Consider the following 55,591-nt stretch of genomic DNA (forward strand, 5'->3'; position numbering starts at 1 on the left):
GACTTTCTCGACAGCCTGAGGGGCGAATCTATCGCCCCTTTTTATCTTTCCTATTCGATTCTCAGTGCTGCCGGATCGATTCTCGGTACAAGTCCTTCGTCGGCAGCTCGTCCCAGCAAAGCCGTGATCGCCGCAAAGCCGTCTTCGCCCAGATCGCGGGTGAATTTGTTGACATACAGATCAATATGCGCTTTTGCCACTTCCGGAGACAGCTCCTGCGCGTGGCTCATCACATAGTCGGTAGAAGCGTCAGGATGAGCCCAGGCATACTCCACGGAAGCGCGTGTCCATCGGGTCAGCGCCTCGAGATCCATATGCCTGCGGGCGATGATGGCTCCGAGCGGGATCGGCAGGTTCGTATCGCTCTCCCACCAGCTTCCCAAGTCCTGCATCAGCGACAATCCATAGTTTTGATACGTGAATCTCGCTTCGTGGATGACCAGTCCTGCGTCGATCCGTCCGTCTCGCACGGCAGGCATGATCTCGTGGAACGGCATGACGACGATCTCTCCAAAGCCGCCTGGCACATGCCGCGCCGCCCACAGACGGAACAAGAGATAAGCCGTGGAGCGTTCACTTGGCACCGCCACCCGCTTGCCTGCCAATGCAGACGGGTCCTGACCGCCGCCGAGTGTCAGCACCAGCGGCCCGCAGCCTCTCCCCAACGCTCCTCCGCACGGAATCAGCGCGTAATCCTTCAAGACATAGGGCAGTGCCGCGTAGGAAATTTTCATCACTTCCGGTCCCTCGACGCGAGCTGCCAGTGTATTGGTGATGTCAATATCCGCATACATAATGTCCAGCTCCGGCGCTCCCGGGATCAACCCGTGCGCCCAGGCGTGGAAGACAAATGTGTCATTGGGACATGGTGAAAAAGCAATTTTCATGATAGTACCTCCCGTAATCCGGAGCTTGCGCGCTCCAATGCTTCCAGTGCTTCCTTGATTCGCCAAGCCGACTTGTCACGCGGTCCGATGGCGTTGGAGACAGCCCGCAATTCCATGACGGGCAAGCCGAAGTCTACGGCTGCCGTAGCGACCCCGAAGCCCTCCATCGCTTCTGCAGCCGCCTCCGGCACGCGTGCAATCAGCATCTCGGCCGTTTGCGCAGTACCTGTCACCGTCGACAGTGTCAAAATGGGGGCACAGATCGCCGAAACCCCTCTGCGCTGCACCGCCTCCGTCAAGGCGATGGCCCATTCGGCGTTCACCTCGATGCGGGCTGTGCCAAACCCCAGCTTGTCCACGCTGGCGAATCCTTCCGCCGTCTCTGCTCCCAGATCCGCGCAAATGATTTCCTTGGCAACGACGATTGATCCGATCCCTGCCCGCTGGACAAAGCCGCCGCAGATCCCTGCGCATACGACCGCATCATACGGCTTTTCTGCCAATTTGCGCGCTGTCCGTGCCGCCGCTGACATCGGACCAACTCCGCCGATGATGACTTCAAAACGGCTGTCCTCCCCCAGTCCGCGCCACACGGCATCACGCTCTGCTTCGACAGATGTGACAACCAGCACACGCTTTTCTCCTCGTGCAGCATTCATTGTGCAAACTCCCCTTCTCCCGCAAACTCCACTTACCACGTTAACGCTACTTTCGCACTCTGTAAAGTGTTTGACAACCTTTGCAATCTCCCTGACTGTCGTGCATAAATCCACGAACAAACACCCATCCTGATAGTGGAAGAAATTACGTCTAGGAGGCAGCCATTTATGGGAAGCGATTTTCTGTCAGCCGTCAAAAACCGGCGCAGCTATTACGCCATCAGCAAGGAAAGCCCGATCTCCGACCAGCAAATCCAAGAAGTGATCAACCATGCCGTACAGCACACTCCCTCCGCGTTCAATTCGCAAAGCGCCCGAGTCGTTCTCTTGTTGGGACAACAGCATGACAAGCTGTGGGACATCACCAAGGAAACCTTGCGCAAGATTGTGGATGCTGATAAATTTGGCCCCACAGAGGAAAAAATGAACTCGTTTCGCAGCGGCTACGGGACCGTCCTGTTTTATGAAGACCAAAGCGTGATCGAAAATATGCAAAACCAATTCGCACTCTACAAGGAAAATTTCCCGATCTGGTCCCAGCAATCCTCAGGCATGCTGCAATTCGTCGTCTGGACCGCGCTGGAAGATGCCGGCTTAGGGGCTTCGCTGCAGCACTACAATCCGCTGATCGATGCAGAAGTGGCCCAGACCTGGAACGTCCCGTCGACATGGAAGCTGATTGCACAGATGCCTTTTGGCAAGCCGACTGCGCAGCCGGGTGAAAAATCCTTCCAGCCGCTGGATGAGCGCGTCAAGGTTTATTCCTGATCTCTTTCCCAGTCCGCCTTTATTCATGCTCCCTCTCCATTCGAATGGGTGCTGAAGGATGAGGACTGGGATTTCCATTTTCTCTAATTGCATTTGCTTTTTGCCTGTGATATGATGATCTCAACTAAAGAGTTTGCGAGCGTTCACATATTGGTAAGGGTTTACACGTATGTTCGAACCTTTACCAATGTGTGAATTTTTATTTTCAACAAATAAAAGTTGCATATTCATTTTATCTTTTTGGAGGTACACCCATGCAAACAGGTACAGTAAAATGGTTCAACGCTGAAAAAGGTTATGGCTTCATCGCAGTTGAAGGCGGAAACGATGTATTCGTTCACTTCAGCGCAATTCAAGGCGAAGGTTTCAAATCCCTGGAAGAAGGCCAACGCGTTGAATTCAACGTGGTAGAAGGCAACCGCGGCCCACAAGCTGAGAACGTAGTAAAACTGTAAATGACAGTAAACGCCCTGCTTCGGCAGGGCTTTTTCTATATTTGTCCCTCGTCTTGGTTGTAGGAAGATTCTGAAATATTCATTGACTTTAGGAAGTCCTCCCCATATAATCACTTTATAATAAATCTTAAGCAATGGCGCTTAAGGATCATTCCAGGTCTATCTTTCGACCGCCTGTCTGACACAAGTACATACAAGTAAGCAAAGGCGCTTAGGTATCTCTCGTTTGCGAGACTCCTAAGCGCTTTCCTTGTTTACCTGACCAAAAGGGGGACGACCGAACGCAAACCATGCCATTGCAAAATCACTTGTAGTCCAGGAGCTCGATACAGGGGAAAACTTGCACAAAGGTGGGATTGGAACGTGGAGTATATTGGAAGCGTTATCATTTACATTATCATGATCTGTGCCGTCATCGGCGCTGTCGCTGCCATCCGCAACAGTGATACAGGACTCGGCAAGGAATTTATGGAGGGCATTCATTCTACTGGATATATTTTTGTTCCTGCCGCAGGAATTATGGCATCTCTTCCCTATATCTCCTGGTTTGTCGAAAAAGCGGTCTCCCCTCTTTTTCATCAGATCGGGGCTGACCCCGCTATCGCCGCCACAGCCATCCTCGCTTCTGACATGGGCGGGTATCAACTGGCCGGCATTTTGAAAAGCACCATCGAAGGCTGGGTCATGGCCATGATTGTCGGATTCATGGCGGGTGCTACCATCGTCTTTTCGATACCGATGGGCTTGGCGATGCTGGACAAACGCGATCACAAGTACATGGCCTTGGGCATCATGTCGGGTATTTTGACTGTGCCGATTGGCGCGTTTATCACGAGCGCCATTCTCGTTGCGACCCAGATGAATGTACGCACCGAGATCACCGCGAACGGCGAGTCTACCTACGCCTTCGCCATCGGAATCGGGCAAGTTTTGCTGAACCTATCTCCCATCCTGGTGTTTGTCGTTGCCATTGCATTGGGCCTTCGCTTTCTGCCTGATATGATGATTCGCGGCTTCATGATTTTCGGCAGGACGATGGATGCTGGGATCAAGCTTGTCCTCGTCTTTTCGATCGTTGAATACTTTACCGGGATTTTCACCACCATGTTCGGCGCATGGGGTTTCGACCCGATCATCGCAGACCCGCAGGATCAGTACCGCGCGCTGGAGACGGCTGGCTACATCGGTATTATGCTCGCTGGGGCCTTCCCGATGGTCTATCTCTTGCGCAAGTACGCGTCCAAACCGCTCGAAGCCGTAGGCATGCGCTTGGGCTTGAGTCCCACGGGCAGCGCCGGGCTGCTGGCAACCATCGCCAATATTTTAGCCATGTTCCGTCTGGTGCGCTTCATGCCGCCAAAGGACAAGGTAATCAACATTTCGTTTGGCGTCTGTGCTGCGTTTTTGCTCGGCGATCACCTCTCCTTTTCCGCGAACTTCCAGCCCAATATTATTCTGCCCGTCATCGTCGGCAAATTTGGCGCTGGAGCGATTGCCATCGCGCTCGCCTACTGGCTTTCCGTCCCCAAAGCACTTGAGCTGGAGAAGCAGGACCGCGCTGCCGGAATCATCGGACCGGACGAATATTTGGATGAGAAGCAGGCTGCAGGCGATTCCGAGGTTGCCGCCACCAAAGAATAGACAACATAAAAAAAGAGCTGTCCTCACTTCAAAGGGACGGCTCTTCATTTTGTAATGGATGATGCTAAGGAGCGCAGCAAAGCTCTCCTTTTCCCGATTCCAGTTCCTTTTTCAGGCTAGAGAGTACCTGAGACCAGGCCATCTGATGCCATGCCTTCGCTTTTTCCCACTCTTCCGTCTCGCCCCATCCAAAATGCTCCACCAAGACATGGGTGCCTTCTCCTTTTACCGAGAGCGTGACAAGGACATAGGTGAGTTCTCCTTCATGATTCATTACAGATGCGAAATCATCTGGCCCCTTCCAGGTAAAGCCCAGACGCTCCTGCGGCTCCCAAAGTGTAATGATGCACCCCTTGGTCCCCATCTGATCATGATTGCCTGGCGTGAAAAACAATTCAAAAGCGCCGCCTAGCCGCGGTTCCAGATTCGCCTGCGGGGCAAACCATTTTGTGATGCGTTCGCTATGTGTCCAAGCCCACCACACCCACTCCCGAGGTGCCGTGATTTCGATCTCTGCCTGAAAAGAGCTCATCCTTTTCTTCCTCCTCTGACTATTCTGTCAGTACGAACATACCAATCCTGATATTCCCAGTCAATATGCTAGCCCGCACTTTCGGTTACGTTCCTGCACTAAATTTCCACCATGAAATGGTATAATGGGAAGTAGTTCAAATATTAAGGAGGTTACGAATGGACCAAGCAACATCCAAAACCAGTCATCAAAAGCTGCCTATTTCAAAACTATTGAGAAGAGCTCTTTTTATCCTGATCGGGGCTACACTGGTGTCGGTCGGGCTGGAAATTTTTTTGGTTCCAAATCAGATTATTGACGGTGGAATTGTGGGAATCTCGATTATCGCCTCGCATTTAACAGGAATCAAGCTGGGCGTATTTTTATTTGTACTGAATCTCCCCTTTTTGCTGATCGGCTATAAGCACATGGGCAAAACCTTTGCCATCTCCACACTTTTTGGCGTCACGGTCATGTCTATTGGAACCTCTCTGCTTCATCCCGTATCCAGCTTGACCGATGATCCACTCCTCGCTGCTGTATTTGGCGGAATCATCCTGGGTATCGGTGTCGGGCTCGTCCTGCGCTACGGAGGTTCACTTGACGGTACAGAGATCGTCGCTGTCCTGATGAACAAAAAGTCCCCCTTCTCCGTCGGGGAAATCGTGATGTTCATGAATCTGTTTATCCTGAGCAGCGCCGGCTTCGTCTTTGGCTGGAATCACGCGATGTACTCGCTGATCGCCTACTACATTGCGTTCAAGATGATCGACCTGACCATTGATGGCTTTCAGGAATCCAAATCCGTCTGGATCATCAGCGACAACTACAAAGAGATCGGCGATGCCATCTCTGCACGCTTGGGTCGCGGAATCACCTATCTGAAGGGCGAAGGCGGATACTCCGGCGATGACAAAAAAGTCGTGTTTTGCGTCATCACTCGTCTGGAGGAAGCAAAGCTGAAGCTGATTGTAGAAGAGCTGGACCCTTCTGCTTTCCTGGCTGTCGGCAATATTCACGATGTGCGCGGCGGACAGTTTAAAAAGAGCGCCATCCACTAAACGGATCGCGCGACAGGAAAGGCAATTGTATAGCCGAAGCGTTTATTCTTGCTGTATCGGGAAGCAATTGCGGATCGTTTTCCGATACAGTCAGAATAATGTCAAGCTAGACTCGCCTTCAAAGCGGCGGTCATTTCCGGGGGAAGTGGAATGGAGCTTCTAGTCTGTGCATCGATCATCACCATCGTGATATCGGCGTCTGATACCAGCTCTTCCTTTTGATTGTATAGTTCATGCCGGATGACGAAGCTTTTCGTTCCTTGCTTGAGAACGGTCGTACGCACCTGCACTTCTTCCAGCAGCCGCAGCTCTTTTCGATAATTGATGTTGATATTCACCACAACCGGCATGACCCCACGCCGCTTCATCTCATCGAAAGTAAAGCCCAGCTTCCAGATCCAGTCGAACCTCGCCCACTCCATGTACTCCAGGTATTTGGCATTATTGACATGCCCGATCACATCAATATCCGTGGAACGGACCGTCAAGTCGAATGTATGTACCATCTCCATCCCTCCTCGTCTTTCTCCCTAGTATACCGTGTAACCACGACTGAGTGAATGCTCATTCGCAATATTCGCACTTCTGAGACTGCCTATTTTGCCAATTTTCCGTATAATAGGAGATAGAACCGCATTTTGAATGGAAGAAAGCAGAAAGAAGGGATCATAATGTTCGAGCAAATGCTGCTGCCCGGTTTTCAGACAGCCCGTTCCCGCTATATGGACACGATGAGTGGCCTGGAGGAAAATCAGCTTTCCTGGAAATTGGCCCCTGGCTCCAACTCCATCGGTTTTCTTATCCGACACATGGCAGAGGTGGAGTACCGCTTCAGCCAGATGTTCTTCCAAACCTCTCTCCCTGATGACGTAACCCTTGCCACCATCGGTCCGGTCAAGGATGAGGGCATCTACACAGAGCTTGAAGCATTGCTCAGCTTTCGGGATCAAGCCTTCCAGCACCTGATGCATGCGCTCCAATCCCTTCCGGAAAAGGATTGGGACATTCCTTGTGAAGCGCCGATCGGCAAGCTGACCCCGCGTGAAGCGTTGGGACGCTTGACTTATCATATGGGATACCACACCGGACAGATCGGACTGATTCGCAAATACGCAGGGAGGTGAACACAATGTGCGCTCCACGCTTTGAATGTGATGTGCCCGCTCTCGCCTAGCCGGTGAGGGAGCGTTGGCATAACGATCCCCCCGGCTGTGAAATCGCCTGGTCAATCGATTTCCGGGAGGGGTCTTACCTATGAAGAATGTACATTGGAAAAAGCAGTTGTTTGGCGCAATCTGTCTCACTCTCGCAGCGGCGATCTGGGGCGGTGTCTACGTCGTAAGCAAAGTCGTCCTGGATGTCATCCCGCCTTTTACTCTGCTGATCATTCGCTTCGGCATTGCCTTGATCGTACTGGGCGCTTTTGTCGTCGCTCGCAGGGAATACATCGCCAAAAAGGATGCTCCGCTGCTGATGGCCATCGCGTTTGTCGGCGTGACAATCTCCATCGCCGCGCAGTTTCTAGGGACCAAGCTGTCATCGGCCCATATGGGGGCGTTGATTACCTCTGCTTCCCCTGCCTTCATCGCCCTTTTTGCCATCTGGATCCTGAAGGAGCGGATCAAATGGCAGCAGACGGCTGGCATCCTGCTGGCTACAGTCGGGGTGATGATCGTCATCGGCGTCCCGAGTGAAGCGGATACGCATACGTCCTGGATCGGCAATCTGATCCTGCTCGTCGCAGCGCTGAGCTGGGGTCTGTATACGGTGCTGAGCAAAAAGGCGACACAGAAATACTCTTCACTCACTGTCACGACCTATGCCGCCTTTTTTGGCCTGATTTTTTCCTGGCCGCTGTCTGTCTGGGAGCTGGCCGTCACTCCGGTATCCTGGGAGTGGAGCTGGCAAATCTGGATGGGAGTGCTGTATATCGGCATCATCTCGACTGCCGGAGCCTTTTATCTGTGGAACAAAGGGTTCGAATGGATGCGAGCGGGGAGCGGAGCCGGATTTTTCTTTGTCCAGCCCATCGTCGGAGCTTTTCTGGGGTGGCTGCTGCTAGGTGAACATCTCGGTGCGGGATTTTTCGCCGGAGCATGCTTCATTTTTCTTGGGGTCTTGCTGTCCAATCTGCGAACTTCGTAAGAAAAAAAAAGATGGGTTGCCCTACGCTTACAATAGGGCAACCCTTATCTATGTGAACCCGGGAGGGAAGTAGAGGAGTACAAACGTTCAACTCGACTACACCGTAATGGACGTATTACGGATTAGTTAGAAGCAGGTTGTTCAGCGGAATCTGCTGCAGGTGCATCGCTGGATGCTGGTGCATCAGCAGAGTCTGTAGCAGGTGCGTCAGCTGCAGGTGCATCAGCTGCAGGTGCTTCTGTAGGAGCATCTGCGGATGCAGGAGCATCAGTAGAAGCGTCTGTGGATGCAGGTGCTTCAGTAGAAGCTGGTGCATCAGAAGGAGTGGATTCGGTAGTACCTTGTTCTTGTTGAGTTGCTGGCTCTGGAGTTTCTCCGCTGGAGCAAGCTACCAAGCTACCGGACAACAACAGTGCAACCGCTGCGAGTGAAAACCATTTTTTATTCATCTTTATTTACCCCTTTCAATCTTTAGCATAGTGACCGTCTCACCGTCACAACTACAGAGTAAAGGGTAAAGGTAATCAATCTGTGTGCGAAATTGGAAAAAAACATGATCAAAATATGAAAAAATGATGACCTTCCCCAATGGGTCAGGTCATCGGCCGGTAAAACGCGACGGTCGGAAGCCATACGGTAAAGGTGCTTCCCTCGCCTGGAACGCTTTCTACACTGCATTTTCCGTCATGCAGCTCAACCAGTTCCTTGACGATTGCCAGTCCCAGCCCTGTACCCTTGTTCTTTTTGGAACGGCCGCGATCCACTTTGAAAAACCGCTCCCAGATCCGGTTCAGATCATCAGCTGATATTCCGACCCCGGTATCTGTCACACGAATCCGCACATACTGCTCCTCAGCGGTCGCCGACAGGCGGATCTCACCTTCCTCGGTGAACTTCAACGCGTTTTTGACCAGATTTTTGATAATCTGCGCCACCCGATCCCGATCCGCATAGATTTTCGGCAATTCATCCGGCACGTCGACCTCCAGACGTATTCCCTTCTCTTCCGCCTCTGGATGGAACGAAAACGCGATCTTGCCCAACAGCTCCTTGACATCCACAGGGAACTTGGCAAGCGTAACTTCATTGTTCTCCAGCTTCATCAAATCCATCAAATCATCGACCAGGCGATTGATCTGCATGGTCTCGGAATACATCACCGCATAATATTTCTGGCGTGCTTCCTCCTCTTCTACCAAACCGTCCTGCAAGGCTTCCAAAAAGCCCTGCACGGCAGTCAAAGGCGTACGCAGCTCATGCGATACATTGGCGAGAAAATCATTTCGCACCTGCTCCAGATGATGGCGCTCCTGCTCCACCTTCTCCAGCTTTTCAGCCATGGTATTGATCGTCTGCGCCAAATCATTGATCTCATCCGAGGTGTGGACTTGCACCCGCTCCGCATAGTTGCCCCGCCCGATCTCGGCAGCAGTCCTTTCAATCGTCCGCAGGGGCCGGGAAATCGACCAGGAGAGATAGGAGACCATCGCTGTCGACAGCAATACCCCGAATAGCGTCGCCCACAGAATCGTCTCGCGCATCTGGGCGAAGGTGCGCTCGATTCCTTCCAACGGGGCGTGCAAAATGATGCCGCCGTAGATCTTCTCCCCTTCTCCCCAAGGGACAGAGACCGAGAGCATCGGATCGTCCAATCCTTCGATCTGCAGCTCTGTTACGGCATTTTTCCCATGCAGCACATTATCTGCGATGGAGACCGCAACGGACTTGCCTGTGAACACTTCATCCTTCATCGACGTGGCGACAATCTTTCCTTCCTGGTTGAACAGCCAGATGCGCGTGTCGTAGGTCTTGTCCTTTTCCTCCAGAATATCCAACAGCTTTTTGTCCACACGGGGGCGCTCCAGAATTGCAGCATTTACATTTTTCGCCATACGCAGCAATTCTTCTTTTTTGGCGTCATAGAAGTATTCTCGCGCTGACATAGAGATCATGATTCCAGATACGCCCAATCCGAGCAGGACCGTGGCGAGAAAACTAAACAACAAACGGCGGAAAATACTTTTCGACATCCCCAGCATCAATCTTCCACCCCGAATTTATAGCCAATTCCCCAGACCGTGTGGATGCACTCATACGGGAGCTTCTCCAGACGCTGGCGTATTTTCTTAATATGCACGTCAATGGTGCGAACATCGCCAAAATAGTCAAAACCCCACACCTGTTCGAGCAATTGCTCTCGTGAAAGGACGCTTCCTGGCGATTTCGCAAGCTGGACGAGCAGATCAAATTCCTTGGGGCGGAAGTTGATCTTCTCCCCTGCCGCGATGACTTCGCGCTTGTCTATATCAATCGTCAATTGGTCAAACGACATCACTGTCGCAGCATCTTCCTCCACTTTTGCTTTTGGCTGCATGCGCCGCAATATGGCACGAATCCGGGCGACCAGCTCGCGCGGACTAAACGGCTTCGTCACATAGTCGTCCGCCCCCAGCTCCAGCCCCAGGACCCGGTCGAATTCTTCATCTTTTGCTGTCAGCATGATAATGGGAGTATCCCACTTTTTGCGAATCTCCCGACAGGTGTCAAAGCCGTCCATCTCCGGCATCATCACATCCAGTACAATCACGTCCGGATTTTCGACCTCCATCATCTCGATCCCCTGCTTGCCGTTGTGGGCAACGACAAGGTCAATCTGTTGCTTGGTGAAGTACAAGCGGATGATCTCACACACATTTGGATCGTCATCGATGACCAGTACCTTGGTTTGGCTCACTGTCCACAACCTCCTTTTCCAAAAAACCAGGCTCGCAGCCCAGTTCTTATGCAGTCTCTCGTGATAGCCATCGTTTTTTTAGCGACTTTGTCCAGAGGTTCTAACTTTTCTATGTTAACATAGATGGCCGTTCTTGTGGACGGGAAGAAGTCCTGAAGATTACGCTCTACGGAAAAAGAAAAACAAAGCAAAGGCTGAATAAACCAACCTTTGCTTTGTCGACATTTCCATCTATTTCACATGTGGAACCTCTCGGATGGCCCCCCAGATCCAACCAAGTACTGCACCTGCAACGGCAGGGACGATCCAGCCCACTCCCTGATCGAAAAGCGGCAAGTTCTTGTAGACCGAGGTAATGCCCTCTACCGGCAAGCCCAGCATCGACGCGCCCTCCACCAGACTGATCAGAGCTGTAAAGAAAATGGCGCCGATATAGACGGACCTGTAGCCGCGGAATGCCTTGTCCAAAAACGATACCAGCATCAGCACAATCGCGATCGGATAGATGGCCATCAAGACAGGTACGGAATAGGTAATCAATTGGGTCAAGCCTACGTTGGCTACGGCTGCACTGAACAGACTGAGGATCAGGATCATGGTGCGGTAGGAGATGCCTGGAATTTGGCTGGAGAAAAAACGTCCGCATGCCGTCACCAAGCCGACCGATGTCGTCAGGCAGGCCAGCATCACAGCCAAGCCGAGGACGACCGTTCCGCCGCCGCCGAACAAATGATGTACGACGCCAGTCAGGATTTGCCCGCCATTTTCAGATTGACCGAGCCCGATGCTCGTCGCACCCATATATCCCAGTGCCAGATAGACCAATCCCAAACCAATCGCCGCAATGATCGCAGCCTTGATCGTAGAAATCGTAATTTTTCGCGGATTTGTAACTCCGCTCTCCTGTACCGCCACCGTAACGACGATCCCGAAGACCATCGCTGCCAGAGCATCCAGCGTCAGATATCCTTCCAGAAATCCTTTCACAAACGGCGAGGATTCCAGATAGGCTCCGGTCGGTTGCCCGATCTCTCCCACGGGTTTAACCAGCGATCCGATAAACATGAACGCAATGATCACAAGCAGGGCTGGCGTAAGAATTTTTCCGATCCGATCAACCAGCTTGGACGGATTCAGGGAAAGCCAGAAGGTGATTGCAAAATAAATCACGGTTGTCAGCAGCAGGGGAACCCAGCTTGCTTTTGCGCTCTCGGACAAAAACGGCAGGACGCCCATCTCATAGGTTACCGTCGCCGTACGGGGGATAGCCAAAAACGGTCCAATCGCCAGGTAGACGATAAAGGTAAAAATGATGGCAAATACCGGATGCACTCTACCGGCCAGCGTCTGCAGATTCCCGCCGCCAAGACCGACTGCGATCACGCCCAGCAAAGGAAGCCCTACACCCGTAATAATAAAACCGATGATAGCAATCCAAAAGCTTGTACCGGAAGCCTGTCCCAACGCAGGCGGAAAAATCATATTGCCGGCTCCAAAAAATAGAGCGAATAACATCAAACCTACAGTAAGGGTTTCTCTCTTCGTCAGTTCTCTCATGATGTCTCCTTAATTTTTTAACAAATTAAATTTTTTATAGTATAACTAAATTTCAATACTACATTCAACCTTCGATTCTTGGAAAGGGATATTCCACCTGTATATTGTTAACACAAAAGACCCCCGGAAAACAATTCCGAGGGTGTAGATTTCTGTTTTTACTTTGTGAACATGCCTTTCAGCACGAATTTCACGTTGGCAGGACTTTCAGCCAAGCGGCGCATGAAATAGCCGTACCAGTCATTGCCGTAGGGCACATATACACGCATCTTGTAGCCCTCATTCGCCAGGTCAATCTGAGATTGCGTGCGGATTCCGTACAGCATCTGGAATTCAAATTGCGTCCGTGGAATGTCGTGCTCTACCGCCAGTTTTTTTACATAGTCGATAATCGCATCATCATGAGTGGCGACAGCCGCATACCCGCCACCCAGCAAATGCTGCTTGATGATTTTCTTGTAGTTTTCGTCTACATCCGGCTTGTTCGGATAGGCCACCTCGGGGGACTCTTTGTACGCCCCTTTTACCAGCCGGAAGTTGACCTTTTTCTCCTTCAATTTCTCGATGTCATCCGCTGCCTTGTACAAGTAAGCCTGAATGACGGTCCCCACGTTGTCATACTCAGCCAGCAGCTCCTCCAGAATCTCCATCGTGACCTGGTTGTGGGCGTAATCCTCCATGTCGATCCGCACGAAGATGTTGCCGAATTTTTTGGCAGCATCCAGGATTCGGCGCATATTGTTCATACACAGCTCACGGCTGATGTCCAAGCCCAGAGAAGTCATCTTCAGCGAGAGGTTGCAGTCGACCCCTGACTGATGGATCGCCTCCAGCGTCTTGATGCAGTAATCCGCTGATACATTCGCCTCTTCCACACTGAAGACAAATTCACCCAGATGATCCAGTGTGCAGACGAGACCCTTGGCGTTCAGCTGCCGGACCGCCTGAATCGCTTCGTTGATCGTCTCCCCCGACACAAAGCGGCTTGCGCCAAAACGCAGACCCCATTTTTTCGCTGCCGCATTCAAGGTTTTATTTTTGGATAAATACAGAAAAAAGTTCTTCATCGCTTGCTCCATTTCGGATGTCTCCCCTTCAACACGGTACTCTGTTTCTTAACACAAGCATGAATTATGCCAATTCTTCCGCGCTGTTGTTCCGCGCTGCCATCTGAATAAGCCAAGCGCCTTGTAGACACATATGTACATACCTTGTCTAATCCTGTACACTTATGATTAAACCCTATCTACTGTATATTCATGTTCACATAGGAAGTGATCATTTGAAACCTTTGTTCTCGTTAGATCTTGCTGTCAAATCGCTGGTCTCCCCCCTCGATCCTGCTGCCATCAGCTTACGTCCGGGACAAATGGAAGGTGTATGGCACAACGGACAGGAGCAGATCCCTGTCGCCCTCTTCAAGGAAACTGGCAAGCTGAAGGAGCTATTGCCGCAGTGGATCGGTTCGAAAAATGAGGGAAGCCTGCGCCCTATCGTCACCGTTGATGCAAACAACCAGCCCACAGGCATGATACAGCCGCGCCAGCTTCTCGCTGCCTTTTTGACGATCGCGCAAAATCAGTCCGCCTTGCTCGAAACCCTGCTGGACAGCATGAGCGAAGCCATTACTGTCGTAGATATTGAAAATATCGTGCGGTTTTGGAATCGCTCTGCCGAAACCATCTACGAAATCGATCATGAGCAGGTGGTTGGAACCTCCCTGGCCGACCATTTTTCCAGCGAGTCGATTCGTCTGCTGGACGCGCTGCATCACGGCACAACTGTCGAGCGGGTCTATCACATCCCGCGCCCTGACAGGCATGTATTGATCAACGCTGCTCCGATCCGGCAAAACGGCGCCATCATCGGGGCCATCTCCATCGAGCAGGATATTACCGAAATGGTCCGCTTGAACGAAGAATTGACGCACACGACTGAGCATCTGCACAGCTTGCAGCAGGAGATGAGCCGGGTACAGCGAGGGGATGATCCTTTCTTTTCCATTAAAGGGCATTCGGCTTCGATACAGGCCGCGATCCACTCCGCAAAAAAAGTCGCCCAGACAGACGCTACCGTCCTGATCTACGGAGAGAGCGGCGTCGGCAAAGAGCTGTTTGCCAAAGCGATCCACCAAGCCAGCCGGCGTCGGGAAAAGCCCTTTATCGCCATCAACTGCGGGGCGATACCAGCCGCTTTGTTTGAGAGCGAATTGTTCGGGTACCACAGCGGCGCATTTACCGGCGCAGAGAAAAAAGGCAAGCCGGGAAAGCTGGAACTGGCCCATGAGGGGACGCTGTTTCTCGATGAGATCGGGGAATTGCCGCTGGAATTGCAGGTGAAGCTGCTGCGCGCCCTGCAGGAAAAGCAATTTTATCGTGTCGGGGGAACAGAGCCGATCACAGTCAACACCCGCATTATCGCAGCGACCAATCGGAATTTGGAGAAAATGATGGCAGAGGGGCAATTTAGAGAGGATTTATTTTATCGATTGAATGTATTTTCTTTGGATATTCCGCCCCTGCGAGAACGTCGCGAGGATCTGCCCGAGCTGGTTCAGCTTTTCTTGCAGGAATACTCGATCGCACAGGAGCAGCCCGTGCCGCGCATCTCCTCAGAGGTGATGCAGGCCCTGATCGACTACCATTGGCCGGGCAATATCCGCCAGGTGCGCAATGTCATCGAACGCCTCTCCATCTTGCAGGAAAATGGGGTTATTCTTCCGGATCATCTGCCGTCGGCCATTCGGCTCGTGTCCCACTCTTCCGGTCCGACACAGGCGCAGCCGGACTTTTCTCTGCCCGCTCCTGCTGCATACCGTTTTACATCTGCCGATCACGAACGCGAGCGAATCCAGGCAGCGCTGGTGCGTACCTACGGCAATAAAAAAGCAGCGGCGGATCTGCTGGGGATCTCTCGCGGCACGTTGTACAACAAGCTTCGAAAATACAAGCTGGACGGGGAGAGCTGATCCATGGAGCACATCGAATGGCTCGAGGATACCTGTCAAGTGCGCTACGCCGGCCAGACGATTGCCTTATTGCCCAAAGAATATGCTCTTCTTCGGCATCTATACACCTGGAAAAACCGCACCTTTACCCGGGAGCAGCTGCTCGACAGCGTATGGGCAATGGAGACACCTACCGATCGGACTGTCGATGATCATATTTACCGCCTGCGCCGCAAGCTGGCCAAATGGTCGCATCTCTTCACCATCGAAACGGTTCGCGGTGTCGGCTATCGCTTGAACGGCAAGACGCTGTACGCTCCACACCCCCAGGCTTTGAACCAGAGCTTCGCGGATCATGTGCGGGGCATGCTGGAAACCTATCACGGGATGGGCATGGGAGCAGCCATGCATACTCTTGCCTCCCACCAGGACGTTCTGGGCATTCGACTCGATCCGTACTACGAGGTCTACCTGCCGTTCATACGCGGCGATTTTTTCTGGTTTCTGCACGATCAGGCTTTTCCCATGCCCGAGAAATGCTTCTATCTCATTCATATTTACTACATGATTGAGACAGACGTCGCATCGAGTGCAGCCTTGTTTGCAAGTATCCAGCCCTATATGAGCCAGATACGTGCCATCTACCGCGACGAGCTGCGAATCGCCGCCATCGGGATCTACACGCAGACCGGGGATTTCGAGCGTGCCAGGGCAGCACTCCAGGAAGCGCGCAAGATAGTGGAACCGCTGCAATCCACCGGCTTTACCCTGTACTTGCACGCCCAGGAAGCCTTGCTCGACCTGATGACAGATAGACTGGACGCGGCTGAAGCTATCACGGATCAGGCATTGGAAATCCTGAAGTCCATCCCGATGCAGCGCGAATTGGGCACCTTTACGCTTCTGCGCGGTTTTTGCCAGTATCGCCGTCAGCAAAAGGCAGCTGCACGGATCGCCGTCGATCAAGCCATCGAAGTGACGAGGTCGACCCAGTTCATCCCCCATCTGATTCATGCGGTGCGCAAACTGCTGTTTTTTTATCGTCACTTCGGCTGCGATCCCGAGTGGGAACGCAAATACGAAGGAGTTTGGAGGGAGCTCTCCGAGGAATATCACTTTGCTTCCCTGAGAAAAGAGATTCACGCACAACTGTCAAAACTGCGGTAAGCAATAGACTGTCGTTTGCCATCGCCAGAAGTGTATAAAAAGAAAAAACTCCCTGCTGCATCCTTGGGAAAGGGCAGTTTGGAGTAATGACTTCTCGCTTATTCGATGGGAATGCCGCGGCGCTCCTGCAATTGCCGGTGCAAAATGTATTTTCGCAGGTTGTGAAAATGACGGGCACTAATCCCTTTGATCGTGCAGCCATAATGATGATACGAGCCGACGAGACGGGTGTGAATGACTTGCAGCTCCACCTTGATTACCCCATCGGGGCGATTGCGGCCATACAATTCCGCCGAGAAAAAAAACGGTTGGTCGATCGGCAATTCCTTTCTAGTGCGAAATGCCAATCCACCCAAGCTCAGATTCTGCAGATCTACCATCTGATTGCTCAGCGACAACAAGGAGGAGGGCTCCTGTGTACGGTACTGGAGCCACCCTTTTATCTCCATGTCAAATCGCGGATAACGTCGGCGCTGTTCGCGAAACTCCGTAGCTGTCGGAGAATGGAACAAAAAGAGCTTGTTTTTCTCCCTGGCTACCACGACCGCTTCAAAGGTAGAAATCGTCTCATAATCAGGGGTGAGCAAACACCGGATCTGATCGCCTACCGTTACCTCGGTTTCGTCGGAAAAGAGGGCTTCGATCAAATCTCCCTCTTCATAGGTAACGATTCCTTCTACCATGCGACTTCCTCTTTTGATTTGAATCATACTTTCCATATGAAGGTCTCCACCAATTCACTCAATAATGTACCGGGTTTTCCGGAAACTTACTTGGACGTTTTTCTCGGAAATTAGGTATAATGATAGCATTGACAGATAGGAGGTTGCAGACCGATGAACCGATATCAATTGGTTACACTCGCCTTAGCCATTTGCGTAACCGCCTGTCTCATCGGAGTGGGCATTTCCATTGGAGAACAAAGCACCTTGGGCATCATCGGCTGCCTTGTTGCTGCCTTTGCGCTGATGGGATTCGGCTTTTCGTACAAACGCAAGCACTTGCGTTGATCCCTTTTTGCGTTAACGACGGACAAGAAGGCTGTTCACGTAAAAGAGGACGGCAGGCAGACCTTTTGCCTGTTTGAGCAGTTTTTTGGCGATCGAGTAACTGCGCGGCTGTGTTCGATTTACTTTGCGATCCGCGAGATAAAAGGCCACCAGCCCGTCCGCAATCATACGGTGAAACGCAGGATTTGGCAAGCGTCTGACGCTTGCCTTCGCTTGTTTTATGAAATATTGCAAGCGCTCCGTCGCCTCTTGCTCAGATTCGTAATAAGAGACAAAATTCAGATCTCCCCCGAGACGGTCCTCCTCCAGATCAATCAGGTAATCCAGCAGGATATGCAAGCCGCAAAGCCAGGGAAAATAAGCCCCGCACACTTCGTCGATCACATCCTGCTCCAGGTCCGCCTGCGTCGCGAGGCAGAACAAGGCGAATATGCCAATCGTCGAGCCTGTCACAGCAGCGAACTCCTGCCATTGCAAATGACTATGCTGCCATTTATGCTGATCCCACCAATCCAGGAGCTTTGCCTCCCGCAATGCTGGGTCGATATGCTTGTACACTTGCAGATCACTGTACAGCCGGGAAAACAGCAATACCTGAGGCTGGATCTTCTCATAGGCCGGCAATTGTGCGGCGTAATGCTGGCAGGTTTGCACCAGCCCCGCCAAAAAGCCGCCATCCTCTTGATCCTCGCGATACTGATAGTAGTTGCGCAATGGAGCACCAGGCGTCAAGGCGTCCTGCATCGACACGTGCAGCTGCCGAAAATCTTCAGGGTCCAGTGAGGTGCTGCGGTCGCACAGATTATCCAGGTAATCGCTGATGGTCTGATACGCGACGATCAGCGGGACGATGGTTTCGACCTGTTCGACCACCTGCGCGGCGTACACACATCCCCCTTGGCAATGGAATTTTTTGGAATCCATACTAGCCAAAGCTTGCTTTCTCAATTCCAAGTTGGGAATTGCCTCGGCCCTTTTGTACCAGGCAGCGAACTCCCGCTCCAAAACAGGCTGTACATATCGATAGACGCGGTATAGCAACTGCCACGGATTCCGCAGTTCACTCACGAAAGTTCCCCCCCAACACAACAATAGTGTTATCTTATCACATTTGTTGACTCGGACCAAAGGAACCCCGTTAGATCTCCGTACGCCTTTTCGCTTCGATGTAGAGCACGAAAATGAATTTTTTCGTGTTGATTTTCGCGTTTGACATCCCGTTGTCTTTCTTGCTCTCCAGCTCCATCATCCGCTTGCGAACCTCGACGAAATCAAAAAACGTGGCGGCGTAGCTTTCGAACTTCGGATTGCTGTAATCGGTAAGCCCCAGGGACGCCAAGTGTGTCAAAGCCTGGTAGATGGCCCTGCGCACGCGCTGTTCAGCTGCCTTCACCTCTTTGTTGATCGCAGCCGTATTCGTGGTGTTCAGCTTCTCGGTAGCGACACTCATGAATATCTCTTTTAATGAAGGAAAGCGACTGTGGCCCGAGTTGCTTTTTTCCCAATGATGCAAATAATCCATCATTGCCAACAGGTCTTTGCTTCCGTTTTCGCTGATCATCCCCAGTTCCGTAAGCAAAAACTTGGCAGAGGCAAAAAAGCTGGAATCTGATTCGGGCCCTTTTTTGACAGGCTGTGCATGCCCGGACAACACGCTTAAAGAACGCTGAATACCCTCGATCGACTGTTGCAAAAGCAAGCGTTCCTTTACTTTTTGCAGGACGCTGATGACCTCCAGCCGATTGATCGGCTTGGTCACATAATACTCGATCCCGTGGGAATACGCCTCGGCGATCATTTCCTTCGTCTCGATCTGCGAGAGCATCACGATTTTGCCTTGGTACCCTCTCAGATGGCGAACCGTCTCCAATCCGTCCCGATTCGGCATCAGCAGATCGATGAGGAGAATGTCGACCCGCTTCCATTCCAGAAAATCGAGATCGATGGTCGTGCCATCCTCCGCTTCGCCGCAGATCTCTCCCAGATCCGCGTCTTCAATGATTTGCGCAAGCATGGAACGGATTGCCGGATCGTCATCAACAATGAAAAAACGCATCTTCCATCACCCTTTTTGAACGAGACTGACGTGGGGCAGGCGGATCGTAAACACAGTGGCGAAATGTTCTGCCTGCTCAGAAATCTCGATTTGTCCATTCAGATTGTCTACGACTTCCTTTACATAGCAAAGGCCGATCCCTGTAGAAGGCTTCCCTGACACATCGTACTTCGTCGTATAACCCGGCATGAAAAGCAGCTCTTTCTCCTTGATCGAGATTCCCGGACCATCATCGCCGATGGAAAACTGGATCCATCCAAGCGTCTCGTCCAAGGTAGCCACGAGGGAGACCATGCCTTTGTTTTCTATCGCCTCCACCGCATTGGCGACGAGGTTGTTGACCAACGATAGAGTGGTATAGATGTGACAAGCCAGATAGGGAATGTCCACATTCACCTCAAAACGGATGTCTTTCCCCAGCATGCGCGCGTATTTTTCCTGTCCCCGCACGATGATCGAGATCAATTCGCCAAGCGGCATGTAATCCCGCTCATTTTCATCCGAAATCAGCTTGGACAGCCCGGCATAGATCCGCTGGTTATCCTTTTTCACCTCATGCACCTGGCCGGCAATCATCAGCATTTGACGGGCAAACCGATCTTTTTCGGACTCCCCTGAAAGCTCTTTCATATCCCGATACAGCTCATAGCAATCACGCGTGATGTCTTCCACCTGCTGCAGGGTCTTTTTTAAATGAATGGATTCTTCGTACAGATTGGAAATGAGCATGAGCATCCGTTCATTTCGATGCCGCTGCTCCTCCTTGGTCCAGATCGCCTGGCGCAGTTTAATCATGTTAAAAAAACTCAGAACAAAAAAGCATCGGATCAAGGCGATCACAGCAATCGGTCCGATGACAGATGGCTGGACCACAGACAACAGCGAAGGTGCCCGAAAAGAAAGCTCCACCAGATTGGCGAGAATTTCCGCCAACGTGCCAAGCAAGCCTACCAATAAGGGACGATGGTGCAGGTCATTGACACGGAAGAGAGAGAACAAGCCTGCAAACGCCGCATAGAAAAAGAAGGCAGGCATATGCTGGTGAAGGGATGCGCTCCACAAAAAATCTTCCTGATTGATCCCATCCAGGAAAACCCGAAACAGGACAACTACGGCTCCTGTCAAGCATCCAGCGAGCAAGGAAGGCCGCAGCCACAACATAAAGAAGAAAAAGGCCGTAGTGCCGAAGCTGACGCGAAAATCATCCTGAAACGGATGAAACTTCAGCTCTCCTGCGATTGGCACAGCAATCAGCATGATGAACAAAATGAAGAAGCTCTCTCTGTAGCGCATGGTTCATTTCATCCGTTCTTTCTATTAGGATCTTATCCATTTTACTATATTTTTTTATAGATTTTTGTAGTTTTTTATAGGCAGAAACATACAATAGTCGGTGAACGCATGTTCAATGAGCAATATAGATAGGGGGAATTCACTTGAAAAAACGCAGTTTGCTTCTCTCATTAACGTTACTCCTTACTGTTTCCTTGGTCACTGCCTGTGGCGGCGGCGGCAGCAATGCTGGCGGCAATGCGGGCGGAGATGCTGGCGGCAGCAGCGCTGGCGGCAGCAATGATCCTAGCCAACTGATCGTCGCAACGGGCGGTACAGGCGGAACTTACTACCCGCTGGGCGGCGGCATGGCTGACCACATTACCAAAAATGCAGGCGTAACCGCAACGGCACAATCGACCGGAGCTTCTGCCGAGAACGTTCGTCTTCTGCGCGACAAGCAAGCAGAAATCGCCTTTATTCAAAACGACATCGCAGAATATGCAGTAAACGGAACCGCAATGTTCGAACAAGACGGAAAAATCGATGCATTCCAAGCATTGGGCTCTCTCTATGACGAAACGATTCAGATCGTCGTGGCAGCAGACAGCAACATCAACAGTGTAGCGGATCTGAAAGGCAAACGCGTCTCCGTCGGTGCCCCAGGAAGCGGTACAGAAATGAACGCTCAGCAAATCCTGGAAGCGTACGGCCTGAAGTTTGAAGATACACAATTGCAACGTCTCTCTTTTGCTGACTCCGCAAAAGCGATTCAAGACGGTCAACTGGATGCTGCCTTCCAGACAGCAGGAACACCGACTGCTGCGATCACCGAGCTGGCTGCGACGACAGGCGTAAAAATCATTCCGATCGATGCCGATAAAATTGACGCGATCATCGCCAAATATCCTTTCTATGTAAAAACAGTAATCCCTGGCAACACCTACAGCACGGTACCAAATGAAATCGCTACCGTTTCTGTAAAATCCATGCTGGTCATCCGCGCTGACCTGAGCGAAGATCTGGTGTACAAAGTAACCAAAGCCATCTACGAAAATACAGACAAACTCGGTCACGCAAAAGCAAAAGAGATCAAGCTGGAAAATGCGCTCGCTGGTGTAAGCATTCCTGTACATCCTGGCGCGAAGAAATACTTTGATGAAAAAGGCGTGAAATAAAGACTTCATGATTGCCCAAAAGCGAGAAGGAAGTCGGAAAAGGCGGACACGGCTCCGCCTTTTCTCCTTAACACTGCTTCTGTCCTGCATCGTCCTGTTGAACCTTCCTATCTTCCCTTCTCTGGTCATACGTGAATCCGCTTCCAATCATCTGGTGTGGAGCAGCAGAATCACTTCGGAACAAACATTTGGTTTGCGTTGGACTCATTCCATCCATCGTTCAGCCATCGAAGAGCTTTACCGCATCGAAGACGAACAAATCATATTATCCGAGATGAGTTTTCATGACTATGGAATCGGCATGGAGAACGACCTGGCCCCAGGCGAAGAACTTGTCGTCCGGGACGGTCTCTTTCGCATCCTCCATATGAATCGCATCTTTCCCGCTCTCCATCTGTTTACCGGACAGGTACGAGCTAACCATACATTGCTTTTCGCAGGAACCGAAATTCCACTGAGTTCCCTCATCAAACCCGGGTCGGCGATCACGATTCAGGTAGAAAAGCGATCCATTTTCCGTGAGATAGGAGGACACTAAATGACAACTTCCAACAACATGAGCCAGCAAGAGATGGATGACCTCATTGCCAAATACGACAAAGAATCTGCCGTCCGCCAACACGTTGGCCCGATGAAATGGATTACGTTTTGCCTGCTGGTTCTCTTTTCGATCTACCAGCTATCCTATTCGCTCTTCCTCACCATCCCGCCGCAAATCCACCGGCCGCTTCACTTGGCTTTCGGATTGGGCCTCATATACTTGCTCTATGCAGGGAGAAGAAAAAACAACGCCCAGAAAAAGGTCGGGATCGTCAACATCATCCTTTCTCTCCTCAGTATCGGGGTCTCGTTGTATTGGGTGATTGATTACGACAATCTCGTCTTGCGTACCGGGAACTACACCACAATGGACATGATCGTAGGTGGTCTTGCGATTCTGTTGGTGCTGGAGGCTGCACGTCGTGTCGTCGGATTGCCGATTACGATCATTGCATCTGTATTCCTTCTGTACACCTACCTTGGCCCTTACATGCCTGGCTTCCTGGAGCATCGCGGCAGCGGTGTGCAACGGATTATCGGGCACAGTTACTTCACCCTGGAGGGGATCTTAGGTACACCCTTGGCCGTTTCCTCCACATTCATATTTCTGTTCGTCTTGTTTGGCGCCTTTTTGGAAAAAACAGGTGTCGGGGAATACTTTAATGATCTCTCCCTCGTGATAGCAGGTCGTCGAATCGGCGGTCCCGCAAAGGTAGCGGTTTTCTCCAGTGCCCTGCAAGGAACGATCAGCGGCAGCTCTGTCGCAAACGTCGTGACCTCCGGTGCCTTCACGATTCCCATGATGAAACGGCTTGGTTATCGTCCTGAATTTGCGGCTGCCGTAGAGGCATCTTCCTCCACAGGCGGACAAATCATGCCCCCGGTGATGGGCGCTGCGGCCTTTTTGATGGCCGAATTTATCGGTGTTCCTTACATGGAAATCGTAAAGGCTGCTGCATTGCCAGCGATCCTTTACTTCGTTGGCATCTGGATTATGACCCACTTTGAGGCAAAACGCCTGGGACTTCGCGGTTTGAGCAAAGAAGAATTGCCTGACAAAAAAGAAGTATTGAAAAAAGCATATCTGCTGTTGCCGATTGTCATCATCATTACAGCTCTTATGATGAATATTTCCGCAGAGCGTTCGGCGATCATCGGGATCGTCTCTTGTGTGGTCGTTGGTGCTTTCCGCAAAGAGACTCGCATGTCGATCACAGATATTTTGGAAGCATTCGCTTCGGGGGCTAAAGTCGCACTTGGCGTCGTTGCTGCCACCGCTTGTGCTGGTATCATCGTCGGTACAGTCACGTTGACTGGTATCGGACTCAAATTGGCTAACGGCCTGATCGATTTGGCTGGCGGAAACCTCTTCCTTACCCTGTTCTTCACCATGATCGCTTCCTTGATTCTGGGTATGGGAACACCGACAACAGCGAACTACATCATCACTTCGACAATCGCCGCACCTGCTCTGGTAAAACTGGGCATCCCAGAGGTTGCCGCTCACATGTTTACGTTCTACTTCGGAATCGTTGCTGACATCACACCTCCAGTGGCGCTGGCTGCCTTCGCGGCCTCCGGTATCGCCAAGTCAAAGCCGATGCGAACGGGCGTGGAGTCAACAAGGCTGGCCATCGCTGCCTTTATGGCTCCGTACATTTTCGTCGTATCGCCGGCGCTGCTGCTCATTGACACCACGTTCCTTGGATCGGTTTGGGTCATGATTACTTCTATCTTGGGAATGATTGGTGTAGGGGCCGGACTGATTGGCTTCTGGATGAGCAAAATGAATCCGCTGGAGCGTATCCTGGCTATAGCAGGCGGAGTCCTTGCTGTCATTCCAGGCATCGAAACAGATATCGCTGGTATTACGCTGATCGCCTTGTCTTTCGCATTTTCTTACTACAAATCGCGCAAACTCAAGCAAGCTGAGCAAGTTTCCCTGTAACGACACGAGAAAAACCCTCCCAAGTGCCGGGCCGTCGAAAAACGGCCTCCGCTGGGAGGGTTCTTTCTATTGCATGCTTTTTACTCACCATGTTCACTGTGAATCATGCGTGTCCAGCCATCCACCTGCTCGACTCGCCTTTCCTTCATCAGCTTGCCCAGAGCGCGCTTGAAGCTGGATTTGCTCATGTCGAATTTCTCGCGGACCACATCGGCTGGCGTATCGTCCGTATACGGCATCGCCCCGTCCCGATTGATCAGATAACGCAGCAGCTTTTCCGCGTCCTCCCCGTACTGGACCTCCTTGCGCTCCCTCATCGAACCGTTGAGCCTGCCGTCTTCCCGCACAAAGCTCACCCGGCAGCGAACCGATTGCCCGAGACGCAGCCTCTCTGTCATCTCATCCCGATGGATAAACAGGATGTGATCCTCATCCGTCAACAAAAAGGCTCCGGCTTGAATCACCTTGTAGACCGTTCCTTCTACCTGCTTGTTCTTCATCGTCTGATCGGCAGGCACTGCAATCTGTCCGACTTCGGCTTCCGTCACCGGCTTGGCCAACATCCTTCCCTTCGGATCCCGCTTGATCGCCACCAGCAAGCGGTCACCCGGACGCGGCCATTCATCCCGCAGCTTCGGGAGGTCGTCTATAAATACAAGCAAGTGCTTGTTGATCCCATTGTCCAAAAAGATCCCCATACGCGAGGAGAGATCCACCACTTCCAACCATCCGTATTCATCCAGGCCCACGTACGGCATGGCCATCGTTGCTGCCAATCGATCTTCGTGATCATGGTACAAAAAGACTTCGACTTCTTCCCCGCTTTCGAGCGGTCCATCTGCTTCGTTGCGGTGGAGAAAGACCTCCTCTCTGCCGTCGGTCAGAAAGTATCCGATCTCCTTCTTGCGGGCTACCCGCATTTTCAGGATCATGCCTGCCTGCAAATCTCGACTGGGAGCCTTGGTCCGTACTGGTCTTCTGCCTCTATCCATCGTTTCGTTTCCTCACTCTCATCTCTATTCCATTAAAATACCACAACTTTTTCCTGCGACCAAGGCGGCTGTCCCCTAAAATAGGCAAGTCTTGCACAATGGGACATACATATGACAATATCGGACCCTTTAAACGATAGGAGTGACGTCGCATTATGCTGCTTTTACTGGAATACATCTTCCTTGGCATCGTTCAGGGCTTAACCGAATTTTTGCCCATCTCCAGCACCGGCCATCTCGTTTTGTTTCGCAAGCTGTTCGGCCTCAGCGAGATCGGACTGCTGTTTGATACGATGCTTCACTTCGGGACATTGATCGCCGTCATCGTCGTATTCTGGCCAGAGGTCAGGCAGCTGATCGCCAATCCTACCAGCAAGCTGGCCCGCTTGCTTGTGGTAGGGACCATACCCACAGCGGTGATCGGACTCGCTTTCGAGGATTACTTCGAGGAAATCTCCCGTACCGGCGTCACGATCGGCTGGGAATTTCTTGCGACAGGAGTGATTCTTTGGACCGTCGAATCCATGCGCAAGGGACATCGCCGGTTTGAACAAATCAACTACACCGATGCCCTGATCATCGGCACCTTGCAAGGAGCGGCCATCCTTCCTGCTATCTCACGCTCGGGACTGACCATCGCGGGTTCCCTGTTGCGCGGAATCGACCGGGCGGATGCGGCGCGTTTTTCCTTTTTGCTCTCCCTGCCAGCCATCCTGGGCGCATGTACCCTGCAAACCGTCAAACTGACGCAAAATCCGCTCGACACTGCTACGCTGATTCCCATGATTGTCGGGACATTTTTCGCAGCAGTCGCGGGCTACTTCGCCATTCGCTGGATGCTGAGAATTATCAGCACCGGCTCGATGAAGGGATTTGCCGTCTACGTCTGGATTCTGGGCGGAATCATTCTTGGATTGCAATACCTGGGGTAATCTTGATCCAGCTGTAGTGGTGGGGAGGAAAAAGGAGAAAACGCTCCAGGCGGGTTGGGATCTTTGCTTACTGGTCATCCCTGGCCGGCTGCACTCCAAATCATATAAGAAAGCCGGCTTACGTACAGCCGACTTACTTGCTTTCTTCCTTGTCTGGGTATCTGCTGGCAATCAGTTTGCCGACCAGAAGGATAATGCCGTAAAAAGCGGTCGCCAACAAAGATGTCGCGAGCCAAGTGTCCGTGCCTAGTACCAAATAAAGCAAGGCATGAGCCACAAAGATCCCGAGCAGCCACCACCAGATGTTCATGCGGTTGAAAAAGGTCGCAAAACCACGCATTCGACTGCACCTCCAGCTATCTCTACTTCTTGTTATAGCCGAAGGGAGGTCATTTTATCCCCTGCTCGCATGTTCCATTCAAGGGTATTCGACTGCAAAGCCTGCCCGCTCCAAAATCTCAGCCAAAACATCCAATGGAGTCCGTGCCACCTCTCCGTACACCTTTTGAGTATGGAGATGCATCGCGTCGGGAAGATCTGCTGCCAGTTGCTTTCGCAATTTTATTCCGCTTTCATCTTCATCCGTAAACAGGTAGACCTCATCCGCCTCTTCCGTCAAAAGAGCAAGCTGCTCCGCCTTTTCCGTACTGTAAGTGCCGTAGGTGCAATAAATCGTGACGGGTTCTGCGAGAACCTTGAGCAATCGCTCCCGGTCCGTTTTTCCCTCCACGATCAAGATGCAGTCCGCTGCCATCTCTTTTTCCCCTTTTCGCCATAAACTCTCACCTTCAGTATACTTGTTGTCTCTTCCTCAAGCACGCGATTGCGGGAAACATGTGGATGTGTACGCAAGCTTCCAATTTGGCATGGTAATAAGGAAGCCGACAAGAAAAGGAGATCTCCCGCCATGGCCAAATGGAAAAGCGCAAAGAATCTAAACCAAAAAGGGTTGGCTGTAACCGGCCTGACAAGCAGTACGGTAGCCGATGACACCCATACCGAAGACAATCAAGGTACCGCGAAACAGCATCAAAATCAGCAACAACCTCGCCAATCCTGATTTTGTGTGTTGAAAAGAAGCCTGCCCAGCAGTGCTTCTTTTCTTTACTTCGGACTGCGTTCCTGATACGCTAGTAAAAAATATTTTTCTGAATATTGCCAAGAGACGGAGAGAAAATCAACGTGGAGCTATCTCTATGGAGAAATCGTTCATTTCTGAAACTATGGTTCGCACAGATGACCGCCAATATCGGCGATCAATTTTACAGCTTCGCTTTGCTTTGGTACCTGTTGCAAGCAACGAAATCCGGAACAGCGTTAAGTCTGCTCGTCATCCCGGAAATGGTGGCAGGTCTGCTCTTTTTTCTCGTTGGAGGGGTTCTTGCCGATCGCTACAATCCTCGCTTGCTCATGGTTGGATCGGACCTGGCCCGCATTCTCGTTGCGATCGCAGTTGGCATCATGGCGGCGGTTGGGATTGAGCAGTTTTCCTTTTTTCTTCTCGCGCAGTTCCTGCTCGGGCTGTTCTCCAGTCTGTTCCAACCCGCACGTACTGTTGCTCTCAAGGCAATTGTGCCAATAGAACAGCTCAGTCGTGCCAACGCGATTCTGGATACGACATTTCGGACCATTCGCATTCTTGCTCCCATGACCATCGGCTTGCTTTCTTCCCTTGTACCCTTGTCTGCGCTTTTCTTCGTCAATGCCGGAAGCTACCTGTTCTCCGTCTTCTTTGTCTATGCCATAAGCGAATCACTGGAACCTCTGCATAAAGACAGCACTCCTGTCAAAATGACCCCTTCCCAGTACATCAAGGATATAGGTATGTGCATGACAGAGTTAAAGCGTAATCATTTGCTCTTTTTGATTCTTGTGTTCAGCAATGTGGGTTTTCTCGTTTGGATCGTGTGTTGGAATGTTGGCTTTCCTTTTTTGGCGGAAGGCATGGCACAAGGCGATGGCAGTCAGCTAGCTGTGCTGATTGGCAGCTACGGCATCGGCAACCTGTTCGGCAGTCTCTACATGGCAAGGGCTGTTTATCACCGTCACCTCTTGGTCATTTTGATCGGATGGGCGATTCAGGCGGGCGGTTTTCTGTTTTTGGCTCTCGGAACAGAGTACCACTGGCTGGCCTATGTCGCTGCCGCAGTCGCTGGCATTGGAGGGCCATTAATCGGGATTCCTACCGTTACTGCGATCCAGACCAAGGCAACGACCAGCAACACAGGCAAAATATTTTCCATCAACATGCTCATGTTTACGTTCTTCAGCATGCTGTCCAGTATTTTAGGGGCGATTTGGCTGGGGAAATGGCCCGTCGAACAGCTATTTCTCGTCAGTGGGCTTTTTCTTGTAAGTTTAGCTGCCATCGGATTTGCCTGGGAACGAAGCATTGAACAACACTCCCACCAACAGCAAGCAGACCAATCCTCTTCTTAAAGGAGAAAGATTGGTTTTTTTCTGAAAAAGGAATTGCAATCCTCTTATTCATGTCATATAATCTGACGTATAGAAAATAAATGTTAGATATTCTAACATGAAAAAGGAGTGGATTGAATGGAACCGACTTTAGAAGATGTATCTTCCGCCATCGATTCTACATGGGTCATGGTATCTGCCATCCTGGTGATCATGATGCAGATTGGATTCGCTTTGCTGGAGGCAGGCTCAACCCGGATGAAAAATGCCGGCCACATCGCCGGCAAGACCGTCCTTACTTTCGGTATCTGCTCCATCGCCTTCTGGTCTCTCGGATTCGGGCTTACCTTTGGCGATGGCAACTCCCTCATCGGTCTTACCGGATTTTTCTTCGACGGTTCTGCGGAACAAGCAGCCGCATCTTTCTCCAACTTCTCCGGAGCTTCTGTCCCGATCACGATTCTCTTTTTGTTCCAGCTGGCATTCGCCGCTGTTTCGCTAGCAATCGCCTGGGGCGGGTTTGCCGAACGGGCGAAGCTTTCGGTCTACTTCATTTTCAGTATTTTGTTCACCGTGTTGATCTATCCCGTGGTTGGTCACTGGGTATGGGGCGGCGGTTGGCTGGCAGAACTGGGGATGCAGGACTTCGCAGGTTCTACTGTCGTTCATTTGCAAGGTGCTATCGTAGCCTTGGTAGCCACACTCCTTTTGAAACCCCGGATCGGCAAGTACAATCGCGACGGCAGCTCCAATCTGATTCCGGGTCACAATCAGGTATACTCCGTGCTTGGCGTGCTTTTCCTGTGGATCGGTTGGTTCGGGTTCAATGGCGGTTCTACACTGGGTGCCTCAGATGGTTTCTTCGGCTATGTCGCCGTCACCACCAATCTCGCTACAGCTGCCGGAGCCATCGCTGCTCTCGCCATCTCCTGGATCGTCATGGGCAAGGCGGATATTCCCAGCATGCTGAACGGCGTCCTCTCAGCCCTGGTCGCTATCACAGCCTCCTGCGCTTTCGTCGATCCCTGGGCAGCAGTCGTAATCGGAGCTGTGTCAGGTATTCTGACCTTCTATACTTCTGTTTGGTTTGATCGCATGGGTATCGATGATCCAATCTTCGCCTTCTCCGTTCACGGGATGGCAGGCATATGGGGAACCTTGTCCACGGGGCTGTTTGCCACACCTGCCCTCGCAGAAAAAGTGGGAGTCGGCGGTGCAGGCTTGTTCTACGGCGGGGGTTTTCATCAATTGGGGATTCAGGCACTCGGACTGGCAGGCTCGATCGCCTATGTCTTCGCCGTATCATACATTGTGCTGGCTGCATTGAAAGCCATCATGGGACTTCGTGTATCTCGCGAAGAAGAGCTCGTAGGCCTCGACGTCAGCGAACACGGAATCTATGGCTATCCCGAGCTTCTGCAGCCCGGACGTGTACAACAACCGGCTGCAAGCCCAAAAAGCATCGCGCAAGTATCAAACTAACGATTTTCAATCGCTATGATCGTCCCATCAAGGGAAATCAGCGGGGATCGCTTCTTTCGAATAATAACGAACCATTTTTCCCTTCATTCGTGCATACTCGATCTCTCTTCTCGTGCTGCTGCCGATATAACCATCGACATCGATCACAAATATTTCATCGGAGAGATCTATTTTCTTCAGATGCAAGTCACCCAATAATTCGGCTTGCTCTTGTGTCAAATCAAAGCCTTCGCTTTGTTCAAAAAACGCTAAACTAATCACGATGTTTCCTTGAAGGGTTAGGTGTGCATTGACTTGTTCGAATTGCTTCTTGAACTTTGTCGATCCGCATAGCGTGATGATTTTCATGCCATCCTCCTATATTTTTATATAAAAGCTGACCCACATCATCATCGGGTCAGCCCTTTTTTTACTATGTTCCTAACACATACACGGAATCTCCCACGGCAACGCGACCCTGGCGAATGACGGAGGCGTATACACCGAAGTGATTGTCATGCCGCTTGGCGCAGGTTTTTAAAATTGCAGCATTCATCATAAGGGTATCGGGGTCAATATTGACGTACATGCAGCGGTCGCAGTGCTTGTTCACCTGGAGCAGGACATCGTTGACCTGGATTTGCTTGCCGATCCATTTATCCTCGGCAAACGGTTCATCGTCATCCAGCACAATGACCAGATTGCCGCGAAAACGCCTTGGGTCCAGCTCATCGACCTCAGCCAGCCGCGCAATTTCCCGCAGAGAGGCATCCGTCACCAGCAGAATATGGTCCTCCCAGTTTTTTCCTCCCTCCTGAGGAACACTTCGCTTCGGCGTGATCGGCCGCTTCGCCGTCTGTGCCACATGCTCAAACAAGGCATCCTCCCAGACGAACGTGCTTCCGTCCCGGGCCACCACATGGACTTGGGGGTATTGATCGTCTTCTGTGGCCTTCTCCTCCAGAACCGCCTCATACCCCAGGAGCGCCGGAACCACGTCTGCACTCAAATATTTGCCGTTGCGAGACTCATCAAGAAAATAGTATCCGCGATCCCCGTACAATCCGAAGCTGTCTACCTGGCATTCTGTCAGTTGCTCTCCACGCATCGCCTTCACCGGATGGCGAAAAATGCTTTGCAAACTTCCTACTCTCCTCATCTTCCCCTCTCCCCCTTAACGACTACCCGTGATAAACGAATTGCGGACCCTGCTCCAAAACGTCAGCTTTTTGTACCGGGCAAATTTGACCTTGTCTTGTCCCACCCTGCAAATAATGGATCGTACATTTTTCCATACGCCATGCTCGCGGTCCAGACCGATCATGATCTCCGGGTTCATCACAATCAATTCTACTGTGTGATGCTTGGGCAGCACCAGCGAGCTGTTGATCGTGCGGTATGCCTGGTTGTTGATGGACGCGATCTCGGATAGCTGAATCGCTTCAATGGACGGGTGCACGATGGCGCCATCTACTGCCTTGTTATAGGCTGTGCTTCCGGACGGCGAGGAGACGATCAGCCCGTCTCCGCGAAAGGTCTCCAGCTCATCCCCGTTGATGTTGACGCAGGCCACGAGGGTGGACAAGGAAGCATTGCGCACAACCAGCTCATTCAAAGCCCATTTATGATACACCTGTCCGTCACCAGTCGTAATTTGACATTGGACGGTCGGGTATTCGGCGATGAACGGCTCTTTTTGTTCCAGCAGCATGGTGACGAAGTCGTCCAGCTCATCCGGCCGCCAATCCGCATAAAAGCCGAGATGACCCGTATGTATGCCTACGTAGGTCGGCTGCATGCCGTATTGATGGACCGCCTCCAGCAAAGTTCCATCTCCGCCGATGGAAAGTACCATATCCGGATGTTCATCCGGCCCCGTGACGAAGGTGTACATGCTTCCTGCTTCCTTCAGTTTATCCTTTAATCGCAGTTCAACTTCCCGCGTATAGTCGTCATTTCGCAGTACAGTTGCAATTTTCATGCTGATCGGCCCTCTCTTTTATCCGCAATCGCTCTATCGTTTTTCTCAATATACCACAGGAAAAAGAAGGATGCATGGCAGCGAACAAAAAAGCGAGCCAAGACAGGCCCGCCACTACTCCAGAATCGCTTCTACATGCTTGACAACCTGCTCTGCTTGCTTCATCCACCTGTCCTCGACTTCTGCATCCTTGTCGACAGGCTCCTGAAATTGGTTGACCATCGCAGAAGCCACCGACGCATTCACAAGATCCTGCTCCACCCCTGTCTGGTACACATGTTTAATCACAAAGGGAGTACCCATTTCCAGCCACGCATCCGGACTGTCCAGTTCGCCTTGCAGGACTTTGACCGGCAGACGAAGATAGACCATTCCCTGCTCGTCCAGCATGCAGTCGAAGTAGCCATGCTCATAATCCCAGTTCGCCAGTGTAAAGTCTGGTTGGAGCGCTCCTTGAATATAGCCATACGTTCCTCTTGTGCCTGGCAAGCTGCTGTTGTGAATTTCTCTCATCATGGATCCCTGCCTTTCCCTGTTTCCTCCTGGTAGTGTGTGCCGTCAAGCCTTGTTGTACTCCTTCCTTGGCTCCATAGGAAAAAGCCCTGCCAAAACAAGTTCTGGTCAAGGCTTCCCGAAAGGTCTGTTTTTAAATCAGAACGATGGATAGGAGCGTAAACAAGGCAAGCGGAATAATCTTGCGTCCGCGACGACGACGCCGTTTGCGCCGAACCTCAGGAGCGATCAAGACAGGGCCGGCATGCGGAGGAAACGGTGGCGGCGGTGGTGGTGGTGGCGGCGGGCAAACGTAGTAGCAGTTCGGCGGCGGTGGAAATGGTCCCGGGAACGGTGCGGGGAAGGTTTGATAAGGACTTACGGCTTGAAAAGGCTTCGATTCCGTGCTTGGACTGACTGCTTGTGGTACGTTTTTGCCAGCGAAGGGACTTACACTTTCCTTCCCAGAAAAAGGGCTTACTTTTGAAGAAGGCGCGTTTTTCCCTCCAAAAGGGCTGACCGAGCTTTGCGGCGCATTTTTTCCGCTGAAGGGACTCAGCATCGTATTCGGCGGTGCAGGCCGATTGCTGCTGCCTTGCGGATATCCTCCTGTATAGGGATAGGTTGGCGTATAACCGTATGGATTTTCATCGCCATACGGAGAAATTCCGGAATATGGCGGAAATCCAGGATAGGGATTGTAGCCAGGATAGTTGGGGTAACCGCCATATCCTCCATATCCACCAAAACCGCCTGGATCTCCATACCCCCCAAATCCTCCGTATCCTCCATAGGGATATCCGCCGCCGTATGGCTGAAACGGACTTCCCCACTCTCCAAAAGAAGTACGACTGGCTACGTGCCGCGTCGGCAGTTGCTCCTCGTAGTCGTAGTCGTCCTCTTCCTCCTCTTCCTCGACCTCAATGTATACGTTGTGCTCGTCATAATCGACGATCACCCCTTCAAATACCTGTCCATCAATGGCCTCGATGCGCACTTTTTTCTCAGCATGCTCCTGGCAGATTTCATGCACCGACTGCCGCATATCCTTGATCATGCTGACCAACTGGACATCTGCCTGGAACAGGCTTTTATCAGACTGCATGGAAACTCCTCCCCTTCTGGTGTTTCTTTATTACCATATACAGGTGCCCAAGGGGAGGTGTGTTCTTTTCCCAGTGATCCTAGCCCATTTTGCTGGGTACCGGCACAGCAGTGTCCGTCAGAAATCTGCCGGGCGAAAAAGGCATCAGCCGTTCTTGATTCCCGGTCTCCAGCCAATCTGCCATTCTTTTCGCCGTAACCACAGACAGCAGAATCCCATTGCGAAAATGGCCGCCGGCAAGCGAAATGCCGCGTAAGCCAGGTATTTCTCCCATAATCGGCTTGCCATCAGCCGTCGCTGGCCGAAGCCCGCCCCACGCCTCCAAAAATGCAGCCGCATGCAGTGCAGGCACATAAGGCAAGGCCCCCTGCAGGACATGGGCAAGACCCGAAAGCGTCACTTCACGTTGAAAGCCGCTTTCGTCCTCCGTGGCCCCGATCACGATTCTTCCGTCCTTTTTGGGCGTCAAGTAGCCGGAAGAACCGAAAATGACCGTACGCAACGGAATCCCGATCGAGGATACGGCAGCAATCTGGCCGCGAACGGGACGCACGGGAATGGACACATCGAGCATCTGCATCATGATCCCTGCCCAAGCCCCCGAGCATATGACGGTGTGATCCGCATAGATCCGCCCAGAGGATGTCTCCACGCCCTCTACACAGCCTGCACGGTGCAGCAGCTTGCTGACGACACAGCCGCTGCGCAGCTCGACTCCCAGCTTGCGGCACGCCGTCACCAAGGCCCGAAGCAAGAAGCGATTGTTGATATGGCCTTCCCCTGGGGAATATATCGCTGCTACAGCTTGATCCGTGAGCAGCGGCTCCACTTCTTGCAGTTCTTTTCCTCGCAGCCAGTGCACGTCATGTCCCGCTGCCTTTTGCCACAGGTATTTCCTGTAAAAGGCTTCTTCCTCTTCCTCATCCAGCGCGACCGTAAGCAACCCCTCCAGGCTTAGCTGGACATCTCCTCCTGCTATCGCCTGCAATTCCTCCACCCAACGCGGATAGCGCTGCAAGGACTCCATTCCCAAATCAAGCAAGGGCCCCGCAGACTGAAATTCCTTCAGTGGAGCCAGCATTCCCGCCGCAGCCGACGATGCTTGTCCCCCCCAATCCCCCTGCTCTACAATCGTGACGGCCTTGCCTCTCGCTGCCAATTCGTACGCCAGACTCAATCCGATAATTCCCCCGCCTACTATCAATACCTTTCCCATGACGAAACTCTCCTTTGTCTGCCCCTTGTTCATAGCAAAAAGCCCACCTTCTCCCCGACAGGAAAAAGGTGGGCTCCCACGCATATACGATCGCTTTTATACGCTGTTCGCTCGCAACCATATCCCTGCGCCGGCATGATCCGGATCAGGTGCAATGGGTCGACGGTCATGGCTACCGTCCTCTCAGCCCCGCCTGCGGGACTCCCCAAGTTGCTGTGTTCTTATGCCATTTTCATCAGTATAGACCTCTGGCCGACTGGATGACAAGTGCCATCTGCTGCGTCAATCCTCATCCTTGTAGTCGTAGCTCTCCGGAATCGGCTCATAGCGCTGGATTTCTTCCCATTCCCGCAGCTTGCGAATTTCCTCCAGATGATGCTGGAATTGATCCTTGTTGATCAGGTATTCCCTGCCGTCGTGGACAGCACGGATCTTCCCTTCACGGATTTTTTCCATAATGTAGGATTCCGGCAATTCCAGATAGACGGCTGTCTCGCCAATCGTCAGGTACGTCTTATTTTCCACGCAATCTCACTTCCAGTTCTGCTTTTTGAAGCTCGTATCCAGGTTTGCCCAAGAGCGCCAGCATATTCGCTTTGTAAGCCTCCACACCCGGCTGGTCAAACGGGTTGATGCCCAAAAGATAGCCGCTGATGCCGCACGCCTTTTGGAAAAAGTAGAACAGGCCCCCGAGATAGTAGGCTGTTGCTTCCGGGATCTCCACCACGAGATTGGGCACGCCGCCGTCCACATGAGCCAGCATCGTTCCCGCGAATGCCTTCTGATTCACTTCATTCATCGTCTTGCCCGACAAGAAATGAAGACCGTCGACTTCCTCGCCATCCGGCTGGATCCGGACATCTATCGCAGGACGCTTCACCGAGATAACCGTCTCAAACAACAGACGCATCCCGTCCTGTATGTATTGTCCCAGCGAATGCAAATCAGCGGAAAATTCGGCCGAGGCAGGGAACAGCCCTTTGCCCTCCTTGCCTTCTGATTCGCCAAACAGCTGTTTCCACCATTCGGCAAACGATCGAAAGCGCGGCTCGTAATTGACCACGATTTCCACTTGTTTTCCTTTGCCATAGAGGATGTTGCGAATCCCGGCGTATTGATAGCAGGCATTCTCCTCAATATCTGGCACCAGATAATTCATTCGGGCGTCAGCGGCTCCTTGCAGCAAGGCATCGATGTCTACCCCGCTTACTGCAATGGGCAGCAACCCCACAGGCGTCAGCACAGAGAAGCGTCCGCCTATGTCGTCGGGGATCGCAAAGGTCTCGTATCCTTCTCCATCAGCCAGCTTGCGCAAAGCACCTCTCGCTTTGTCTGTCGTGACATAGATGCGTTTGCGCGCCTCTTCGCGGCCCAGCTTTTTTTCCAGCCAATCCCGAAAAAGTCGGAAGGCAATGGCTGGCTCCAAGGTCGTGCCCGATTTTGAGATCACATTGATGGACACACGCTTTCCTTCCAAAACCTCCATCAGATGAGCCAGGTATACAGGGCTGATATTATTGCCCACGAAATGAATTTCCGGGGTGCTTCGCTTGGAGGCAGGCAACAAATTGTAAAAGCTGTGGTTCAAAAAATCAAGAGCTGCCTTGGCTCCAAGGCAAGAGCCGCCGATCCCTATGATCAGCAGCACGTCAGAGTCCGCTTGAATACGAGCCGCCGTCCGCTTGATCCGGTTGTATTCCGCACGGTCGTATTGTACGGGCCAATCCATCCAACCCAAATAGTTACTCCCAGGTCCCGTTCTTTTATGAAGCATCTCATGTGCCTGAAAAATGGGTTTCGCAAGCTTCTCCCATTCATCTGATTGGACAAAGGCGCGAGCGTGGGAGTAATCAAATCGAATTGCCTGGCTCATGGCTCCCCTCCAACGAACGTCATCTATTTCCTATCTTATCACGCAAAATCCTTGTAAAGTACCATCCGCCAAAACAAGACAAAATGCAACCGATCCCAAAAAGTGTAACGAATGGGCAGGTATTTCGTAGAAACATTTAGCTTTTGACGGCTGTTACTTTTTACTATGAAGCAAGGAGAATGAATATGAAAAAACGCTGGTGGATTATCGGATCCGTGGTCGTCCTCTTGGGTGTCGGGACAATCGGATTGAGTATGATGGGATCGCAACAAGCCATGGGCATGCCCGTTCAGATTGCAACACCAAGCAAATCCGCATTGGAAAGCAAAATCCTCACCTCCGGAATCGTCATCGTGGAGGACAAGCAAAAGCAGTATGCCAATGTTACCGGAATCTTGCGCGAGTTTGCCGTAAAAGAAGGCGACAAGGTCAAAAAAGGACAGATTATCGCCAAAATCGATACCTCTGACGTAGACAGCAGAATTCTCGACCTGGAAGCGCAAATTAGTCTGGCACAAGCCAATTTGGCAAAAGCACAGGCCGGGATGGAACCGGAAGAATTAGCGCAGGAGCAGGAACGCCTTGCGCAGGCCCAGCGCGAATACGACACCGCCAAAAAAGAGTACGACCGAATTCATCAACTGTTTGTCTCAGGCGCATCCACGCAACAGGAAGCGGATAAAGCGAAGTCGCAGCTGGACTCCACTCTCTCCTCTCTTGAGGTTGCCAAACAGCAGCTTGCGCTCAAGCAAAAAGGACCTCGCAAGGAAGAGATCGCATCTCATCAAGCGCAAATCAACAAGCTGCAGGTAGAAAGACAACAGCTGGAGAAGGAACGGGTGCAGAGCGTCGTCATCGCTCCTGCTGACGGAACGGTCATTGCAGTGGCCGCCGAGAACGGCCAGTATGTCAACAAAGGCACCGAGCTTCTTACGCTCGCCAACCTCGACAATCTGCTGATCCAGGCAGACATCAACGAATCGGATGTCAACAAGCTGAAGCTCGGTCAAAGCGCGACGATCGAAGGCGTCACCTTGGGAAAAGAAAAGCTGGACGCTGAGGTAACACGCATTTCCCCCATTGCTACGACGACCCAAAGCAGTTCCGGTCAAGGTGAAAAGACCCGCGTCAAAGTGATGCTCAAGCCCACCGGAGAGCTGTCTGCTCTAAAACCCGGCTTTCATGTAGACATCAATATCTCTGTCGAAAAAATCGACAATGCCCTGCAAGTTCCGATTGAAGCCATTCAACAGGACGAGAGCGGAAGCACATTTGTCTGGATAGCATCCAATGGAGTCGCGAAAAAACAACCAGTGGATACAGGAGTTGAAAATGAGCTTTTCTCCCACATCGAGTCAGGACTCAACGGCGAGGAGCAGATCATTTTGAGTCCAATCGATGGCCTAAGTGAAGGTTCACCGATCCTGCCGATGAATGGCAGCGCCGCGTCGGTCGGTATGTAAAATACTTAGCCAGAAAGGAGGTCTGCCGCGATGCTTCACGTAGAAGGCTTGAAGAAATCATACAAGACAGGCGATTCTGAGTTGCCGATCTTAAAAGGGATTTCTCTGCTCGTGGAAAAAGGCGAGTTCGTAGCCATTATGGGGCCATCCGGTTCAGGAAAGTCCACCTTTATGAACATGCTGGGCTGCCTGGATCGTCCCGACACGGGTACATACATGCTAGACGGAATCGAAGTAAGCAGCCTGAAGGACAGGCAGCTGGCTCATGTCCGCAATCAAAAAATCGGCTTCGTCTTTCAATCCTTTAATCTCTTGGCCCGCTCCACTTCCTTGCACAATGTGGAGCTGCCGATGATGTACGCCAAAATCAGCAAGGCAGAACGCCGCAACCGCGCTATCGAAGCGCTGAAGCGGGTTGGACTGGCAGAACGCATGCTGCATAAGCCCACACAGCTCTCCGGTGGTCAAAAACAACGGGTAGCCATTGCCCGAGCACTGGTGAACCGCCCTGCGATATTACTGGCTGACGAGCCGACCGGAAATCTCGACAGTCGCTCCGGTATCGAAATCATGGCCATGTTTCAGGAATTGCACGCGCAAGGAGTCACGATTATCCTGGTAACGCATGAATTGGACATTGCGCAGCACGCCGAACGGATCGTGACCTTCAAGGACGGCGTGATTATCCGGGATGAACGGGTTGCGGAACGGCTTTTTGCTGCTCCATCAGGCGAGGTGATTGTCACATGAACTTTTTGGAGAGCTTTCAGACAGCAGTAGAAGGCATTTGGGCCAATAAAATGCGCTCCAGTCTGACCATGCTGGGCATCATCATCGGAATTACCTCGGTCATTGCCGTCACGACCCTCGGTGAAGGCGGCCAAAGGGCGATCAACGAGGAGATGGAGAAATTCGGGCGAAACAACTTCAATATCTTCATCAATTGGGACACCAAGGAGGAGCATTCCAATGACGATCTGACAGTCGAGGATGCTGAGGTGCTCACAAAGATCAGTCCTGCTATCGAATATATCGTTCCGTACAATCCAAGTACGGTCGAAATGAAAGGCCCGAAAAAAGAAGAAAGAGTCAACCTGATTGCTACTACAGCAGATTATTTTCCGATGCTCAAGACGACAACCAAGCTGTCGAAGGGCCGTTTTTTCAATCATACGGACGACAAGGAGCAACGCGCGGTCGTCGTATTGGAGGAAGCGCTGGGCGCAAAGCTGTTCGGCCAGATCAATCCTATCGGACAACGAGTCCGCATGGGGAACAACTCGCTTGTCGTGATCGGGACATACACAGAAGAAAAGTTCAAGTTTGACATGGGTGCCGAAAGTTATGGTGCCTTCGTGCCGATCCGCTATTCGCAAAGTCTGCAGGAAGAACCTTATGTCCAGATGCTGATGGGCACAGCAGTCGATCAGGCCTCCATCGAGCCGGCGATGCAGCAGGCCAAGCAATATCTCAGCCGCAAGCATCAAAAGAAAGACCACTACATGGCCCGCTCCATGCAGGAGTCCGTCAATGAGTTCAATCAAGTGACAGGTACGCTGACCATCATCTTCAGTGTCATCGCAGGTATCTCGCTGGTGGTTGGCGGGGTAGGCGTGATGAACATTATGCTCGTCTCCGTCACGGAGCGGACGAGAGAGATCGGGATTCGCAAAGCTTTGGGCGCGCGAAGGAGCGACATCCTGATTCAGTTTCTGATCGAATCGGTGATCGTCTGCCTGATCGGAGGGTTGATCGGCGTCTTGTTCGGTCTGGGGATCGCTTCACTGATCGCCTATTTTGCCAATCTCCCGCCGATGCTCTCCTGGAACAGCGTCATCATTGCCTTTGCCTTCTCCAGCGCGATCGGGATTTTCTTCGGACTCTATCCGGCGAACAAAGCTGCCAAGCTGGACCCGATCGAAGCCCTTCGTTACGAATAATCAACATCTACAAAACATGCACCTGCGGCTTGGCTGCAGGTGCATGTTTTTAGGCTCAGGTATCTGTCATCAGCTTTAAAAGAAAAAAAAGTGCAATGCCAACGCTTGCAACGGTCCACCAAAGCAGTTTGCTATCGGTCTTGCCCGTCTTGTAGATGCCAATCAGCCTCCACGTACCGACCGAGACACAAAGGAGGCTGATCAGGAGCAGAAGTATCCCCATGACCTCCCTCCTTCCCTTCATTAACCTATATGGGAAAAGGGCGGAAATAATCACTTCTTCTCTCTCTTTTTCCCCAAGCGGCCGAGAACTTCGCGCCCGCGCTCCTTCACCTTGTCGTCATTGACTTGCAAGGGACGCTTTTTCATCATTCCGTTCTTCGAGGTGTCAGGGCGTTGATCTGCTCGCATCAGCTATACTTGCCCCCGCCTTTTTTGTCGTACTCCGCAAGCAGCTCCCCGAAGCTCTTGTTGCGTTCGCGCTCCTCCTGTTCGCGCCGCTTTTGCTCGGCAGCCTCCCGGGCCTGCCGCTCATTTTGCTCCTTGATCTCTTTTTCCAACTGCTTCAACTTGCCCAATGCATCTGCGTTGAGGATTTCTTTGACATTCAATCCATTGTTCTTCGCATCTGTCAGCTCCGCTTGCTGGTTGTGTGGACGCTGCTGCGGGTGACGCTTTTGCTTTTTCGCCATCTGGATCAAACCCTTCCTGTATGGATTTCCTTCATTCAATCGTTTCATTTGGGTCATACTACGGTCGTGCGCACGGTTTTGACCTCGTTGTGGTCGCACCGCGAGCCTGATTGAGTAGAGGAGGAGAAGACATGGTACGCAACAAGGAAAAAGACTTTGGAAAAACGGCGGAAATCCGCGGGCCCAAAGCTCAATCGGAAGCTGTCCGCTCAGACGGCTCCATCAATAGTGAACCACAAGAACGCTTAAAAGAAAACCGCTGATAGACAGGAAAACGCCGATCCGGCAGATTACGGGGATCGGCGCTTTTTATGTTGTTGGCGAAGAGTCACCGGATACAGCACGCGCTCTTGCTTCAGCACGGTCAGCTTGTCGACAAACTGGAAGTGAAGCCCGGCTTTCCATAGCCTGCGCCCCATATCCCGCTCCATCCCCGTGCGAATCAACGCTTGGAACAGACCTGCACGCAGCAAGGTTTCCCGGGGAACGGAGGCATGCTCTGTCGTAAACAAAGTCCAGTCCGAGCAGCGCCAGCTTGGGATCGTGCAGATGGGCCTGCATATGCGTGCCGATGAACTCCCGCGGCACCATCAGGTTGCTGGCCAGAAAAAGGACCAGGCTGCCGCGGCTTTGTACCACCCCTTCATTGACCAACCGATAAAAGGGCAATCTCCGTCGAAAGCGGACGTAGCGCAGCGAATAGTTGGCTGCAAACTGGGCGACCTTTTGCTGCGTATCGTCTGTAGAGGCATTGTCTATTACAATCACTTCAAAATCATCGAATGACGTTAATTGCAGATTGAGGCAAAACAAGGTATACAGGAGCTGATCAGCTACATCTCTCGTTGGTATCACGACGCTGGTAAGCATCTGATCTCCCCTTTTCTTGAATCACTTGCGTCTATCTGCATCTTATGCGCAAATCAGCATATTGGGCTGGGCGCAGCAGCGGCCGGACATGGTATAACACGGGTCTGCTTTACACATCCTACGATCAGAAAGCTGCGGAAAAGGAGGCCTGATCTCATGGACGAGAAGAAGAAGCAATCCATTGATGGCACGTTCCCACACCAAATCAGCGCACCTGACTACAAGACATCCCCCCTCTCGATCCAAGAACCATTTGTCAACGAATTCGGGGTCATCATCGGCGACAGCTTTTACGATTCAAAAAACTCTCCGCTGAATCAGTGGAGCACTGATACGGATCCCTCCGTCATGGCGGGCGACCGGTGGGTCCACCCGACCAACGACATCGGCTGGAACACGCGCGAGAACCGTGAACTGCTGGAAAACGAGCAATTCAAGGGAGCGAGATTCATGCACCCGACCTTGGATGTCAGCAAAGGAAAGGACTAGGATAAACTTCCCCCTTGCGCCCATTCGGCTCCATGCGAATGGGCGTCGTTCCATTTATGGTACAATAGAGAATGAAAACAACGAGAGGGGTTTGTCCATGAGCATCAGGCTTGTCATCGAGCCCGCGTTCTCACTCGCTTATCAACGCTATGCCGGTTTTGAGCCGGGCGAGACCCTTCGCTTGTATGCGAGAACGAGCGGACCGGGTACAGGCGGACTTTTTTATGCGATCGAAAAAGACGAATACATGGCAGAGGATGCCATCTTTGAGGTAGAAGGATTGCGATTCGTCATCCGGCCATCCGACTTCTGGTTTTTCGATGGGGGTACGCTTCGCTACAATCCGTTATATGGGGAATACGGTTTTTCATTCTTTAATCCGCGGCTGGAGGAATAGGGATTCCCCCATGACAACAGTAGGAGGAACAATCAATGAAAAAACGAGGCTCCGTCCTTTTGGCCATTGGCGCGTTTTTATTAGCCAATCTCAAGTGGATTTTGGGGTTACTGAAGTTTTCGAAATTTGGCACGACCCTGCTTTCCATGGCGATCAGCCTGGGGGCATATGCGATGTTCTACGGCTGGAAATTTGCCGTCGCCATCGTCTATTTGATTTTCGTCCATGAAATGGGGCATCTCGTCGCGGCTAAACGCAAAGGGATCGCCACGTCTCCCGCCATTTTCATCCCGTTTGCAGGGGCCATGATCTCCATGAAGGATCACCCAAGGGATGCGGGAACAGAGGCTTATCTCGCCTATGGCGGGCCGCTTGCAGGCCTTGTGTCGTTTTTGCCTGCCCTTCCGCTCTACTGGTATACCCAGGACCCTTTCTGGGCTTTAGTCGTCTATCTCGGCGCTCTGCTCAATCTGTTCAATTTGATGCCAATCTCGCCGCTGGACGGAGGGCGCATCGTCTCTGTCCTGTCGACCAAGATCTGGTTCATTGGATTGATCGGCTTGGGTGCGATGCTGTTCTTCTCGCCGGGACCCATTATGGTGTTTATTTTCATCATCGGTCTCGTTACCTGGTGGAACCGCCTGCGTGAAAGCTACCAGCACCAAGTGCTGCAAACCGAAAAAGAAATGATCCACGAATTCTTGCAGGAGATCGACCAATGGCCCACGCTGGAGTCTTCCTGGGATAAGCGCATGAGCCTGAATGAGCGGGCAAGCCGATTGGCTCAGTTGCCCCCGCAAAAAGGCTTTCTCATTCCCTTTCTTCATGACGAGAAGCGCTTGCAGCGTGATCGTGAACGGCTTGATAAAGTCTACACGAACCGTCTCCTTGAGCTTTTCCGCGAATGGGAACGAGAGCCCGTGCTGTTCATCGACAGCGACCCGAATCGTCCCGCTCCTTCCCCTACCCTGGAAGAAGGAGAGCGCGTGGCACGTCAAAGGCTGACGGAAGTCGAAGAACAGATGCATCGTCTGTCGACCTATTACGTCGCGCCAGCTTCGACCAAGTGGAAAGTGCTGGCTGCCTATTTGGGACTGGCGGCAGTCTTGTCCATTTTCTTCGTCATCAGCCAACAATGGCTGCAGCAGGGGCTCTGATTCACCGCCTCAGAGCGCAAAAACCTGAGAAAAGGGTATCAGATTCTCTATTTTCTCGGATAAAAGGGCGCAAATGCCCTGAATCGGGATATATCGGTTTTGTCTGTTGGCCAAAAACAAGGTATGATAGGAAGGTGTACATTCAAAATTTTCCACCATGTACCACACAAAATATTTTTTAAAAGAAAAAAGATTTTAAGAGAGGATGAACCTTCACATTGGACAGCGTTCCGATAGTGCTCAACCTGCTAGTTGTTATTCTGCTTGTATTTCTGAACGGCTTTTTCGTTGCCGCGGAGTTTTCTCTCGTCAAGGTGCGGCAAACTCGCCTCACGCAGTTGGTCAACGATGGGAACAAACGGGCCAAATACGCCCAAAAGGTTACACAGCAGCTTGACGCTTACCTTTCCGCATGTCAGGTCGGGATCACGTTATCCTCGCTTGCGCTCGGTTGGGTCGGTGAACCAGCCATTTCCCACATGATTGTGGAGCCGCTGCTGGGTTTTGCGGGTGTTCCTGATTACCTGATTTCGGCGATCTCGATCGGGATTGCGTTCGCCATTATCACGTTCCTGCATATCGTACTTGGCGAGCTGGCACCAAAATCTTTGGCGATTCAGAAAGCGGAAGAAACTTCTCTGTGGGTTGCAGCGCCTTTGATGTTCTTCCATAAATTGCTTTACCCGGCTATCTGGTTCCTGAACGGGACAGCCAATGCCATGATGAAACGATTAGGCTTGGAGGTCCTCACAGAGCATGAAGCCGCCCATACGGAGGAAGAAATTCGTCTGTTGGTCAATCAAAGCCATCAAAGCGGGCATATTGACCAGACCGAACTCACCCTGGTCGAGCAGGTCTTTGACTTCTCCGAGACCCTGGTTCGGGAGACGATGGTTCCGCGTATCGACATGATCTGCTTGTACACCACGAATACCTTTGAAGAAAATCTCGAAATCATCCGAACACAACGCCACTCGCGTCTGCCTGTAGCAGATGAAGACAAGGACAATATCATTGGATTTGTCCATGCCACTGACTTTTACCTGGCGGCTCTGGAAAACGGACATGTGGAGCTGGAATCGCTTCTGCGACCGGTCACAACCGTGCCGGAGTCGATGGAAATCAGCGCCGTCCTGCGTCTGTTGCAGAAAAAACGCTCCCAAATGGCGATTGTTATCGATGAATACGGCGGTACTGCCGGTCTCGTGACGATGGAGGATATTCTGGAAGAGATCGTCGGTGATATTCAGGACGAATTCGATGACGATGAACAGCCCGACATCGAGATTCTGGAAAATGGCTTCTCCGTTTCCGGCATGATGATGTTGACCCATCTGAACGATTACCTTCCGTTTGATTTGGAATCCGAAGATGTGGATACCATCGGCGGCTGGTTGTACAGTCAATTGGAAGAAGAGATTGCTGTAGACGCTTTCGTCGAAGTGCAGAACTATCTGTTCACCGTAAAAGAAATGGATAATCATCGTGTGACTCGCGTTCTGATTACCCGCATGAATTCGGATGAATCCGATATGTCAGAACAACTGCTCACCGTATCCTGACCATAAACGAAAAGCAGAACTCCCGCAGCCATTTCCTGGCGTGCGGGAGTTCTGCTTTTTGCAAGCAATCCGCTAACTGCTTGTTTGCCTGACGCTATCTGAATCCGGCGTTGTCCCGGGCTTCCAATCCGTAATGCCATTGTCCTCCAGAATCCCCAAGGTGACATCGCTAATATCCGGGTCGGCCAGCAGGCTGTCACGCACTCTGAACTTGATATCGTCAGCCACAGACAGCATGAGGCCCGGCCGCAGCTCCAAATAGCTCTCTACATGGTAAAAGCGGCCTTCCTGGACGATCCTCAGCCGATTGATATCAGTCACATCCGGGTCCTGCAGAATGATCTTGGCCACGCGCTCCTCCACTTCCTTGGGAGCCGCGACCCCAATCAAACCTACCATGTTGTCATAGCCCACCCGAAAGCCAACACCGATCATCAAAAAGCCGATGAGAATCGTCGCAATCCCGTCCAGCCAGGTAAACGTCGTAAACTGTGTCATGACTACAGCGAGCAATGCCAGAACAGCCCCCAGCGTGGCGACCAGATCTTCATAAAAAACCAGGCGGGTCGGCGGTGCCGCACGTCCCACGTTGCGAAAGGCTAACGGCACGATCCCCCAGCCCTTTGCCTCTACGCGGGTTTCATGCACAATCTCCTTCATGGCTTTGATCAGAACGAACCCGTCTACGAGAATGGCCAGTGTCAGAATCACGGCATTCAGCCAAAAATGCGTCGAGACAGCGGGAACTTGAAGAAGATGGAATCCCTCTTTGATCGTCTCGTATGCCATGATGGTCACCACGATCACCGCGACCATGCAAAACAGGTTGATGACCCTTCCAAAGCCCGTGGGAAACCTGCGCGTCGGCTTTTTTTCGCCCAGCACACTCCCGAAAAAAACGAAGCCCTGATTGACCGCATCCGCAACAGAATGCATCGCAGACGCAAACATCGCCCCGCTGCCGCTGTACGCCGCAGCGAAGCCTTTGACTACTGCCAAACCTGTATTGCCCAGAGCTGCCGTCGCTGAAGACGTGTTTCCTTTTTTCAGGGTTTCCCACAATGAAGCCATCCTCATTCTCTCCTCCTTGCCATCTTATCCCAGCAGCTTCAATCCGATCACGGAACAGACGATCACCGCGATACATAAGAGCCTCATTCTATCTTTTGACTCTCCGTACAAAAACATGCCAACTACTGTGCTGCCAACCGTACCGATGCCCGTCCAAACTGCGTAAGCGGTCCCCATCGCGATCCCTGTCATGGCATAGGAAAGCAGAGCAAAGCTCAAGCCAAATCCTGCTACAAGGATGAGGTACGAGCGGACAGTACGCTCCCGATTTACCATCGACATCCCCATGACGCCCACGACTTCAAACAATCCGGCAAAAATCAGGGAAACCCATGTCATGATGCCCGCTCCTCCTCTCGTACCGAGTCTGCCTGCTCAGGAGTCGCCAGCTTCAGTCCGATGATTCCTGCCAATAGCAAAGCGATCAGAATCAGCTTGCTCAACCGAAACGGCTCGTCGAAAAAAAGCATCTCGCTGACGACTGTTCCTGCCGTTCCCAGTCCGACGAAGACGGCGTACACCGTACTGGTCGGGAGCTTTTTACCCGCGTAGATCAGTACGCCAAAGCTGACAACAATGGCGATTGCCGTCAATCCCCACGTCAGAACGCTGTCCGCGTGCTTCAGACCAGCCACCCACATCACTTCAAAAAAACCTGCCAGCACGACAAGCATCCACGTCTTATTCATTTCGATGTTTCTCTCCTCTCTCCCTGTATCATTCCCTGACGAAAAGACAAAAAAGCCCGAAAGAATATCACTTCGATACTCTCCCGGGCTTTTATCCCTCCGTGTGCACGGCTCTTCGCCGTGGGTTTTCTCTCGGACCAGACCGGACGAATTCCGCGGAACCCTAGAAAACACTTCCCTACATTGTACACGAACGGTTCTTCTTTGAAAAGAGTGAAATGAAGCTTAGAAAATCAGGAAGCCGAGGCTGATAATGGCTCCCGTCACAAACAGCAGCATCAGACAGTATCCCATGATGTCACGCGCCCCCAGTCCAGCCAGCGCCAGAACAGGCAATGCCCAGAATGGCTGGATCAGGTTGGTCCAGGCATCGCCCCAGGCAATCGCCATCGCGACTTTGGCATGGGAAACGCCAAGCTCTGTCGCCACCGGCAGCATGATTGGCGCTTGCACAGCCCACTGTCCGCCGCCGGATGGAATAAAGATGTTGAGCAAGCCTGCGCTCCAGAAGGTGAACAGCGGGAACGTGGTCGGCGTGGAGATGCTGATAAACCATTGGGACATGGTTGCAGCCAGCCCTGACGCCGTAATCATGCCGATGATCCCGGCGTAAAACGGAAACTGTACCACGATCCCGCTCGTCGTCTTGACCGCTTCGTTCATCGCATCCAAAAATTTGCGCGGTGTACCGTGCAGCAAGATCCCCAGGAACAAAAAGGCCATGATGACGACATCCAGATTCAACGAAAAGCCTTTTTCTGCAAAATAGGAAACAAGATAGACAATTCCCATTAACGATACCAGGATCGAAAGAAGCTTGCTGTTTTCCATCTTCGCAGCCGGGCTGTTGGCGTCCATTGCCTCTGCACCAGCTGCTGTCTCTTCCACCGCGGCTCCTTGCCCATTGAAGACAATACGGTCTTTTTCCGCAGGCATCATCAGCCGGTTCACGATCGGAAGTACTATCATGATTGCGATCACAATCGCCAGGTTCATCACAGAGAACATGGTTTCACTCGTTGGAATAATCCCGATGACATCCTGCATGCTGTGATTTTCAGTAGCAATGGTCAACGGCACGGAGCCAGCCAAGCCGCCGTGCCAGACGACGAATCCGCTGTACGCGCTGGCTACCAGCAGACGATAGTCTACCTTCGCGACCTGATTCGCCAATTCACGCGCAAGCAATGCGCTGATGACAAGCCCGAAGCCCCAGTTGATCCAGTTGGCCACACAGGAGACCAACGTGACGAGGACAATTGCCTGCCCCGGCGATTTGGCGAGGCCAGCCAGGGAGCGCAGTCCTTTTTTACAGATATCCGTACTGGCCAAGGTATGTCCGGTAATGAGGATCAGCACCATCTGCATCGTAAAGCCGAGCAGAGACCAGAACCCGCCTCCCCAAAAACCGATCATCTCCATCGGCGACTTGCCGTTGATGAAAATGCCTCCCAGGAAAACGATAAAGGTAAGAATGACAGCAAACAAGAAGGCATCCGGCAAATAGCGCTGCACCATTTTTACAGATGCGTTGGTTAGGACTCTAAACACATGCATACCCCTTCCTAAAAACAAATCATTTCGTGTTTTAGGTATTGCAAGAGGTATGCCAAAGACAAAAAGTTATTTAAATCGACAAAATTGAATGCGTTTACATGATCTGCGTATAGGGAAATGACTACTTTTTGCACACCTTGTGACCAACTTGCGCACTCATGCTTGTTCTTCCTCGCTCATTTCCAAGCCGTACATTTCGATCTTGTACAGCAGGGCGCGACGAGAAATGCCCAGCCGCTTCGCCGTTTGCAGCTTGTTGCCTCGCTCTTTGCGCAAAGCGCGGGCGATTGCTTCCCGCTCTACCTCCTGAAGGATCTCGCGCATCGTCCGTCCCTCATAGCGGATGCCTGAAACAGGCGCTGGCTGATCCGCCGCGCCGGCTTCCTGCAGATGTCCCCGGACATGCTCCGGGAGTATGGATGGTCCGCTGGCGAGAATAACGGCTCTTTCGATAGTGTTTTCCAGTTGGCGCACATTGCCGGGCCAGTGGTATCCCAGCAGCAGTTCCATCGTGGCTTGAGACAAATACAGACCTTCCTTTCCCGCCTCCCTGCTGTACTTGGCTAGGAAGTGGCGAATTAGGAGAGGAATGTCTTCTTTGCGCTCGCGCAGCGGGGGCATGTGGATCGGCACCACATTCAGCCGGTAATAGAGATCCTCGCGAAACAGCTCCTGCCGTATCCGCTCTTGCAGATTGCGATTGGTTGCCGCAATCACGCGAACATCGATAGAGATCGGCTCTACTCCTCCAAGCCGGATCAGCTTTCGATCCTGCAAGACACGCAGCAATTTGACTTGCAAAGCAGGACTTAGCTCGCCTACCTCGTCCAGGAACAAGGTTCCCCCATCAGCCAGCTCAAACATGCCCTGCTTGCGTCCAACTGCACCGGTAAACGCTCCTCGTTCGTAGCCGAACAATTCACTCTCCAGCAGATTTTCCGGAATGGCGCCGCAGTTGACCGGAATGAGCGGCTGACTGGCCCTCGGACTGTTGGCGTGAATCGCACGGGCGATCAGCTCCTTTCCCGTCCCGCTTTCACCCTGGATCAGAACATTTGCTTTCGACATGCTCACCCTGCCGACCAGCTTGTACACATTTTGCATCGCGGGACTAAGCCCGATCAGCCCTGATCTCTCTTGTCCCTCATCGCCAGACTCTTGTCCCGGGAGCAGCTCCTCGTACTCCGAATGCACGAGGGCGTCGGCTACCACCTGCTTGACCGCAGCCAAATCAAACGGCTTTTGAATGTAATCGAATGCCCCCAGCCGCATCGCTTCCATCACATCGCTGGCGGAACCATACGCGGTCATCATGACAACTCTCGGAGGGGTTCCGTCCAGCTGCTTCATCCGGCGCAAGGTCTCCATCCCATCCATCACAGGCATCCGCAGATCCAGCAGGACCACTTCCGGACGAAAGCTCTCCACCTGCATCAACGCTTCATCGCCGCTCGCCGCTTCCTTGATGTCATATCCGACTTTGCCAAGTGTCGTCGACAAGGCTTTGCGTACATTCGCTTCATCATCGACTAACAAAACACGTCGTCTCATAAGCCTTCCTCCTCTCTTCCAGTTGGCAATTCTACGGTAAAGCGGACGCCTTCCGCGATATTTTCGGCGTAGATATGACCGCCGTACGCCTGCACGATGCGCTGTGAAATCGCAAGTCCCAGCCCAGTTCCGGCCGGCTTTGTAGTAAAAAATGGTTCAAAGATCGCAAACAGATTTTCCTTGGAAATCGCAGAGCCTTCATTGCTCACATGGATGCAGACATGATCTGCCAGCCTTTCTGTCTCGATCCAGACCTTCTTGCCCGCTGGTGCGGCTTGCAGAGCATTGAGCAAAATATTGAGAAAGACCTGTGTCAACAACTCCGGTGAAGCAAGCACCAGCGGCAGATTCGCTGGTATCTCCGTCCGAATGGATATTCCTTTTTGTGCTGCGTTGCGCTGAACCAGCTTGACGGAGCGGCTGATGACCTGCTCCAGGCTGACCCAGGCATGGGTTTCCTCCGAAGGCCGTGAAAACATCAGAAGTTCGTCCGCAAAACGATTGAGCCGCTCGACCTCCTCCATAATGATGCTGGTATATTCGCGACTGTCGTGCTTGTCAGGCAATTCTTCCTCGATGATCTGCGTAAATGCTTTGATGGAGGTCAGCGGATTGCGCACCTCATGAGCGATGCTTGTCGCCCATTCGCCGATCACCGCCAGCCGCTCCGCCTGAGCCAATCGTGCCTCCATCTGCTTCCACTCCGTACGGTCCTCCAGGACTACGATCACTCCCAGAACCTCGTCCATTGTTCCTTTCCACGTCGACGTGCTCACCTTGATATATAGCAGCCCGCGCTCCGAGTGCGGATGCCGCCATTCCAGCTCCTGATTCGTCTCGGCGTTTTGCAGCGCCTGTGTAATCATATCGAGCAGCACCGGACTATGGGCGAAAACCTGCTCGTACCGCTCTCCTCTCGCCTCGTTCTCCAATCCGGTCAGACTGGCAGCAGACCCATTCCAGGCTGTCAGGCGTCCATCCTGATCCAGGGCGATCACGCCGTTTTCCATGCTATCCATCATCGTTTCCGTATGACTGCGGCTCGCCTGCAAATCACTGGCCAGTTTGTTGATCGCGCTTGTTATTTCACCCGGCTCGCCTTCCAGACGCTTCATGCGAAAGGACAAATCAAAGCTGAGCCGTCTCAGCCCGCTTTTGATCTCCGCCAAAATAACTTCCAGCCGATGTACCAGAAGACCGCTGACAACTGCTGCAACGATACAGCCGATCCCCAAAATGATGTAAATACTCTGCCTCATCCCGGTCAATTGCACGTCGATGCTGGACATCAATTCATTGGCCCATACATAGCCGATGATATCTCCATCCCGAATGAGCGGAATCATGGCGTTCATGATATTGCCTCGAACCTGCTGACCGATAACCACATCCGGCTGCCGTGTCCTTAATACCTCTCTACCCGGGTGATCCGGCGCAATCGATTTGCCGACATGCGAGCTTTCCGTGCCAGGACCATACGTCAGGATCGCATCCAGCTCTTTTGCGTAATACCCTACCCCGATACCCGGATGCGCGGCCGCTATTTCATTTGTAAGCGGTTCCAGCTTGCTGTTCAACAAGCGGATTTTCTCCTCACGGGAGGCATTCGTTCCCCCCATCTCCGCGATCATTTCCTCATAGGTTTGCGTCAAGGCAAAATCCATCTGCTCCGTAATCGCAATCAGCTTCTGCTTTTTTTCATCCAACAATGCTTGCTCCGCTGCTTTCTGCAGGACGATACCAGTGATGAGAATCGGGAGAACCGTCGCTGCAATGACGGATACAACAAAGCGGAGGCGGTACAAATACGCTTTCACTTCTATCCACCTCGCTTTTTCTACCTCAGTGTACGTTATTCTGCTATTTTAACATAGGACCGAATTCGTCCGGAACACAGTGTACCGACCGCCTCTGCCTGGAAATACTGAGCAAAAAAAAATCGCTTATTTTCCATTCAAGGAGGATCCTCGCCTCCTTTTGAAAATAAGCGATTTCTCTTTTGTTCCCGCTTAAACAGCGAGATGGGACATAATGCCTGTCTGTCTTTTGATCCAGCCTGCCGTACTGGCGATCAGCTTTTGGTAGCCTTCTGTAGAGGAGAAGGTATGATCGGCGCCAAGCACGATCTCGCTTTCGGAGCTGCCCTTCTGGCGCAAGCGCAGCTCCCGTTCATAATGAAACATCGCATCCAGCGGGATCACATCGTCCCGATTGCCATGCAGCAGCAGGATGTCCCCGGTAAAATGAGCAGCCTGAGACAGCGGTTGGGCAGCTTGAAGGGATTGGAAAAAGCCTTTCCCAAGCTGGTAGCCCAGATAATCGGTGTGACCTGTCGCCAAAGCTTCCTGATACCTCTGTGCCCCTACGATACGGGTAATATCTTCATACGGACGCGCTGCCGCAGCCCACAGCACCAGCGATCGAATACGCGGCTCCTGACTGGCAGCAATCATCGCTACTGCTCCGCCCAGGCTGTGTCCCAGCAGTACAACCCTGCTCGTGTCCACGCGCTCCAATTGAAACGCGTAGCGGAGAACGTCACGTGTCTGTTGCAGCAACACGTCAATTCCTCCGGCACCGTATTCTCCGTCGCTCTCACCGCAGCCCCCGTAGTCAAAACGAAGCACAGCCCAGCCCTGGTCGGCCAAATCGCGGGCTGCCTTGACGAACAAACGGTTCACACCAACCCGGCTGCCAACAAATCCGTGGCAGATCACGACAAGCGGATACTTGGATGACCCCTTGCCTGCGAAGGAAGCCGGTTCGTGAAGCGTCGCTGCCAAGGAAATACTGCCACTTTTGATGTGGAATGTCCGTTCCATTCCTTTCACCTCATTTATATTTCATTAATTCCGATTTGTTTACTTTGTTATAAGCCTATTATCCCCCTATCTCCCCTTCCTTGTCAAGGTATCGCGGTACTACGCAAAAAAGGATAACGCCCGTTACGGCACTATCCTTTCTGCTATTATCGACTATTATGGATTGATGCTGTTCTTGGGAGTAGAAGCCATATCACGCAGGATGGCTACCTCTACCCGACGGTTCTTGGCTCGTCCTTCTGCCGAGGTATTCGGTGCGACCGGATGATACTCTCCCATTCCGGTTGCGCTGAATTTTGACGGGTCCAGATTGGGGTTTTCCAGAAGGACCTTTAAGAAGTTGACGGAGCGCTTGACGCTCAAATCCCAGTTGGAAGGAAACTCTGCGCGGTTGATCGGCACATTGTCCGTGTGTCCCGTAACCGTTACTTTCTTCGGATGTGGGACGAGCATGGTCGCCATCTCCGTCGCCAGCTTACGCGCTTCCGGCTTCAGATCTGCCTTCCCCGAGTCAAACAGCGCATTGTCCAGGATCGTGATCAGCAACCCCTCTTCCGTCATCTTGGTCTGGAGCTTGTCCTCCAGCTTGTTCGTCTTGATGTACCCCTCGAGCTGCGATTGCAGCTGCTTCAGGTCCTCTGTCTCTTTGCGGATGGCTTCCTCCAGCTTCTTCTCTTCCTCTGTCTTCTCTGCCTCCTGTGCTCCCTTGTGCAAGGTCTGTTGGGCCATAAGGGGGTCAAGCGGGACCGGGCTCGGCTGATTCAAGACGCCTACCCCGCCGTTCAATGCGACATTGAAGGACTTCACCATCTGGTCGAACTTCTTCGCATCCATCTCGCTGGATGCAAACAACACGATGAACAGCGCCAGAAGAAGAGTGAGAATATCAGCGTACGGAATCAGCCAAGACTCGTCCACATGTTCTTCATGCGGAGGACTTTTCTTCGGTCGTTTAGCCATTTACCGCAGCTCCTTCCTCCTTTGTCTCCTCCTTGACATCAGCGCGCTCCTTGAACGGAATGTAGACAAGCAGCTTTTGCTCGATCGCGGCTGGGGAGACCCCGGCTTGAATGGAGAGAAGTCCCTCTACCATGATTTTTTTGATTTCGATTTCCTGCTTGGATTTGCGTTTCAATTTATTGGCGAATGGATGCCAGAGAACATAACCGGTAAAAATCCCGAGCAGCGTCGCGACGAACGCAGCCGAAATGGAGAGGCCGAGCGCGTCAATATCGCTCAGGTTGCCAAGCGCCGAGATGAGACCTACGACCGCGCCCAACACCCCAAGCGTCGGAGCATACGAACCTGCCTGCGTGAAAATCAAGGCGTTGGCGTGATGCCGCTCTTCAATCGCGTGGATCTCTTCATTCAGCACATCTCGCACAAAATCAGGCTCTCCACCGTCAATGATCATTTTCATTCCGTTGCGCAGGAATGGGTCTTCGATTTCATCCGAAGTGTTTTCCAAAGCAAGCAGGCCCTCGCGGCGGGCAATGGAAGCCCAGTTCATGAATTGACCAATCAGTTCACGTTTTTCAGGGAGTTTCCGCTCGGTAAACAGAATTTTGAACAAAGCAGGTACCCGCTTTACCTCTGACAAGGGAAACGCATTTAAAATTGCGGCGATAGTACCCACGATAATAATCATGAAGGCAGCACCGTTCAGCAGCGCTGCCGGGCTGGCGTGTTTCAAGATCATCCCGACAACTACGGCCACGACTCCTAGTACGACACCTATTACGGTCGATTTTTCCATTGTGACACTCCCTAACTTCCGTAATCAAATCTATCTATATATGGTTTCGGTAATTTGGTGTCGATTTGTGAGAGGAAGTTGCGTAAAAATCGGAACTCTTTTTGAACGTTTCCCGATCCATCCCTATTTCAGCCATTCCGTAAGCCCGATCATCACCAGCAAACCAATAATAAAGGAGAGGGTAGCCGCTCCGGCGTGACCATCGCCGTGACTCTCCGGAATCAATTCCTTGTAGACAATAAACAGCATGGCTCCTGCCGCGAAGGACAAGCCGTACGGCACCAATCCATCTACAACATTCGTCAAATAGTACCCGCTGATGGCTGACACGACCTCCACCGAACCCGTCATCGTCGCCAGAAAAAAAGCCTTGAGTCTGCTCACGCGCTGATTGATCAAAAAAAGCGCCACAAGGAACCCCTCAGGCGCGTTCTGAAGTCCGATCGCCAAGGCTATCAGTCCGCCAAGGCCGTTCTGGTCGCCGGAGTAGCTGACGCCGACGGACAAGCCTTCAGGAATATTGTGCAGGGTGATCGCCGAAAGAACCAATATCGCCTGGGTATCCATCG

At 52.1% G+C, this 55,591-nt stretch carries 62 protein-coding genes and 2 riboswitches (1 of these 64 cut by a window edge); of the genes, 24 read left to right on the top strand and 38 right to left on the bottom strand.

The window, feature by feature from the left end:
- Positions 1–50: 50 nt before the first annotated feature.
- Positions 51–887: a 1,4-dihydroxy-6-naphtoate synthase gene (locus tag EDM58_RS11610; RefSeq protein WP_122913496.1), complete on the bottom strand. Its 837-nt coding sequence runs from the start codon at positions 885–887 to the stop codon at positions 51–53.
- Positions 884–1,546, bottom strand: a complete 663-nt coding sequence (locus EDM58_RS11615) for a futalosine hydrolase (protein WP_122913497.1) — start codon at positions 1,544–1,546, stop codon at positions 884–886. The genes EDM58_RS11610 and EDM58_RS11615 overlap by 4 nt, the downstream gene beginning before the upstream one ends.
- A 168-nt stretch (positions 1,547–1,714) precedes the next feature.
- Here EDM58_RS11615 and EDM58_RS11620 point away from each other — a divergent pair, with 168 nt between their 5' ends.
- From EDM58_RS11620 to eutH, 3 genes are all read left to right on the top strand, one after another.
- Entirely contained in the window at positions 1,715–2,314 is a 600-nt protein-coding gene (locus EDM58_RS11620) for a nitroreductase family protein (protein ID WP_023556289.1), read from the top strand.
- A gap of 254 nt (positions 2,315–2,568) precedes the next feature.
- Entirely contained in the window at positions 2,569–2,769 is a 201-nt protein-coding gene (locus EDM58_RS11625) for a cold-shock protein (protein WP_023556290.1), read from the top strand.
- 363 nt (positions 2,770–3,132) lie between these two features.
- Positions 3,133–4,410, top strand: a complete 1,278-nt coding sequence (gene eutH, locus EDM58_RS11630) for an ethanolamine utilization protein EutH (protein ID WP_122913498.1) — start codon at positions 3,133–3,135, stop codon at positions 4,408–4,410.
- Between the two features lie 64 nt (positions 4,411–4,474).
- Here eutH and EDM58_RS11635 read toward each other — a convergent pair whose 3' ends face one another.
- Positions 4,475–4,942 carry an SRPBCC family protein gene (locus tag EDM58_RS11635; protein ID WP_122913499.1) on the bottom strand — a complete coding sequence of 156 codons (468 nt, stop codon included), beginning with the start codon at positions 4,940–4,942 and terminating at the stop codon, positions 4,475–4,477.
- 158 nt (positions 4,943–5,100) lie between these two features.
- Here EDM58_RS11635 and EDM58_RS11640 point away from each other — a divergent pair, with 158 nt between their 5' ends.
- The gene (locus tag EDM58_RS11640) at positions 5,101–5,982 is read left to right on the top strand and encodes a YitT family protein (RefSeq protein WP_023556293.1); all 882 of its coding nucleotides are present in this window, start codon (positions 5,101–5,103) and stop codon (positions 5,980–5,982) included.
- Positions 5,983–6,083: 101 nt separating this feature from the next.
- Here the strand turns inward: EDM58_RS11640 and EDM58_RS11645 are convergent, their stop codons facing one another.
- Positions 6,084–6,488 (bottom strand): acyl-CoA thioesterase, encoded by a 405-nt coding sequence (locus tag EDM58_RS11645; RefSeq protein WP_023556294.1) that lies wholly within the window; start codon positions 6,486–6,488, stop codon positions 6,084–6,086.
- Between the two features lie 165 nt (positions 6,489–6,653).
- Here EDM58_RS11645 and EDM58_RS11650 point away from each other — a divergent pair, with 165 nt between their 5' ends.
- Positions 6,654–7,106 carry a DinB family protein gene (locus EDM58_RS11650; protein ID WP_122913622.1) on the top strand — a complete coding sequence of 151 codons (453 nt, stop codon included), beginning with the start codon at positions 6,654–6,656 and terminating at the stop codon, positions 7,104–7,106.
- A gap of 130 nt (positions 7,107–7,236) precedes the next feature.
- Positions 7,237–8,127: a DMT family transporter gene (locus EDM58_RS11655; protein ID WP_122913500.1), complete on the top strand. Its 891-nt coding sequence runs from the start codon at positions 7,237–7,239 to the stop codon at positions 8,125–8,127.
- Between the two features lie 122 nt (positions 8,128–8,249).
- Here EDM58_RS11655 and EDM58_RS11660 read toward each other — a convergent pair whose 3' ends face one another.
- The 5 genes from EDM58_RS11660 to EDM58_RS11680 form a co-directional block, all read right to left on the bottom strand.
- Positions 8,250–8,576, bottom strand: a complete 327-nt coding sequence (locus EDM58_RS11660; RefSeq protein ID WP_122913501.1) for a hypothetical protein — start codon at positions 8,574–8,576, stop codon at positions 8,250–8,252.
- Positions 8,577–8,720: 144 nt separating this feature from the next.
- Positions 8,721–10,166 (bottom strand): sensor histidine kinase, encoded by a 1,446-nt coding sequence (locus tag EDM58_RS11665; protein ID WP_122913502.1) that lies wholly within the window; start codon positions 10,164–10,166, stop codon positions 8,721–8,723.
- A complete protein-coding gene (locus tag EDM58_RS11670; RefSeq protein WP_122913503.1) occupies positions 10,166–10,861 on the bottom strand; it encodes a response regulator transcription factor in 696 nt (231 codons plus the stop codon). The genes EDM58_RS11665 and EDM58_RS11670 overlap by 1 nt, the downstream gene beginning before the upstream one ends.
- 231 nt (positions 10,862–11,092) lie before the next feature.
- Positions 11,093–12,418 (bottom strand): branched-chain amino acid transport system II carrier protein, encoded by a 1,326-nt coding sequence (brnQ, locus tag EDM58_RS11675; protein WP_122913504.1) that lies wholly within the window; start codon positions 12,416–12,418, stop codon positions 11,093–11,095.
- 158 nt (positions 12,419–12,576) lie between these two features.
- The gene (locus tag EDM58_RS11680) at positions 12,577–13,497 is read right to left on the bottom strand and encodes a proline dehydrogenase family protein (protein ID WP_122913505.1); all 921 of its coding nucleotides are present in this window, start codon (positions 13,495–13,497) and stop codon (positions 12,577–12,579) included.
- A 290-nt stretch (positions 13,498–13,787) separates the two neighbouring features.
- Here EDM58_RS11680 and EDM58_RS11685 point away from each other — a divergent pair, with 290 nt between their 5' ends.
- Positions 13,788–15,386 (top strand): sigma-54 interaction domain-containing protein, encoded by a 1,599-nt coding sequence (locus EDM58_RS11685; protein ID WP_122913623.1) that lies wholly within the window; start codon positions 13,788–13,790, stop codon positions 15,384–15,386.
- A 3-nt stretch (positions 15,387–15,389) separates the two neighbouring features.
- Positions 15,390–16,532 (top strand): winged helix-turn-helix domain-containing protein, encoded by a 1,143-nt coding sequence (locus EDM58_RS11690; protein WP_122913506.1) that lies wholly within the window; start codon positions 15,390–15,392, stop codon positions 16,530–16,532.
- A 98-nt stretch (positions 16,533–16,630) separates the two neighbouring features.
- On the opposite strand, the gene EDM58_RS11695 is transcribed toward EDM58_RS11690, so the two are convergent.
- Complete coding sequence (locus EDM58_RS11695) at positions 16,631–17,215, bottom strand: PilZ domain-containing protein (RefSeq protein WP_246000690.1); 585 nt, start codon at positions 17,213–17,215, stop codon at positions 16,631–16,633.
- A gap of 153 nt (positions 17,216–17,368) precedes the next feature.
- On the opposite strand from EDM58_RS11695, the gene EDM58_RS25690 reads away from it, so the two are divergent.
- Positions 17,369–17,542, top strand: a complete 174-nt coding sequence (locus EDM58_RS25690; protein ID WP_023556306.1) for a YlaF family protein — start codon at positions 17,369–17,371, stop codon at positions 17,540–17,542.
- 12 nt (positions 17,543–17,554) lie between these two features.
- On the opposite strand, the gene EDM58_RS11700 is transcribed toward EDM58_RS25690, so the two are convergent.
- The 3 genes from EDM58_RS11700 to EDM58_RS11710 form a co-directional block, all read right to left on the bottom strand.
- Entirely contained in the window at positions 17,555–18,610 is a 1,056-nt protein-coding gene (locus EDM58_RS11700) for a tetraprenyl-beta-curcumene synthase family protein (RefSeq protein WP_122913508.1), read from the bottom strand.
- Positions 18,611–18,680: 70 nt separating this feature from the next.
- Complete coding sequence (locus EDM58_RS11705; RefSeq protein WP_122913509.1) at positions 18,681–19,598, bottom strand: response regulator; 918 nt, start codon at positions 19,596–19,598, stop codon at positions 18,681–18,683.
- Positions 19,599–19,604: 6 nt separating this feature from the next.
- Complete coding sequence (locus tag EDM58_RS11710) at positions 19,605–20,891, bottom strand: sensor histidine kinase (protein WP_122913510.1); 1,287 nt, start codon at positions 20,889–20,891, stop codon at positions 19,605–19,607.
- A gap of 143 nt (positions 20,892–21,034) precedes the next feature.
- Between EDM58_RS11710 and EDM58_RS11715 the strand changes: the two genes are divergently transcribed.
- Genes EDM58_RS11715 through EDM58_RS11725 form a run of 3 tightly spaced genes read left to right on the top strand, consistent with a single transcriptional unit; the run spans position 21,035 to position 24,536 of the window.
- Entirely contained in the window at positions 21,035–22,048 is a 1,014-nt protein-coding gene (locus EDM58_RS11715; protein ID WP_122913511.1) for a TAXI family TRAP transporter solute-binding subunit, read from the top strand.
- Positions 22,049–22,055: 7 nt separating this feature from the next.
- The gene (locus EDM58_RS11720; protein ID WP_122913512.1) at positions 22,056–22,586 is read left to right on the top strand and encodes a DUF1850 domain-containing protein; all 531 of its coding nucleotides are present in this window, start codon (positions 22,056–22,058) and stop codon (positions 22,584–22,586) included.
- Positions 22,587–24,536, top strand: coding sequence for a TRAP transporter permease (locus EDM58_RS11725; RefSeq protein ID WP_122913513.1), 1,950 nt, complete (start codon positions 22,587–22,589; stop codon positions 24,534–24,536).
- 80 nt (positions 24,537–24,616) lie between these two features.
- Here EDM58_RS11725 and EDM58_RS11730 read toward each other — a convergent pair whose 3' ends face one another.
- Positions 24,617–25,528: a CvfB family protein gene (locus tag EDM58_RS11730; RefSeq protein ID WP_122913514.1), complete on the bottom strand. Its 912-nt coding sequence runs from the start codon at positions 25,526–25,528 to the stop codon at positions 24,617–24,619.
- Between the two features lie 155 nt (positions 25,529–25,683).
- Here EDM58_RS11730 and EDM58_RS11735 point away from each other — a divergent pair, with 155 nt between their 5' ends.
- Positions 25,684–26,460, top strand: coding sequence for an undecaprenyl-diphosphate phosphatase (locus EDM58_RS11735; protein ID WP_122913515.1), 777 nt, complete (start codon positions 25,684–25,686; stop codon positions 26,458–26,460).
- Between the two features lie 133 nt (positions 26,461–26,593).
- On the opposite strand, the gene EDM58_RS11740 is transcribed toward EDM58_RS11735, so the two are convergent.
- Together EDM58_RS11740 and EDM58_RS11745 are read right to left on the bottom strand one after the other, a co-directional pair.
- Entirely contained in the window at positions 26,594–26,800 is a 207-nt protein-coding gene (locus EDM58_RS11740; protein ID WP_122913516.1) for a hypothetical protein, read from the bottom strand.
- Positions 26,801–26,878: 78 nt separating this feature from the next.
- On the bottom strand, positions 26,879–27,214 hold the full coding sequence (locus EDM58_RS11745) for a toprim domain-containing protein (RefSeq protein WP_122913517.1): 336 nt from the start codon (positions 27,212–27,214) through the stop codon (positions 26,879–26,881).
- Between the two features lie 153 nt (positions 27,215–27,367).
- Between EDM58_RS11745 and EDM58_RS25695 the strand changes: the two genes are divergently transcribed.
- From EDM58_RS25695 to EDM58_RS11755, 3 genes are all read left to right on the top strand, one after another.
- Positions 27,368–27,520: a hypothetical protein gene (locus EDM58_RS25695; RefSeq protein WP_183187490.1), complete on the top strand. Its 153-nt coding sequence runs from the start codon at positions 27,368–27,370 to the stop codon at positions 27,518–27,520.
- 122 nt (positions 27,521–27,642) lie between these two features.
- Positions 27,643–28,899: an MFS transporter gene (locus tag EDM58_RS11750; RefSeq protein ID WP_246000691.1), complete on the top strand. Its 1,257-nt coding sequence runs from the start codon at positions 27,643–27,645 to the stop codon at positions 28,897–28,899.
- Positions 28,900–29,016: 117 nt separating this feature from the next.
- Positions 29,017–30,360 carry an ammonium transporter gene (locus tag EDM58_RS11755; protein ID WP_122913518.1) on the top strand — a complete coding sequence of 448 codons (1,344 nt, stop codon included), beginning with the start codon at positions 29,017–29,019 and terminating at the stop codon, positions 30,358–30,360.
- Positions 30,361–30,387: 27 nt separating this feature from the next.
- On the opposite strand, the gene EDM58_RS11760 is transcribed toward EDM58_RS11755, so the two are convergent.
- From EDM58_RS11760 to EDM58_RS11795, 8 genes are all read right to left on the bottom strand, one after another.
- On the bottom strand, positions 30,388–30,708 hold the full coding sequence (locus EDM58_RS11760) for a hypothetical protein (protein ID WP_122913519.1): 321 nt from the start codon (positions 30,706–30,708) through the stop codon (positions 30,388–30,390).
- Between the two features lie 64 nt (positions 30,709–30,772).
- Positions 30,773–31,498: an MOSC domain-containing protein gene (locus EDM58_RS11765; protein WP_122913520.1), complete on the bottom strand. Its 726-nt coding sequence runs from the start codon at positions 31,496–31,498 to the stop codon at positions 30,773–30,775.
- Positions 31,499–31,513: 15 nt separating this feature from the next.
- On the bottom strand, positions 31,514–32,320 hold the full coding sequence (locus EDM58_RS11770; RefSeq protein WP_122913521.1) for an NAD kinase: 807 nt from the start codon (positions 32,318–32,320) through the stop codon (positions 31,514–31,516).
- Positions 32,321–32,434: 114 nt separating this feature from the next.
- A complete protein-coding gene (locus EDM58_RS11775) occupies positions 32,435–32,836 on the bottom strand; it encodes a YugN family protein (RefSeq protein ID WP_023556323.1) in 402 nt (133 codons plus the stop codon).
- 130 nt (positions 32,837–32,966) lie between these two features.
- Positions 32,967–33,917 (bottom strand): hypothetical protein, encoded by a 951-nt coding sequence (locus tag EDM58_RS11780; RefSeq protein ID WP_122913522.1) that lies wholly within the window; start codon positions 33,915–33,917, stop codon positions 32,967–32,969.
- A 79-nt stretch (positions 33,918–33,996) separates the two neighbouring features.
- A complete protein-coding gene (gene thiO / locus EDM58_RS11785; RefSeq protein ID WP_122913625.1) occupies positions 33,997–35,133 on the bottom strand; it encodes a glycine oxidase ThiO in 1,137 nt (378 codons plus the stop codon).
- Positions 35,134–35,235: 102 nt separating this feature from the next.
- Positions 35,236–35,351: riboswitch (TPP riboswitch) on the bottom strand.
- Positions 35,352–35,415: 64 nt separating this feature from the next.
- Positions 35,416–35,658, bottom strand: a complete 243-nt coding sequence (locus tag EDM58_RS11790; RefSeq protein ID WP_023556326.1) for an excisionase family DNA-binding protein — start codon at positions 35,656–35,658, stop codon at positions 35,416–35,418.
- Positions 35,648–37,006: a glucose-6-phosphate isomerase gene (locus EDM58_RS11795; RefSeq protein WP_122913523.1), complete on the bottom strand. Its 1,359-nt coding sequence runs from the start codon at positions 37,004–37,006 to the stop codon at positions 35,648–35,650. Before EDM58_RS11795 ends, EDM58_RS11790 begins: the two co-directional genes overlap by 11 nt.
- A gap of 185 nt (positions 37,007–37,191) precedes the next feature.
- On the opposite strand from EDM58_RS11795, the gene EDM58_RS11800 reads away from it, so the two are divergent.
- From EDM58_RS11800 to EDM58_RS11810, 3 genes are read left to right on the top strand one after another with little or no spacing between them, the layout of a single operon-like run.
- Positions 37,192–38,469 (top strand): efflux RND transporter periplasmic adaptor subunit, encoded by a 1,278-nt coding sequence (locus EDM58_RS11800; protein ID WP_122913524.1) that lies wholly within the window; start codon positions 37,192–37,194, stop codon positions 38,467–38,469.
- Positions 38,470–38,499: 30 nt separating this feature from the next.
- Complete coding sequence (locus tag EDM58_RS11805; RefSeq protein WP_122913525.1) at positions 38,500–39,219, top strand: ABC transporter ATP-binding protein; 720 nt, start codon at positions 38,500–38,502, stop codon at positions 39,217–39,219.
- Positions 39,216–40,409 (top strand): ABC transporter permease, encoded by a 1,194-nt coding sequence (locus tag EDM58_RS11810; RefSeq protein ID WP_122913526.1) that lies wholly within the window; start codon positions 39,216–39,218, stop codon positions 40,407–40,409. Before EDM58_RS11805 ends, EDM58_RS11810 begins: the two co-directional genes overlap by 4 nt.
- A gap of 55 nt (positions 40,410–40,464) precedes the next feature.
- On the opposite strand, the gene EDM58_RS25700 is transcribed toward EDM58_RS11810, so the two are convergent.
- From EDM58_RS25700 to EDM58_RS11815, 3 genes are read right to left on the bottom strand one after another with little or no spacing between them, the layout of a single operon-like run.
- Positions 40,465–40,632: a hypothetical protein gene (locus EDM58_RS25700; protein WP_183187491.1), complete on the bottom strand. Its 168-nt coding sequence runs from the start codon at positions 40,630–40,632 to the stop codon at positions 40,465–40,467.
- A gap of 50 nt (positions 40,633–40,682) precedes the next feature.
- Positions 40,683–40,820 carry a hypothetical protein gene (locus EDM58_RS25705; protein ID WP_183187492.1) on the bottom strand — a complete coding sequence of 46 codons (138 nt, stop codon included), beginning with the start codon at positions 40,818–40,820 and terminating at the stop codon, positions 40,683–40,685.
- Positions 40,820–41,101 (bottom strand): DUF3886 domain-containing protein, encoded by a 282-nt coding sequence (locus EDM58_RS11815; protein WP_122913527.1) that lies wholly within the window; start codon positions 41,099–41,101, stop codon positions 40,820–40,822. The genes EDM58_RS25705 and EDM58_RS11815 overlap by 1 nt, the downstream gene beginning before the upstream one ends.
- A 131-nt stretch (positions 41,102–41,232) precedes the next feature.
- On the opposite strand from EDM58_RS11815, the gene sspK reads away from it, so the two are divergent.
- Complete coding sequence (gene sspK, locus EDM58_RS11820; protein WP_007724732.1) at positions 41,233–41,364, top strand: small acid-soluble spore protein K; 132 nt, start codon at positions 41,233–41,235, stop codon at positions 41,362–41,364.
- 46 nt (positions 41,365–41,410) lie between these two features.
- Here the strand turns inward: sspK and EDM58_RS11825 are convergent, their stop codons facing one another.
- The gene (locus EDM58_RS11825) at positions 41,411–41,971 is read right to left on the bottom strand and encodes a glycosyltransferase family A protein (protein WP_246000692.1); all 561 of its coding nucleotides are present in this window, start codon (positions 41,969–41,971) and stop codon (positions 41,411–41,413) included.
- 156 nt (positions 41,972–42,127) lie between these two features.
- Here EDM58_RS11825 and EDM58_RS11830 point away from each other — a divergent pair, with 156 nt between their 5' ends.
- The 4 genes from EDM58_RS11830 to EDM58_RS11845 all read left to right on the top strand — a co-directional run bounded on the left by EDM58_RS11830 (position 42,128) and on the right by EDM58_RS11845 (position 45,576).
- Positions 42,128–42,460: a DUF3905 domain-containing protein gene (locus EDM58_RS11830; RefSeq protein WP_122913528.1), complete on the top strand. Its 333-nt coding sequence runs from the start codon at positions 42,128–42,130 to the stop codon at positions 42,458–42,460.
- A 97-nt stretch (positions 42,461–42,557) separates the two neighbouring features.
- The gene (locus EDM58_RS11835) at positions 42,558–42,857 is read left to right on the top strand and encodes a (Fe-S)-binding protein (protein ID WP_023556336.1); all 300 of its coding nucleotides are present in this window, start codon (positions 42,558–42,560) and stop codon (positions 42,855–42,857) included.
- 35 nt (positions 42,858–42,892) lie between these two features.
- Positions 42,893–44,014 carry a site-2 protease family protein gene (locus tag EDM58_RS11840; RefSeq protein ID WP_122913529.1) on the top strand — a complete coding sequence of 374 codons (1,122 nt, stop codon included), beginning with the start codon at positions 42,893–42,895 and terminating at the stop codon, positions 44,012–44,014.
- A gap of 218 nt (positions 44,015–44,232) precedes the next feature.
- Positions 44,233–45,576, top strand: coding sequence for a hemolysin family protein (locus EDM58_RS11845; protein ID WP_122913530.1), 1,344 nt, complete (start codon positions 44,233–44,235; stop codon positions 45,574–45,576).
- Positions 45,577–45,648: 72 nt separating this feature from the next.
- Here the strand turns inward: EDM58_RS11845 and EDM58_RS11850 are convergent, their stop codons facing one another.
- From EDM58_RS11850 to EDM58_RS11895, 10 genes are all read right to left on the bottom strand, one after another.
- Entirely contained in the window at positions 45,649–46,647 is a 999-nt protein-coding gene (locus tag EDM58_RS11850) for a cation diffusion facilitator family transporter (RefSeq protein WP_122913531.1), read from the bottom strand.
- A gap of 24 nt (positions 46,648–46,671) precedes the next feature.
- Complete coding sequence (locus EDM58_RS11855) at positions 46,672–46,986, bottom strand: DMT family transporter (RefSeq protein ID WP_122913532.1); 315 nt, start codon at positions 46,984–46,986, stop codon at positions 46,672–46,674.
- Positions 46,983–47,336: a DMT family transporter gene (locus tag EDM58_RS11860; protein WP_122913533.1), complete on the bottom strand. Its 354-nt coding sequence runs from the start codon at positions 47,334–47,336 to the stop codon at positions 46,983–46,985. Before EDM58_RS11860 ends, EDM58_RS11855 begins: the two co-directional genes overlap by 4 nt.
- 78 nt (positions 47,337–47,414) lie before the next feature.
- A riboswitch (guanidine-I (ykkC/yxkD leader) is annotated at positions 47,415–47,514 on the bottom strand.
- Between the two features lie 47 nt (positions 47,515–47,561).
- Entirely contained in the window at positions 47,562–48,887 is a 1,326-nt protein-coding gene (locus EDM58_RS11865) for a short-chain fatty acid transporter (RefSeq protein ID WP_122913626.1), read from the bottom strand.
- 162 nt (positions 48,888–49,049) lie between these two features.
- Entirely contained in the window at positions 49,050–50,444 is a 1,395-nt protein-coding gene (locus tag EDM58_RS11870; protein WP_122913534.1) for a sigma-54-dependent transcriptional regulator, read from the bottom strand.
- Entirely contained in the window at positions 50,441–52,261 is a 1,821-nt protein-coding gene (atoS, locus tag EDM58_RS11875; protein ID WP_122913535.1) for a two-component system sensor histidine kinase AtoS, read from the bottom strand. The genes EDM58_RS11870 and atoS overlap by 4 nt, the downstream gene beginning before the upstream one ends.
- Before the next feature lie 192 nt (positions 52,262–52,453).
- Positions 52,454–53,266 carry an alpha/beta hydrolase gene (locus EDM58_RS11880; protein ID WP_122913536.1) on the bottom strand — a complete coding sequence of 271 codons (813 nt, stop codon included), beginning with the start codon at positions 53,264–53,266 and terminating at the stop codon, positions 52,454–52,456.
- 156 nt (positions 53,267–53,422) lie between these two features.
- Entirely contained in the window at positions 53,423–54,226 is an 804-nt protein-coding gene (gene motB, locus EDM58_RS11885; protein ID WP_122913537.1) for a flagellar motor protein MotB, read from the bottom strand.
- Positions 54,219–55,022, bottom strand: a complete 804-nt coding sequence (motA, locus tag EDM58_RS11890; RefSeq protein WP_122913538.1) for a flagellar motor stator protein MotA — start codon at positions 55,020–55,022, stop codon at positions 54,219–54,221. The genes motB and motA overlap by 8 nt, the downstream gene beginning before the upstream one ends.
- Before the next feature lie 123 nt (positions 55,023–55,145).
- Positions 55,146–55,591, bottom strand: partial view of a ZIP family metal transporter gene (locus EDM58_RS11895; RefSeq protein WP_122913627.1) — the 3' portion only. It continues 286 nt past the right edge of the window; only the last 446 of its 732 coding nucleotides appear in the window; its start codon lies beyond the right edge, outside the window — the gene reads right to left on this strand; it ends in the stop codon at positions 55,146–55,148.

This window comes from Brevibacillus panacihumi (assembly GCF_003710985.1).
Classification (GTDB): domain Bacteria; phylum Bacillota; class Bacilli; order Brevibacillales; family Brevibacillaceae; genus Brevibacillus; species Brevibacillus panacihumi.

What these genes read in the sequence shown, in the direction of transcription:
- EDM58_RS11610 (WP_122913496.1), bottom strand. Translation starts at nt 887, where the DNA reads ATGAAAATTGCTTTTTCACCATGTCCCAATGACACATTTGTCTTCCAC.
- EDM58_RS11615 (WP_122913497.1), bottom strand. Translation starts at nt 1,546, where the DNA reads ATGAATGCTGCACGAGGAGAAAAGCGTGTGCTGGTTGTCACATCTGTC.
- EDM58_RS11620 (WP_023556289.1), top strand. Translation starts at nt 1,715, where the DNA reads ATGGGAAGCGATTTTCTGTCAGCCGTCAAAAACCGGCGCAGCTATTAC.
- EDM58_RS11625 (WP_023556290.1), top strand. Translation starts at nt 2,569, where the DNA reads ATGCAAACAGGTACAGTAAAATGGTTCAACGCTGAAAAAGGTTATGGC.
- EDM58_RS11635 (WP_122913499.1), bottom strand. Translation starts at nt 4,942, where the DNA reads ATGAGCTCTTTTCAGGCAGAGATCGAAATCACGGCACCTCGGGAGTGG.
- EDM58_RS11640 (WP_023556293.1), top strand. Translation starts at nt 5,101, where the DNA reads ATGGACCAAGCAACATCCAAAACCAGTCATCAAAAGCTGCCTATTTCA.
- EDM58_RS11645 (WP_023556294.1), bottom strand. Translation starts at nt 6,488, where the DNA reads ATGGTACATACATTCGACTTGACGGTCCGTTCCACGGATATTGATGTG.
- EDM58_RS11650 (WP_122913622.1), top strand. Translation starts at nt 6,654, where the DNA reads ATGTTCGAGCAAATGCTGCTGCCCGGTTTTCAGACAGCCCGTTCCCGC.
- EDM58_RS11655 (WP_122913500.1), top strand. Translation starts at nt 7,237, where the DNA reads ATGAAGAATGTACATTGGAAAAAGCAGTTGTTTGGCGCAATCTGTCTC.
- EDM58_RS11660 (WP_122913501.1), bottom strand. Translation starts at nt 8,576, where the DNA reads ATGAATAAAAAATGGTTTTCACTCGCAGCGGTTGCACTGTTGTTGTCC.
- EDM58_RS11665 (WP_122913502.1), bottom strand. Translation starts at nt 10,166, where the DNA reads ATGCTGGGGATGTCGAAAAGTATTTTCCGCCGTTTGTTGTTTAGTTTT.
- brnQ (WP_122913504.1), bottom strand. Translation starts at nt 12,418, where the DNA reads ATGAGAGAACTGACGAAGAGAGAAACCCTTACTGTAGGTTTGATGTTA.
- EDM58_RS11680 (WP_122913505.1), bottom strand. Translation starts at nt 13,497, where the DNA reads ATGGAGCAAGCGATGAAGAACTTTTTTCTGTATTTATCCAAAAATAAA.
- EDM58_RS11685 (WP_122913623.1), top strand. Translation starts at nt 13,788, where the DNA reads ATGGAAGGTGTATGGCACAACGGACAGGAGCAGATCCCTGTCGCCCTC.
- EDM58_RS11690 (WP_122913506.1), top strand. Translation starts at nt 15,390, where the DNA reads ATGGAGCACATCGAATGGCTCGAGGATACCTGTCAAGTGCGCTACGCC.
- EDM58_RS11695 (WP_246000690.1), bottom strand. Translation starts at nt 17,215, where the DNA reads ATGGTAGAAGGAATCGTTACCTATGAAGAGGGAGATTTGATCGAAGCC.
- EDM58_RS25690 (WP_023556306.1), top strand. Translation starts at nt 17,369, where the DNA reads ATGAACCGATATCAATTGGTTACACTCGCCTTAGCCATTTGCGTAACC.
- EDM58_RS11705 (WP_122913509.1), bottom strand. Translation starts at nt 19,598, where the DNA reads ATGCGTTTTTTCATTGTTGATGACGATCCGGCAATCCGTTCCATGCTT.
- EDM58_RS11710 (WP_122913510.1), bottom strand. Translation starts at nt 20,891, where the DNA reads ATGCGCTACAGAGAGAGCTTCTTCATTTTGTTCATCATGCTGATTGCT.
- EDM58_RS11720 (WP_122913512.1), top strand. Translation starts at nt 22,056, where the DNA reads ATGATTGCCCAAAAGCGAGAAGGAAGTCGGAAAAGGCGGACACGGCTC.
- EDM58_RS11725 (WP_122913513.1), top strand. Translation starts at nt 22,587, where the DNA reads ATGACAACTTCCAACAACATGAGCCAGCAAGAGATGGATGACCTCATT.
- EDM58_RS11730 (WP_122913514.1), bottom strand. Translation starts at nt 25,528, where the DNA reads ATGGATAGAGGCAGAAGACCAGTACGGACCAAGGCTCCCAGTCGAGAT.
- EDM58_RS11735 (WP_122913515.1), top strand. Translation starts at nt 25,684, where the DNA reads ATGCTGCTTTTACTGGAATACATCTTCCTTGGCATCGTTCAGGGCTTA.
- EDM58_RS11740 (WP_122913516.1), bottom strand. Translation starts at nt 26,800, where the DNA reads ATGCGTGGTTTTGCGACCTTTTTCAACCGCATGAACATCTGGTGGTGG.
- EDM58_RS11745 (WP_122913517.1), bottom strand. Translation starts at nt 27,214, where the DNA reads ATGGCAGCGGACTGCATCTTGATCGTGGAGGGAAAAACGGACCGGGAG.
- EDM58_RS25695 (WP_183187490.1), top strand. Translation starts at nt 27,368, where the DNA reads ATGGCCAAATGGAAAAGCGCAAAGAATCTAAACCAAAAAGGGTTGGCT.
- EDM58_RS11755 (WP_122913518.1), top strand. Translation starts at nt 29,017, where the DNA reads ATGGAACCGACTTTAGAAGATGTATCTTCCGCCATCGATTCTACATGG.
- EDM58_RS11760 (WP_122913519.1), bottom strand. Translation starts at nt 30,708, where the DNA reads ATGAAAATCATCACGCTATGCGGATCGACAAAGTTCAAGAAGCAATTC.
- EDM58_RS11765 (WP_122913520.1), bottom strand. Translation starts at nt 31,498, where the DNA reads ATGAGGAGAGTAGGAAGTTTGCAAAGCATTTTTCGCCATCCGGTGAAG.
- EDM58_RS11770 (WP_122913521.1), bottom strand. Translation starts at nt 32,320, where the DNA reads ATGAAAATTGCAACTGTACTGCGAAATGACGACTATACGCGGGAAGTT.
- EDM58_RS11775 (WP_023556323.1), bottom strand. Translation starts at nt 32,836, where the DNA reads ATGATGAGAGAAATTCACAACAGCAGCTTGCCAGGCACAAGAGGAACG.
- EDM58_RS11780 (WP_122913522.1), bottom strand. Translation starts at nt 33,917, where the DNA reads ATGCAGTCTGATAAAAGCCTGTTCCAGGCAGATGTCCAGTTGGTCAGC.
- thiO (WP_122913625.1), bottom strand. Translation starts at nt 35,133, where the DNA reads ATGGGAAAGGTATTGATAGTAGGCGGGGGAATTATCGGATTGAGTCTG.
- EDM58_RS11795 (WP_122913523.1), bottom strand. Translation starts at nt 37,006, where the DNA reads ATGAGCCAGGCAATTCGATTTGATTACTCCCACGCTCGCGCCTTTGTC.
- EDM58_RS11800 (WP_122913524.1), top strand. Translation starts at nt 37,192, where the DNA reads ATGAAAAAACGCTGGTGGATTATCGGATCCGTGGTCGTCCTCTTGGGT.
- EDM58_RS11805 (WP_122913525.1), top strand. Translation starts at nt 38,500, where the DNA reads ATGCTTCACGTAGAAGGCTTGAAGAAATCATACAAGACAGGCGATTCT.
- EDM58_RS11810 (WP_122913526.1), top strand. Translation starts at nt 39,216, where the DNA reads ATGAACTTTTTGGAGAGCTTTCAGACAGCAGTAGAAGGCATTTGGGCC.
- EDM58_RS25700 (WP_183187491.1), bottom strand. Translation starts at nt 40,632, where the DNA reads ATGGGGATACTTCTGCTCCTGATCAGCCTCCTTTGTGTCTCGGTCGGT.
- EDM58_RS25705 (WP_183187492.1), bottom strand. Translation starts at nt 40,820, where the DNA reads ATGCGAGCAGATCAACGCCCTGACACCTCGAAGAACGGAATGATGAAA.
- EDM58_RS11815 (WP_122913527.1), bottom strand. Translation starts at nt 41,101, where the DNA reads ATGGCGAAAAAGCAAAAGCGTCACCCGCAGCAGCGTCCACACAACCAG.
- sspK (WP_007724732.1), top strand. Translation starts at nt 41,233, where the DNA reads ATGGTACGCAACAAGGAAAAAGACTTTGGAAAAACGGCGGAAATCCGC.
- EDM58_RS11825 (WP_246000692.1), bottom strand. Translation starts at nt 41,971, where the DNA reads ATGCTTACCAGCGTCGTGATACCAACGAGAGATGTAGCTGATCAGCTC.
- EDM58_RS11830 (WP_122913528.1), top strand. Translation starts at nt 42,128, where the DNA reads ATGGACGAGAAGAAGAAGCAATCCATTGATGGCACGTTCCCACACCAA.
- EDM58_RS11835 (WP_023556336.1), top strand. Translation starts at nt 42,558, where the DNA reads ATGAGCATCAGGCTTGTCATCGAGCCCGCGTTCTCACTCGCTTATCAA.
- EDM58_RS11840 (WP_122913529.1), top strand. Translation starts at nt 42,893, where the DNA reads ATGAAAAAACGAGGCTCCGTCCTTTTGGCCATTGGCGCGTTTTTATTA.
- EDM58_RS11850 (WP_122913531.1), bottom strand. Translation starts at nt 46,647, where the DNA reads ATGGCTTCATTGTGGGAAACCCTGAAAAAAGGAAACACGTCTTCAGCG.
- EDM58_RS11855 (WP_122913532.1), bottom strand. Translation starts at nt 46,986, where the DNA reads ATGACATGGGTTTCCCTGATTTTTGCCGGATTGTTTGAAGTCGTGGGC.
- EDM58_RS11860 (WP_122913533.1), bottom strand. Translation starts at nt 47,336, where the DNA reads ATGAATAAGACGTGGATGCTTGTCGTGCTGGCAGGTTTTTTTGAAGTG.
- EDM58_RS11870 (WP_122913534.1), bottom strand. Translation starts at nt 50,444, where the DNA reads ATGAGACGACGTGTTTTGTTAGTCGATGATGAAGCGAATGTACGCAAA.
- EDM58_RS11880 (WP_122913536.1), bottom strand. Translation starts at nt 53,266, where the DNA reads ATGGAACGGACATTCCACATCAAAAGTGGCAGTATTTCCTTGGCAGCG.
- motB (WP_122913537.1), bottom strand. Translation starts at nt 54,226, where the DNA reads ATGGCTAAACGACCGAAGAAAAGTCCTCCGCATGAAGAACATGTGGAC.
- motA (WP_122913538.1), bottom strand. Translation starts at nt 55,022, where the DNA reads ATGGAAAAATCGACCGTAATAGGTGTCGTACTAGGAGTCGTGGCCGTA.